The organism is Paenarthrobacter sp. NCHU4564 (genome assembly GCF_052156435.1).
Lineage (GTDB): Bacteria > Actinomycetota > Actinomycetes > Actinomycetales > Micrococcaceae > Arthrobacter.
Map to the genome: position 1 here is coordinate 57672 of NZ_JBQLIS010000010.1, position 57671 is coordinate 115342.

The 57671-nt window shown below is 59.9% G+C and carries 46 protein-coding genes (2 of these 46 cut by a window edge); 28 read left to right on the forward strand and 18 right to left on the reverse strand.

Annotated elements, in window-relative coordinates; genetic code table 11:
- Together ACSVIE_RS12005 and purN are read right to left on the reverse strand one after the other, a co-directional pair.
- Positions 1–534 carry the 5' portion of a hypothetical protein gene (locus ACSVIE_RS12005; RefSeq protein WP_442423967.1) on the reverse strand. It extends 102 nt beyond the left edge of the window, so the window shows 534 of its 636 coding nt (coding positions 1–534); it begins with the start codon at positions 532–534; its stop codon lies beyond the left edge, outside the window.
- Between the two features lie 420 nt (positions 535–954).
- A complete protein-coding gene (gene purN / locus ACSVIE_RS12010) occupies positions 955–1536 on the reverse strand; it encodes a phosphoribosylglycinamide formyltransferase (protein ID WP_442423968.1) in 582 nt (193 codons plus the stop codon).
- An 11-nt stretch (positions 1537–1547) separates the two neighbouring features.
- Here purN and ACSVIE_RS12015 point away from each other — a divergent pair, with 11 nt between their 5' ends.
- Positions 1548–1997: a hypothetical protein gene (locus ACSVIE_RS12015; RefSeq protein ID WP_426006390.1), complete on the forward strand. Its 450-nt coding sequence runs from the start codon at positions 1548–1550 to the stop codon at positions 1995–1997.
- Between the two features lie 18 nt (positions 1998–2015).
- Here ACSVIE_RS12015 and ACSVIE_RS12020 read toward each other — a convergent pair whose 3' ends face one another.
- The 4 genes from ACSVIE_RS12020 to ACSVIE_RS12035 form a co-directional block, all read right to left on the reverse strand.
- Positions 2016–3347: a cell division protein PerM gene (locus ACSVIE_RS12020; RefSeq protein WP_442423969.1), complete on the reverse strand. Its 1332-nt coding sequence runs from the start codon at positions 3345–3347 to the stop codon at positions 2016–2018.
- Between the two features lie 326 nt (positions 3348–3673).
- Positions 3674–4051, reverse strand: a complete 378-nt coding sequence (locus ACSVIE_RS12025; RefSeq protein ID WP_426006388.1) for a hypothetical protein — start codon at positions 4049–4051, stop codon at positions 3674–3676.
- On the reverse strand, positions 4048–4539 hold the full coding sequence (locus ACSVIE_RS12030) for a J domain-containing protein (RefSeq protein WP_442423970.1): 492 nt from the start codon (positions 4537–4539) through the stop codon (positions 4048–4050). The genes ACSVIE_RS12025 and ACSVIE_RS12030 overlap by 4 nt, the downstream gene beginning before the upstream one ends.
- 223 nt (positions 4540–4762) lie before the next feature.
- On the reverse strand, positions 4763–5185 hold the full coding sequence (locus tag ACSVIE_RS12035) for an Hsp20/alpha crystallin family protein (protein ID WP_426006385.1): 423 nt from the start codon (positions 5183–5185) through the stop codon (positions 4763–4765).
- A 142-nt stretch (positions 5186–5327) separates the two neighbouring features.
- Here ACSVIE_RS12035 and ACSVIE_RS12040 point away from each other — a divergent pair, with 142 nt between their 5' ends.
- Entirely contained in the window at positions 5328–5765 is a 438-nt protein-coding gene (locus tag ACSVIE_RS12040) for a MerR family transcriptional regulator (protein ID WP_442423971.1), read from the forward strand.
- Between the two features lie 119 nt (positions 5766–5884).
- Here ACSVIE_RS12040 and ACSVIE_RS12045 read toward each other — a convergent pair whose 3' ends face one another.
- A complete protein-coding gene (locus ACSVIE_RS12045) occupies positions 5885–7633 on the reverse strand; it encodes an FG-GAP-like repeat-containing protein (RefSeq protein ID WP_442423972.1) in 1749 nt (582 codons plus the stop codon).
- A gap of 312 nt (positions 7634–7945) precedes the next feature.
- Here ACSVIE_RS12045 and ACSVIE_RS12050 point away from each other — a divergent pair, with 312 nt between their 5' ends.
- The 5 genes from ACSVIE_RS12050 to ACSVIE_RS12070 all read left to right on the forward strand — a co-directional run bounded on the left by ACSVIE_RS12050 (position 7946) and on the right by ACSVIE_RS12070 (position 14414).
- Positions 7946–9109: a glycosyltransferase family 4 protein gene (locus ACSVIE_RS12050; protein WP_442423973.1), complete on the forward strand. Its 1164-nt coding sequence runs from the start codon at positions 7946–7948 to the stop codon at positions 9107–9109.
- Positions 9106–10530, forward strand: a complete 1425-nt coding sequence (locus tag ACSVIE_RS12055; protein ID WP_442423974.1) for a UDP-glucose dehydrogenase family protein — start codon at positions 9106–9108, stop codon at positions 10528–10530. The genes ACSVIE_RS12050 and ACSVIE_RS12055 overlap by 4 nt, the downstream gene beginning before the upstream one ends.
- A gap of 406 nt (positions 10531–10936) precedes the next feature.
- Positions 10937–11686, forward strand: a complete 750-nt coding sequence (locus tag ACSVIE_RS12060) for an FHA domain-containing protein (protein WP_426006377.1) — start codon at positions 10937–10939, stop codon at positions 11684–11686.
- A 17-nt stretch (positions 11687–11703) separates the two neighbouring features.
- Complete coding sequence (locus ACSVIE_RS12065) at positions 11704–12441, forward strand: hypothetical protein (protein ID WP_442423975.1); 738 nt, start codon at positions 11704–11706, stop codon at positions 12439–12441.
- Positions 12438–14414 (forward strand): protein kinase domain-containing protein, encoded by a 1977-nt coding sequence (locus ACSVIE_RS12070; RefSeq protein WP_442423976.1) that lies wholly within the window; start codon positions 12438–12440, stop codon positions 14412–14414. Before ACSVIE_RS12065 ends, ACSVIE_RS12070 begins: the two co-directional genes overlap by 4 nt.
- 44 nt (positions 14415–14458) lie before the next feature.
- On the opposite strand, the gene ACSVIE_RS12075 is transcribed toward ACSVIE_RS12070, so the two are convergent.
- Positions 14459–15709 carry a plasmid pRiA4b ORF-3 family protein gene (locus ACSVIE_RS12075; protein ID WP_442423977.1) on the reverse strand — a complete coding sequence of 417 codons (1251 nt, stop codon included), beginning with the start codon at positions 15707–15709 and terminating at the stop codon, positions 14459–14461.
- Positions 15710–15876: 167 nt separating this feature from the next.
- On the opposite strand from ACSVIE_RS12075, the gene ACSVIE_RS12080 reads away from it, so the two are divergent.
- Both ACSVIE_RS12080 and ACSVIE_RS12085 read left to right on the forward strand, forming a co-directional pair.
- Entirely contained in the window at positions 15877–16284 is a 408-nt protein-coding gene (locus ACSVIE_RS12080; RefSeq protein ID WP_442423978.1) for a hypothetical protein, read from the forward strand.
- A gap of 338 nt (positions 16285–16622) precedes the next feature.
- Entirely contained in the window at positions 16623–16775 is a 153-nt protein-coding gene (locus ACSVIE_RS12085) for a hypothetical protein (RefSeq protein ID WP_442423979.1), read from the forward strand.
- A gap of 2 nt (positions 16776–16777) precedes the next feature.
- On the opposite strand, the gene ACSVIE_RS12090 is transcribed toward ACSVIE_RS12085, so the two are convergent.
- Positions 16778–18031: an APC family permease gene (locus ACSVIE_RS12090; RefSeq protein ID WP_442423980.1), complete on the reverse strand. Its 1254-nt coding sequence runs from the start codon at positions 18029–18031 to the stop codon at positions 16778–16780.
- A gap of 75 nt (positions 18032–18106) precedes the next feature.
- Positions 18107–20653: a LuxR C-terminal-related transcriptional regulator gene (locus tag ACSVIE_RS12095; RefSeq protein ID WP_442423981.1), complete on the reverse strand. Its 2547-nt coding sequence runs from the start codon at positions 20651–20653 to the stop codon at positions 18107–18109.
- Positions 20654–21576: 923 nt separating this feature from the next.
- Between ACSVIE_RS12095 and ACSVIE_RS12100 the strand changes: the two genes are divergently transcribed.
- From ACSVIE_RS12100 to ACSVIE_RS12110, 3 genes are all read left to right on the forward strand, one after another.
- A complete protein-coding gene (locus ACSVIE_RS12100) occupies positions 21577–22092 on the forward strand; it encodes a hypothetical protein (RefSeq protein ID WP_442423982.1) in 516 nt (171 codons plus the stop codon).
- Positions 22093–22155: 63 nt separating this feature from the next.
- Complete coding sequence (locus ACSVIE_RS12105; RefSeq protein ID WP_442423983.1) at positions 22156–22794, forward strand: ABC transporter ATP-binding protein; 639 nt, start codon at positions 22156–22158, stop codon at positions 22792–22794.
- Positions 22787–23728, forward strand: coding sequence for a hypothetical protein (locus tag ACSVIE_RS12110; protein ID WP_442423984.1), 942 nt, complete (start codon positions 22787–22789; stop codon positions 23726–23728). Before ACSVIE_RS12105 ends, ACSVIE_RS12110 begins: the two co-directional genes overlap by 8 nt.
- A 73-nt stretch (positions 23729–23801) precedes the next feature.
- Here the strand turns inward: ACSVIE_RS12110 and cspE are convergent, their stop codons facing one another.
- Positions 23802–24005 carry a transcription antiterminator/RNA stability regulator CspE gene (gene cspE, locus ACSVIE_RS12115; protein WP_021472668.1) on the reverse strand — a complete coding sequence of 68 codons (204 nt, stop codon included), beginning with the start codon at positions 24003–24005 and terminating at the stop codon, positions 23802–23804.
- A gap of 292 nt (positions 24006–24297) precedes the next feature.
- Between cspE and ACSVIE_RS12120 the strand changes: the two genes are divergently transcribed.
- The 8 genes from ACSVIE_RS12120 to ACSVIE_RS12155 all read left to right on the forward strand — a co-directional run bounded on the left by ACSVIE_RS12120 (position 24298) and on the right by ACSVIE_RS12155 (position 34385).
- Positions 24298–25740: a DUF3375 domain-containing protein gene (locus tag ACSVIE_RS12120; protein ID WP_442423985.1), complete on the forward strand. Its 1443-nt coding sequence runs from the start codon at positions 24298–24300 to the stop codon at positions 25738–25740.
- A complete protein-coding gene (locus ACSVIE_RS12125) occupies positions 25737–26324 on the forward strand; it encodes a DUF4194 domain-containing protein (protein WP_426006364.1) in 588 nt (195 codons plus the stop codon). Before ACSVIE_RS12120 ends, ACSVIE_RS12125 begins: the two co-directional genes overlap by 4 nt.
- Positions 26325–26326: 2 nt before the next feature.
- Positions 26327–29731: an ATP-binding protein gene (locus ACSVIE_RS12130; protein ID WP_442423986.1), complete on the forward strand. Its 3405-nt coding sequence runs from the start codon at positions 26327–26329 to the stop codon at positions 29729–29731.
- Positions 29721–31055 carry a Wadjet anti-phage system protein JetD domain-containing protein gene (locus ACSVIE_RS12135; RefSeq protein ID WP_442423987.1) on the forward strand — a complete coding sequence of 445 codons (1335 nt, stop codon included), beginning with the start codon at positions 29721–29723 and terminating at the stop codon, positions 31053–31055. Before ACSVIE_RS12130 ends, ACSVIE_RS12135 begins: the two co-directional genes overlap by 11 nt.
- 114 nt (positions 31056–31169) lie before the next feature.
- Positions 31170–31541, forward strand: a complete 372-nt coding sequence (locus tag ACSVIE_RS12140) for a TfoX/Sxy family protein (RefSeq protein ID WP_442423988.1) — start codon at positions 31170–31172, stop codon at positions 31539–31541.
- A gap of 931 nt (positions 31542–32472) precedes the next feature.
- On the forward strand, positions 32473–32787 hold the full coding sequence (locus ACSVIE_RS12145) for a hypothetical protein (protein WP_442423989.1): 315 nt from the start codon (positions 32473–32475) through the stop codon (positions 32785–32787).
- Between the two features lie 40 nt (positions 32788–32827).
- Positions 32828–33079 (forward strand): hypothetical protein, encoded by a 252-nt coding sequence (locus ACSVIE_RS12150; protein ID WP_442423990.1) that lies wholly within the window; start codon positions 32828–32830, stop codon positions 33077–33079.
- A 58-nt stretch (positions 33080–33137) separates the two neighbouring features.
- A complete protein-coding gene (locus ACSVIE_RS12155) occupies positions 33138–34385 on the forward strand; it encodes a flavin-containing monooxygenase (protein WP_442423991.1) in 1248 nt (415 codons plus the stop codon).
- A 13-nt stretch (positions 34386–34398) separates the two neighbouring features.
- Here ACSVIE_RS12155 and ACSVIE_RS12160 read toward each other — a convergent pair whose 3' ends face one another.
- From ACSVIE_RS12160 to ACSVIE_RS12175, 4 genes are all read right to left on the reverse strand, one after another.
- Entirely contained in the window at positions 34399–34815 is a 417-nt protein-coding gene (locus ACSVIE_RS12160) for a hypothetical protein (RefSeq protein ID WP_442423992.1), read from the reverse strand.
- Positions 34816–35299: 484 nt separating this feature from the next.
- Positions 35300–35485 (reverse strand): hypothetical protein, encoded by a 186-nt coding sequence (locus ACSVIE_RS12165; RefSeq protein WP_442423993.1) that lies wholly within the window; start codon positions 35483–35485, stop codon positions 35300–35302.
- A gap of 924 nt (positions 35486–36409) precedes the next feature.
- Positions 36410–37657, reverse strand: coding sequence for an McrC family protein (locus ACSVIE_RS12170; RefSeq protein WP_442423994.1), 1248 nt, complete (start codon positions 37655–37657; stop codon positions 36410–36412).
- Positions 37657–40596 (reverse strand): McrB family protein, encoded by a 2940-nt coding sequence (locus tag ACSVIE_RS12175; protein ID WP_442423995.1) that lies wholly within the window; start codon positions 40594–40596, stop codon positions 37657–37659. The genes ACSVIE_RS12170 and ACSVIE_RS12175 overlap by 1 nt, the downstream gene beginning before the upstream one ends.
- A 327-nt stretch (positions 40597–40923) precedes the next feature.
- Here ACSVIE_RS12175 and ACSVIE_RS12180 point away from each other — a divergent pair, with 327 nt between their 5' ends.
- The 3 genes from ACSVIE_RS12180 to ACSVIE_RS12190 are packed head-to-tail and all read left to right on the forward strand — an operon-like array spanning position 40924 to position 48181.
- Positions 40924–42045: a DUF3320 domain-containing protein gene (locus tag ACSVIE_RS12180; protein WP_442423996.1), complete on the forward strand. Its 1122-nt coding sequence runs from the start codon at positions 40924–40926 to the stop codon at positions 42043–42045.
- A gap of 8 nt (positions 42046–42053) precedes the next feature.
- On the forward strand, positions 42054–45392 hold the full coding sequence (locus tag ACSVIE_RS12185) for a helicase-related protein (RefSeq protein ID WP_442423997.1): 3339 nt from the start codon (positions 42054–42056) through the stop codon (positions 45390–45392).
- Positions 45392–48181 (forward strand): class I SAM-dependent DNA methyltransferase, encoded by a 2790-nt coding sequence (locus tag ACSVIE_RS12190; protein ID WP_442423998.1) that lies wholly within the window; start codon positions 45392–45394, stop codon positions 48179–48181. Before ACSVIE_RS12185 ends, ACSVIE_RS12190 begins: the two co-directional genes overlap by 1 nt.
- 273 nt (positions 48182–48454) lie before the next feature.
- On the opposite strand, the gene ACSVIE_RS12195 is transcribed toward ACSVIE_RS12190, so the two are convergent.
- From ACSVIE_RS12195 to ACSVIE_RS12205, 3 genes are all read right to left on the reverse strand, one after another.
- The gene (locus ACSVIE_RS12195) at positions 48455–49582 is read right to left on the reverse strand and encodes an HNH endonuclease (protein WP_442423999.1); all 1128 of its coding nucleotides are present in this window, start codon (positions 49580–49582) and stop codon (positions 48455–48457) included.
- A gap of 42 nt (positions 49583–49624) precedes the next feature.
- Positions 49625–50836: a hypothetical protein gene (locus ACSVIE_RS12200; RefSeq protein ID WP_442424000.1), complete on the reverse strand. Its 1212-nt coding sequence runs from the start codon at positions 50834–50836 to the stop codon at positions 49625–49627.
- A gap of 65 nt (positions 50837–50901) precedes the next feature.
- Positions 50902–51606, reverse strand: a complete 705-nt coding sequence (locus ACSVIE_RS12205) for an NUDIX hydrolase (protein WP_442424001.1) — start codon at positions 51604–51606, stop codon at positions 50902–50904.
- Positions 51607–51660: 54 nt separating this feature from the next.
- Here ACSVIE_RS12205 and ACSVIE_RS12210 point away from each other — a divergent pair, with 54 nt between their 5' ends.
- The 5 genes from ACSVIE_RS12210 to ACSVIE_RS12230 form a co-directional block, all read left to right on the forward strand.
- Positions 51661–52605, forward strand: coding sequence for an ARPP-1 family domain-containing protein (locus tag ACSVIE_RS12210; protein ID WP_442424002.1), 945 nt, complete (start codon positions 51661–51663; stop codon positions 52603–52605).
- Between the two features lie 119 nt (positions 52606–52724).
- Positions 52725–53726, forward strand: a complete 1002-nt coding sequence (locus ACSVIE_RS12215) for a sigma factor-like helix-turn-helix DNA-binding protein (protein WP_442424003.1) — start codon at positions 52725–52727, stop codon at positions 53724–53726.
- Positions 53727–53735: 9 nt separating this feature from the next.
- Entirely contained in the window at positions 53736–55244 is a 1509-nt protein-coding gene (locus tag ACSVIE_RS12220; RefSeq protein ID WP_442424004.1) for a TY-Chap domain-containing protein, read from the forward strand.
- A gap of 157 nt (positions 55245–55401) precedes the next feature.
- Complete coding sequence (locus ACSVIE_RS12225) at positions 55402–56703, forward strand: TY-Chap domain-containing protein (RefSeq protein WP_442424005.1); 1302 nt, start codon at positions 55402–55404, stop codon at positions 56701–56703.
- 98 nt (positions 56704–56801) lie between these two features.
- On the forward strand, positions 56802–57671 hold the beginning of the coding sequence (locus tag ACSVIE_RS12230; RefSeq protein WP_442424006.1) for a PD-(D/E)XK nuclease family protein. The gene runs 1773 nt beyond the window's last position; 870 of the gene's 2643 nt are visible here — the first part of the coding sequence; the start codon lies at positions 56802–56804; its stop codon lies beyond the right edge, outside the window.

Consider the following 57671-nt stretch of genomic DNA (forward strand, 5'->3'; position numbering starts at 1 on the left):
CCACCCTGCTCTGGCGAAGTCTTCTTCCTTCTGGATGTCCTTAACGATCTGCCCGGGCTCGGAGTGACTCTCACCCTCGTAGTCGACTGCGACCCGCCACTCGCGGTAACTCAGGTCAGGTTGCCGTACGACGCCGGGACTCAGCTCCGTGCGCACGTTGACTTCCGGTGTGGGCAGCCCAGCCTCGGCAAGCGCCAGCCTCAGCCGCGTTTCCGGTGCGGAGTCGGCACCTACGCGCGCCTGTTCCAAAGCGAGGCGGGCTTTGCGGATGCCGGGTGTCCCCCAGTGACGATCCAGCATCTCCTCGAGCTCGCCGGGGGTGCAGTACGGCGCTGTGCGGTTCTCAAACTCCGGCCTTGGGATTCGAATGAGGTGATCCGCCACCACGGTGATCTCGTCAATGTCCATCTTCCGCGCGCAGTCCAACCACGTCCTGGCTCGAGTCGTGATGAACAGTCCGTTGAGGGTGGTGATTTCATCTTCGAAGAACTGCCCCCTATGCCCGATCACGCCCTTCCGCCGAGGGATAGCCATGGGCTCCGGCCTGGAAATGTGGATGGCTGGTTCGTGGCTTCCCGGCAGGAAACCTGGGAACTCCCATAGCAGGAAGGCCGTGGCATGCGAAGCTGCTGAGAACGGTGTGATGCGGGTTAGAGGCCGAACCACATCCACCAGCGAGTGGTCGGTTCCGGATCGGGGCACTCGGATCGCCCTGCTGGGTGAGTCCAAGCTGTGGTGACTGAGTCGCCGTCGTGATACTCCGGCCCTCACGGCTTCATGCCACGTGAACGGCAATGACGACAGTGGATCAGGCAGGGGTCTTGGTGTCTTCATGCCCCATGCTGACAAACATCAGTGGGCGGATGCGCGGTTATCCACAGGCATGGGCCCCCAGACGAAATGTAGGTAGCAGCACAGCGCGTTTTGAGCCCTCAAAACGCGCACAAATGCGACCTAGTTGGGGGTGGGGGAAGGTGTGGAGGCGAGGTCGGCCAGGGTTTGGACCAGGAGGCGGCGCTCCACGACCTTGATGCGCTCGTGGAGGGTATCCTCGGTGTCCCCCGGCTCAATCACGACGGCTTCCTGCGCAATGATCGGCCCGGTATCCACGCCCGCGTCGGCCCAGTGCACCGTGCAGCCTGTGACCTTCACGCCGTATGCCATGGCATCGCGGACCCCGTGGGCGCCGGGGAAGGAAGGCAGCAGGGCCGGGTGGGTGTTGACGTACTTGCCGTTGAAGGCATCGATGAAGTCCGCGCTGACGATCCTCATGAACCCCGAGGAAACCACGACGTCCGGAGCGTAGGACAAAACCTTGTCGCGCAGTGCCGCGTCCCACTCGTCGCGCGTTTCAAAGGAGTTGAAGTTGACCACGAAGGTCTCGATGCCGGCCTCGTCGGACCGCTCCACGCCATAAGTATCGGGCCGGTCTGCGCCCACCGCGGCGATCTCGACGTCCAGCTCACCCGACTTCACGGCGTCGATGACAGCCTGAAGGTTGGAACCAGTACCGGACACGAGGACAACAATGCGCATTGCACTAGCTTATGGGCGGCTCGCGTAGGCTGGAAAACATGAATCCCGACGTCGGCCCGCGGCCGAGCCAGCAGCCCCGCACCGAGGCGGAAAAGTCTGCGCTCAGCGTGACACAGATCCTTTTCCGTGCCTTCCTGTTGACGGCGTTGGGATCGTTTTTCGTCTTCTCCCTGAACGTGAACTACGTCTGGTTGAGCGCTGTTTTGACGCTGGCAGGCCTGGTGTTGGGAATCGTGGTTCTGGTCCGGACGGTGAAGTACAAGCACCCCCGCCTCATGATGTTCGGGACGATCTCCGGGCTGGTTGTTTCCGCGATCATGTGCCTGCTGATTCTTACCTCGGCGCTGTTCTTCAAACAGGTCAGCACGTACCAGGATTGTGCCCGATCGGCTTTGACGGAGTCGGCCAAGACGCAGTGCCTCGCGGAGCTTGAAAACTCGATGCCCGGGCCGCTGCGCTAGCAACCACTGGCGCAGGTCCTAGGCGTGCTCGTCGTCGTACGCGTTTTCGTCCAGGTTCGCCTCGCGCAGCTTCTGGCTGCGTTCCAGCCACGGCCCCACTGCGTAGCCGATCACGACGCCGATACCCACTTCCGCTGCCACCCAGACCGCCGTCCACAGCGGGTGGGGTCCGATTTCGGTGAGCCGGCCAATGCCAGCCGATCCCCGCGCGATCCATGCCAGCGCCCCGCTCAAGAGCCCTGCTACCGCACCGATGAACGCGCCCAGGAAGAGCGTCGATGCCGCGGCGGTGAACCAGCGGGCCTTGATCTTGATGGAGAGCCACTCGTCAAAGTGGTTTTCCCCTTGGCGCAGGAACCACCATCCGGCCAGGACCCCGGCCGTGACGGGGAGTGCGAGTGCCATGGGGCCGGCGTCGAGCTGTCCGCTCGGCAGCCCACCAAAGATCGGGACAGCCGGGAGGGGCCCCACGGCTGTTCCCAAAGGCCCGGCAGTAGAGCCGACGCCCAGTGAGAACCCCGCACCGGACATCCAGGCCAGCGTGAAGATCACCAGGTTGGGAAGGAATCCGAGCTGGGCGATGGTGAGCACGGCACCGCCGAACGCTCCGGCTTTGAGGCCCTCATAGACGGCGATGATGTCAGCCCAATGCCAGACGATGTCCACGGCCAGCAGCAGCGCCGCCAGGGAAACCGCTGCCATGGTGGCCACGAAGCCCGCTTGCAATGCTGACCCCACGTAGGATCCGGCCCATCGCGAATGCTGGCTGGTCTTGGCGAGCCAGGCGACCGCGTCGACGCCGATGAGCCGACTCCACGAGCCCGCCTCACGTCGTGCACCCACCACCATGCCCAGGCCGAAGGAAATCAGCGGGATGCTCATGGCGAGCCACAGGTTGATGACCACGTCCGACGTGCGGCACACAAATCCCGTGGCGGCGCCGAATGCCGCGTACACAATCCATGCGCCAAGGAAGGCCTGCCACAACTGGTCCGTGTAGGAGGCACGGGCCAGACGACGGCCGGCCCGCCAGGCGAGCAGGAACGGAATGAGTGTCAGGCCCAACGGAATGAGGGAAAGCAACCCGGAGCCCGGGTGTCCTGCCGTGCCGACATTCACGGCGGACAAGTTCAGGGGAACCCCGTGGATCAGCAGCCAGGCCTGACCCCCCAGCCTGGCAAGGGCGTCCACGTTCCGGTTCTGGAAGCCGTCCGTGGCCCAAACACCAGCCAACGGCAGGAGCACCACCACCGCGGAGATGAGGGCTGCCTGCACTGCTTCCAGACCGCCCTGCAGCCACAGGGGCATGGGGAGGCCACGGGTTCCAGTCTGATCAGCACGCAGTTTCATCGTGATCTATCGTGCCACGGCAGGCTTCGCGGCCGGGTAAGGCTGCCCCGGAAGCACCCGGATTCCCGGAGCTTTTTGTGGTGACCGGCCGTAAGATGGGAGGTATTCGCAAGGGGTGGTACTACGCGACGCCCGTGGAGTTCCAAGGACTCAAAAGACCCGGAAATTAATCGAAGCCGGGAACTAGGAGCGGCCAATGGATAGGTGTCACAACTAACAACAGAAAGTCGTACTAGCAGCTGGTGCTACCGATACGGATTTTCTCCATGGTTGCACCAGCCTTCTTATGAGCGGGGTTGTCTCAGCGCCCATGGCCAGTGAGTCGGCTAAAGCTGCGGCCCGTAGATGAACTCCTTGGCGTGGTTGACGGCCTTCTTGAAAGCATCGTTCCTCAAGGTGACCTGCTCCTGGCTGGCTCCCTTGCTCGGCTCGACGAATGTTGTGGGCCCCGGCCTGAGCATCCAGATATCCCCCGCCGGCGGCAGATAGAACACACCGAAGGACCGGTGCTCGGGATCGTCCGTCCAGATGGGCACCACTGCCACCGCGGCCCCCGTGTCCGGGTTGATCCATTGCGCCCGGGGCATGGGTTGCTCGTGGACTTCGGGATCCAGGAACGGGGCCGTTCCCCTCCCCCAACGCTTCTCGAACCGTTCGTAGAAGGCGGGGATGATGTGGCCGTCGTAGGGACGCCATGCACTCATCGGTAACTCCTTGGAGTTCTCTGCTGGGATCTGTTGGGCGGCGCCCACCGGGTGGGGCCGGCGATGAACGGGGGTTGCGCACGGCCCGGATCGCTGCCTGGCCCACCGCGGGCGGGTTCGGCATGGCCCGGCCCGCTGTGGCTGGTCTCGCCGCGAGGCGCCTCCGGGCGCGGCACGTCCGGCTGGGTTCCGGCGTCGCGCCGATGCACCCGGACCTTGACCGGTGTCCCCTTGCCCGGCACAGGCTGCCCCCGGCGTGCGCGATCGTAGGCTGCCCGTTTCTCCGGGTTCGAGAGCACCACATACGCCTGCATGATGGCATGGAGTTCCTGGCCGTCGGCACCTCCGGTGACGTATCCGGCGTCGTGATTCAGGCGGGTGTCCGGGTGGAGACGGCGAAGCAATGAGCGGTAGGCGCGCGAGATGTCCCGGGCCGAGGCGTCGGGGGCAACGTTGAGGAGGGCGTAGTAATCAGGCTGCTTGCTCACAGTAGTGTCCGGTAAACGTGCCGTGGATGGGGTGTGGCCCTCGGCGTGAGCCGAGGGCCACTATCCCGGGAGACAGTTTCGGGGGCCGCGCTTCCTCTGCGCAACAAGCGCCGTGGCGTGGTGCGAAAACCTGCGCCCTCATTTCCGATGCGGCCGGTCCACTGTTCCCGGTCCTTTGCTCCGTCCAGGCCACCCCCGGGGAGACCCGGACGGAGCCGATTGGCTAGGCGTTGATCTCCTGCCGTTGCTCGTTGGACGTGATCTCGATGCGCCGTGGCTTTGCCTTTTCGGCGACAGGAATGCGGAGCGTCAGCACGCCTGCGTCGTAGCTGGCCTGGACGCGTTCGGTGTCCAGCGTGTCGCCGAGGATCAGCTGGCGGCTGAAGACGCCCTGGGGACGCTCAGCGGCGAGCATCTCGGTGTTCTCCCCTGCGGGTGACTTGCGTTCTGCCTTGACGGTCAGGACGTTGCGCTCGATGTCCAAGTCCACCGAGTCGGGGCTGACACCCGGCAGGTCAAAGGCAACAACGAATTGTCCGTCCTCCTGCCATGCGTCCATCGGCATGCCGGCAGGGCGTGCTGTTGTGCCAAAAACCTGTTGGGCGAGTCGATCAAATTCGCGGAACGGGTCAGTGCGCATCAGCATTGTGGTCTCACTCCTTTTGGGTCAAGTGATGCGGTTTTGTTGTTGTGCCAGCCTTCCTGATCTATGGTGGCTGGTATAGATTTTTTATAGCACCAGCCAAAAAGTGGTGCAAGAGGTTTTTCGGAAGTTTTTGGAGGTGCCGGTGGCGGTTTCCGATAGCGGTGAAACGCACGACGGCGGACCGGCCGGCGCCCTGCCTTTCGGCGCCCCTGGTGGGGCGGCCCCGCGTGACGCGTTGGGTGTCTACGCGATCTCAGTGGCAGCCGAACTTGTGGGCATGGGCCAGCAGAACATCCGGCTCTACGAACGCAAGGGACTGCTCACTCCGGACAGGACCGACGGCGGCACGCGCCGTTACAGCGAAGCGGACCTCGCGACGCTGCGCAGGATCGGGATGCTCCTGGACGAAGGGCTGAACCTGGCCGGTGTGAAACTGGTGCTCGAGCTGGAAGCGGCCAATCGCGGGCTCGAAGCCGACAATCGTGGGCTCGTTGAGGACAATCGCGGGCTCCGCGCGGACAATCGCGGGCTACGGAAGGACTTGAAGCGGGCACGGGGTGGGGAGCCCTCCACGGAATGAGTTGCACGCAAGTCAGGTAGCCCGGAGTTGTGCGCTACTCACGTGTATATCCCTTCAGAGGACTCAAGGCCCTTCTGAGAGTCTCGTGGTCGCGGGCTTCTACAGGGCCGTGAGCCAACTCACAGAATTGCCGTCATTCCGTTCCACCCCGTACCTACCCGAGAAGCTGAAGGCCACGCCGAACCCCCGGCACCGGAGTACAACCACAGCTCGCCTGCTGAGTTGCGGGCAAGGATGTCGGCACGGCCGTCGCCGTCGAAATCGCCAGGGCCGACCAGTGAATTCATGGAATTCCAGCCCTGGCCGATAGCAGTCCTCCCCAACCAGCTGCCGTAGCCGTTTGGCTGGTAGAGCCACAGCGCGCCACCGCCGTCGCGGGCAACGACGTCATGTACGCCATCTCCGTTGAAGTCCGTCACGCCGGTGATTTCGGACATCCCGTTCCAGCCGGTACCTGCCCAGGTCCGGGATAGCCAACCGCCGGCACCGTCGCCGCGGTAGATCCAAAGAGTGCCGCTGCTGTCCCGTGCTGCGATGTCCAAAAACGTATCGCCGTGGAAGTCGCCAATATCCACGATTGCGCTCATTCCGTTCCAGCCTTGCCCCACCTGGACCCTGGGCAGCCAACCGCCCGAGCCGTCACCGGGGTAAAGCCAAAGCACACCGGAACCGTCACGGGCCATCACGTCGGAATTGCCGTCGCCGTTGAAATCACCTGGAGTAATCATGGCGGTCATGACGTTCCACCCCTGGCCTACAGCGCGGCGGGGCAGCCACCCACCGGAGCCATCGCCCGGGTACAGCCACAGTACGCCGGACGCATCCCTTGCTAGCACGTCCGCCGTCCCGTCACCGTTGAAATCGTTCTTCATGGGCGTTGGAACGGACCCATCAATAACAGCAACGGAGCTGAAGCCATTGTTCAGCACGTACGTCTTGTCAGCTGAGGTATCGACGGCAGCCGCGAACGGTTCCCAGCCGGAATAAACGGCATGGGCGGTATTGTCCTGACCGTCGATGATGGTCACGCCGCGGCCTGAGAGAAGGGCATAGGCCTTATTGCTGGCCTCATTCAGTACGATCTCGCGGATCTGCGTTGGGGTTTTGATCTGGGCGATCTGATTCTGCGAGACGCCGTCAATGACTTTGACCGCGCCTTCCGGCGAACCCATATCCGCTGCCACGAAAATCCTGTTTGTCTGGGAGTTTACGGCCACCGTGCCCACATTGTTGGACATGGGAATTGTGCTCGTGACTTTGTCCGTTGCCCCGTCAACCACCCTGATACTGGCACCGAAGCGAGCCAGAGTGGTGAAGTAGATCTTGTTGGTTGCCTCGTTGACGGCCACTGACAGGATGCCGCCCGTTCCAATGTTGATGGACGTCTTAAGCTTGCCGCTTGCGTCGATCACATACAGGACTCCACCAGCCAGAACGTACGCCTTGTTCGTAGCAGGGTTCACTTGGATGTCGCGGGTATCCCCACTGACAGGAACCTTGGTGACGGCATTGGTATCGCCATTGATGATGGACACACCGTCTTTGACCCCAACGTAAATTTTGTTGTTTGACTCATCGACGCCCAAGACTCCGGGATTGGCACCGACGGGGACGTTCACCGGTGCACCATAGGTGGCACCATCCACGACCGAAACAAAGCCGCTTATGGTGCTCACGTAGATCTTGTTGGTCACGCTGTTGACGGCCACATACGCCGGTAGGTCGTTAGCCGCCACGTGCCCCGCGCCGGGTCCAAAGCTGGAGACGCCCTGAGAGGTAGCCACGTGAACCGTGTGGGTCACAGGGTTCACGGCAATTGCGGATGGCCGGTCACCTACCGTGAACACGTCCGTAACATCATCAGCCATGGCTGGAGTCGCAGCCATGAAACCACCGGCAAACAACGCCAGCCCCACACCGGCTGCCACCGTCCGCACCGCCCCCAGGCGCCGCCGTCGTACGTTAACCCCGGCGCCCCGCGGCGAAGAAAGCGCGCGCGAATCAGCCCCAACAGCACCCATGAAAAGACCCCCAGCATCAAGAACGCCCCAGCCGCGTCGTAGAAGGCGAGTCTACCGCCGGGGTGCGACAAAACAGACAACCACCTGTTAACCAACTCTTCCTCCACAGGCCACCCGATCGAACCCGCAACGCCAACCGCCCCGACCACCGTTGAAGGCGTGAGGATCGCAATCGTTGCCGAATCATTCCTGCCGCTGATGAACGGGGTAACCCACTCCATACTTCGGGTGCTGGAGCATCTGCAGGAGCGCGGCGATGAGGTGATGGTGATTGCACCGTCGACGTCGGACACTGAGGTTTCGAGCGTCGTGAAGGGTGCGTACGTCCATCGGCTGCCGTCCGTGCCACTGGCCGGTTACACGAATGTGCGGGTTGCGTTGGGCGGCGTGAATCGGGTCAAGAGAATCCTTGCCGATTTCGCCCCCGACGTCGTTCACCTCGCCTCACCGTTCGTGCTCGGCTGGCGCGCCGTGCAGGCCGCGGACCAGCTCGGCATCCCCACGGTGGCGATCTACCAAACCGAGGTTCCCAGCTACGCCGCCCGTTATGGCGTGCCCTTCCTGGAGAACTGGGCCTGGAACCGCGTGGACAACATCCACCTCCTGGCCACCCGAACTCTGGTGCCGTCCACATTCGCGCTGAACCAGTTGCGCGGGCGCGGCATCATGCGCGTGGACATGTGGCGGCGCGGTGTGGATACCGCGCGCTTCAACCCCGCTAAACGTTCGACGGCGTGGCGCCGCTCGGTGGCGCCCAGCGGTCACCGGATTGTGGGCTACGTGGGGCGCCTGGCCATTGAGAAGCAGGTGGAAGACCTGGCCGTGCTGGCCGACCTGCCGAACACCAAGCTGGTGATCGTTGGTGACGGGCCTCAGCGGCCGGCCTTGGAGGCCGCGCTTCCGGATGCGCACTTTGCCGGTTTCCTCGGCGGGGAATCACTGGCCGAGGCGGTCGCTTCCTTTGACCTGTTCGTCCACCCCGGCGAGTTCGAAACCTTCTGCCAGACCATCCAGGAAGCCATGGCATCGGGAGTCCCCGTAGTGGCGACCGGCCGCGGCGGGCCCCTGGACCTGGTGGAGAACTCCCGCACCGGCTGGTTGTACGAACCCGGCAACCTAGATCAGTTACGCGGCTACGTTCAGGACCTGGTGGGCGACGACGCCAAGCGCCGGGCGTTCGCAACGGCAGCAACCGCGTCGGTCCAAGGCCGGACGTGGCCGGTGCTGTCAGCCGATCTGGTGCGCCACTACACCGAAGTCATTGCGGGTGTGCCATCCGGCCCCGACTCAGAACTCACCCAGAGCAAAGGACCTTTGTCATGAAGATTTCCGTGATCGGCTGCGGCTACCTCGGCGCAGTACACGCCGCCACCCTCGCTTCCATGGGCCACAGCGTGATGGGCATCGACGTCGATTCCCATAAGGTTGAGCAGCTCAACAAGGCCTTGGCTCCCTTCCATGAACCCGGCCTGGACGAGCTTCTCCGCGATGGCCGCACGAATGGCCGGCTGGAGTTCACCACCGATTTCGGTGCAGCGGCCGACGCGCAGGTGCACTTCCTTTGCGTGGGAACCCCGCAGTCCAAAACCTCCGACACTGCGGACCTCACCTACCTGATGGCCGCTACCCGGAGCCTGCTCCCCCACCTGGGTAAGGGTGCCGCCGTCGTGGGTAAATCAACGGTGCCGGTAGGCACGGTGGAGACCATCCGCGGGCTGCTGGCCCGACGCTCCGATGTGCTGCTTGGCTGGAACCCTGAATTCCTGCGGCAGGGTACTGCCGTGAAGGACTCACTCGTGCCGGACCGGCTCGTGTACGGCGTGCCGGGCGGCAAAGGTGCCGCGGCCGGTGAGCCGATCACTGCCGTCCTGGACGCCGTGTACCAGCCGCTGATCAGCGCCGGCATCCCGCGTTTGGTCTGCAACTTCGCGACGGCGGAGCTCATCAAATCCGCGGCCAATGCCTTCCTGGCCACGAAAGTCAGCTTCATCAACGCCATGGCCGAACTGTGCGACGCGTCCGGCGCTGATGTGAGTGAACTCAGCGAAGCCATGGGCCTTGATCCCCGTATCGGCAACCGTTACATGCACGCCGGGCTCGGCTTCGGCGGCGGCTGCCTCCCCAAGGACATCCGGTCGTTCCGGGCGCAAGCCCGCGACCTCGAGGTGCCCTCGGTGGACGAGTGGATGGCCCTGGTTGACTCCGTAAACGTCAACCAGCGCTCCCGCGCCGTGGCAGTAGCCCGCGAAATGTGCCGCGGATTCCTGTCCGGGCGCACGGTGACCGTCCTCGGCGCCGCCTTCAAACCCGACACCGACGACATCCGCGACTCCCCTGCCCTGGACGTCGCCGCTCAGCTCGCCGCAGCCGGCGCGCACGTCACCGTCACCGACCCCAAAGCCATCAACAACGCCTGGATCCGCTACCCGCAGATCCGTTTCGAATCTTCCACCAAGCGCGCCCTGGAAGGCGCAGAGTTGGTGCTGCTGCTGACTGAGTGGAACGAATACCTCGCCTTGCGGCCGGCTGAGGTGGGCGCACTCGTACGACGGCGAATGGTGCTGGATGCGCGGAACGTCCTGGACGCTGAGGCCTGGCGGAGCGCCGGGTGGACGGTCCGCGGGTTGGGCACCGGCGCGTCGGTTGCGTCTGAGGAACGTGGAGACGCTGCGGAGGCGCCGGCAGGGGCGGCGCCAGCGGTGCCGGCGGTGCCGGCGGCGCGGAAGAAGCACGCGCGGGCGTAGGACTCACCACCGCTATTCCTCAATCTGCAGCTCGGCGTACCGCCCTCGAATCGGACTGACATACTGCGCAAAAACGGTGGGCAAGGTTTTGCAAGATCGCAAAAGTTTGTGATTTCTGTTTGCTGCCCCAGTGCCAATCCTGCTGATCTGGAAGCTCCATACGAGAAGGGTGATTCACATGGAGCTTTTGATCGTCGCTGGCATACTTCTCTTCGTTGCTCTGGGTTCAGCAGGCATGCTCTACCAACGGCTGAGCGTTCGTTTATGCCTCCCGCGGCCGCGCGAGCTCCTGACTATATGGGCAAAACGTGGCCAAAGCATGGGGGCGAGCGATTATGAGGTGATTGTTCCCCGAATCCAGCAAGGGCTTCGGAAAGCGACAATCCCCAGCACTCAAGGCCGCCGCTTGGCTGTCGGGGCCCTGACATTGAATTTCAGTGATGCTGACCTCAGTGAAATCACAAACTATTGGAAACTGGACGCATTCGCCCACGACATCGGGGAGTCCTACAGGTACTCATGCACGGAAGCCCGCGTAGGCAACATTCCTTCCCAGCGAATGGAGATCTTTTTCGTAGCCGAGGCAGGCCGCCGTGACAACAGCCCGCTCGTGCGGCCAGGCCGCCCCAAGGAGGGCGGCCTTCGCATCGAAGTCGTTCTCGATCAGCCAGCCTTTTCTGCCGAGAAAGTCCTCACGCCCGAACCTGTTGGAGCCCAACAAAACACAGGTGACGCAGATCCGACAGCCACGTCGCTGTTGGACCCGGAGACTGCGCCCTTCACGGACGCCGAACTCCACGATCTGGTCCAGGACTGGGGTGGCTCGGGCAGGGGCGGAACGGGTGAGGACACCCAACCCGCCCCGGTACAAGGACGGCTCCGGTATGGCGCCACTTCGGTCTGTGTCATCACGGGTGCAGGCATCACGATCGGCCGGGCTCCAACCTGCGATCTTGTCCTCACACACAAGAGCGTGTCCCGCCAGCATGCCCGCATCTACAAAGCAGCCCAAGGTTGGTATCTTTCCCCCATAGACTCGCACCGCTGCATCATCAACGGCCAAACGATTTACGAGGAGGCACCGATACAGGAAGGTGATTCGTTGCGGTTTGGAGCCATCAGCGATTCGTACACCTTCGAAGAGGTCCAGCAGTGAGGTCCGGGCAGCGTCCCTTGAAGATCGGAGACCATGTGGAAGTGAAGGTTCGGCGTCAGGACACTCGCGGCGAGGTGTCTCTGCTTCCTCATCATTACCTCGTCATCGGCCACGGCCTCGGTGAGGACGTGCCGTTTGACCGCATCGACTTCGATATCGAAGGCCTATCCCGCAGAGCCGTTGAAATGTATAACTCCGGGCACAGCCTCTCCGTGGCGTCTTACCAAGAGCCGTGGGGAACCGTCAGCGTCACCCAGGAGGGTGTGGGACTTGCCAAGCTGCAGAAAAACAGGTCCCAGACCTTCATCCCGCCCTTTTCCATACAACTTCGCATCAACGTTGGTGATGACGTGGAGTTAGCTTTCCGCGTCTCGTGCGGCCCTGCACGCGAGGATGAACAAGACACGGCAATGCCACCGGAGCCGAAGCGCCGAAACTCGAGCGACTGGCTGTTGGCAGTAAACGCTTTGGCTTGCGCCCTTGAAGACGGGCTGCCGCTGACGAACGGGGCCGCTAAGTCGTACTTCAACGCCGCAATCGACGTTTCCTCCGGTGACACCTACAGATGGCCAAGGGCAAGGGCTGATTTAGCCGCCAGATATGGGATCAACCCAGCAGACCTGGAGGGACTTCTCTTGGCCGGCAGGAACCGTCGTGACGTGACCCCAGATGTCCAGGACATGCTGAGGGCCCACCGGAACAATCGGGTTAGCAATGCCTCACGCGAAGAGCACGCGAAGGAGGGAACAGGATGACTGTCGAACTCAAGGTCGAGGACTCGGGCCCACGACCTGACCTGGAAGGCCGGACGGTCACCATGGACGCTGTTCTTGCCGACGGTGAGCCTCGCAAGATCAGGTTCAAATTGGGTGAACGGGTGGGCAGTGGCGGGAGCGCCAACGTCTACCGGGTAGAACCGCCAACCTGGTCGAACAAAACGTGGAATGCTCTCAATCTACGGCGCGGAACACCACTGGTATGCAAGTGCGAATTCGAACAAAGCGACCTGCTTCGTCGACGGCAGCTGACCCTAAAGGCTCTGGAAGAGGCACGGGCCAAGTCGCCGGAGGATCTGCTCGGACTTGTCCCGTTGCTCGCAGCAGGCAGGAGAGAACAGCGCGATACCAGTTCCAGGATCTATCTGGAGTTGATGCCGCATGCGGGCGAGACGCTGAACCATGCAATAAATTCGGATGAATGGGCGAGCCTTACCCATGAACAAATCCTTCTTGCCTTTCAACCCATCGTTGTTGCCATGGCCAACGTGCATCGCATCCGACCGCTCAAGGATCCCCACGGCGAAATCACGGGGCACAGGGACATTAAGCCCAGCAACACCTTCGTGCTTTTTCCTGAGGATCCAGGCTTTGGGCAGGCCTTTGATTCGCGTGCGGAACAGCTTCCCCGTGCAGAGGGCCTGCCGCTGCTCAGAGTTGGAGATCTGGGAAACCTGTACACCAAAAGTCTCGATCGGGAGGCTACATGGACAGCCCGCCCCATGAGAAGCCGCTATTGGACCGCCCCGGAAGTACTGCGCTATCAAAACGCTGCCGCAGACGTAGTGGCCCGCGATGTGTGGAGCCTTGGAGCCACATTGTTTTTCGCGCTCACGGGCAAACACCCCTGGTCGAGTGTGGAAACGTGGATGGGCAACAAGCAAGACATCGCTGACTTCGAGGTAGCCCTTGCGCTGGAAGTCCTACCGGACTCCGATGGTTTCGCGGACTTGGAAGCTACTGAGAGAGGAACTGCCATAGCGGTTTTGATCAGATCGTGCCTGACTACGGCGCCCGAGTCCCGACCGAGCATGCGGGATGTCATGCATGAAATTGATGAGATCACAGGAACCGCTTCTTCCGCGACCGAAGACCGGAAGCCCCTGCGCACAGCTGGCAGCGTCCCAGACAGTACCACCGCCAATGAACCTGCGAAGGAAGTCAGCGCTTCGATCATCCGGCCCCTGGCCCTTATTGGAATTGTCATCCTGTGCCTCGGCCTGGCTGGGTTGGCACTGACTACTTGGATGAAGTCGGGAACAAACGGCGGAAGCACCCCCGCAGCTTCGGTAACCGTAACGCCCAGTCAACCCGCCGGTCCAGAAACGCCAGCACCATTGGCGTCGCCCGAGATTGGCCGCGGTGGGTGGGGGCCGGGCCGAACAACGTATACGTCAGAAGTTCCGGCCGACCACGCTGTATTGAATTCCATCACAAACAGATACCCGCAGGACGCCACAATCGATGAGCGCTTGTTTTTATGGGTGGCAGGTGAAGACGGAAAAGACAGTTCATACAGCGTAGACGTGGCACCGGGCGATGAGATATCACTGGTTGGCTTTGTGGCCAACGATGCCGCAGACAACATCCGAGCATCAAAATCCCTGATTTCGAACCTTACTGCCGAACTCGGTCAGAAAGGGCGCGGCAGCCAATTGGGTCTATATGTCAGCCTCGAAGCCACTACACCCGGCGAGCCAAATGACCATTCTGAGGTTTGGGCCGGAGTCTCGGTGAGCAGCGCCACCCCCATTCAATTACAGTACGTACAGAATTCCTTTAGGGTGCAGAGTTCTTCGGGTACTTGGTCTGAAAACGGCGATGTTTTTGGTCGTGGAGAAAAGGTGAAGCTAGGGCTCAAAGGGCCAGATGGATTGCTGCCAGTCGGTTCAGGAGACGATGTTCTCTATTTGTACTTCAAGATGAAGGTCATACCCGATTCCGGACAGTGACACCGCTCTCAGGTTGGTGTCCGCACCATCAAGTGGAACCGCCATCACCTGCCGGCACCCAGGCGGGTCTGGAGGTCCAGCAAAAACTTAATGCCGACGTCCGAGAGCCGTTCACTGACCCGGTCCCAGCTTGGGCGCTCCCACAGTTCAATTCTGTGCAGGCCCCGGCTGACCTCGTGGTACAGCTGGCCTGCCCAATACGGAGGGGCGTCGCCCGTGATTCTCAAGCCAGCACGGTGCAGCGCGGCTTCTATGACTTGGTCCATGAGTCCATAGGGTGGCTCGTTGCCCGTCAATTCCCAGTGAACGATCAGTGGGAGGAGAACTGCGGCGGCGTCGTTGTCGGGAGTGGCTAAACGTGCCACCAAGTAGTCCCATAGGCCAGCGGGGTCCCCCACAAGCTGACGGGCCGCAGGTGTCAGGAGAAGTTTGTCCTTGTACTTTCTGAGGAGCTTCCATTCTTGAAGCTGTTCACGCAGATTTCGGATCGGCGACGTACTGACCTCGACCCTGCCGGCTGAAACCCAGCCGTCATCCCAATTGAGCGCAGTCATGGCGTGCTTCACGAATGCAGGCTTGAGGTAGCCAGCGCTGGTCAAGGGCAGACCATCCGGCTCTGCTTCGCTTAAGAACCAGAGGATGGGCGCTAAAGCGGTTTCGCGGTCTGCCTCGGTGACCTCGGAAGGCCACAACCGTCGGGACAATCGCCGAAGATCCTCGTTCACCGCGTGCAGGTCGAACCTCGTAGGGTCAAACGCGGACGCCCGTTCCTGGGTCACAAGTTCAAGCCAATCAACTGCTTCCCTGTGCTCGGGATGCCGCTGATCCCCCACCACCCTGACCACGTTCGCGTACCCGAAGACGCCGCCGGAGTCCTCGATCGGACCACGCATAGCTCCATCAGTACACCTAACGGTCATTCCGTTGAGCTCAGCCGGTCCGACGACGTCGATCTCGTGCGTCCAGCTGTCGCCAAAGTCGTACTCGTACTCAAAAGGCGACCTGCCCGGAAGAGAAGGGTCGAACAGTTCAAGTAGCCCCACTTCAGCCGAAGACTCGGCACCGACCGGAGATTCGTCGTCGAGCACGGTGATGACCCGCCGCTTTCCATCAGGCCCCGTGCCATAGAAAACGTAAAGATGGGTGTTCTTCCACCCAAAGGCCACCTGGATCGCTTCATGCGCCTCTGCGAGCGTGGCCGTCTGAGGAAGGACGAGTTGCCGCCAGATTTCCGGATCCGCGTCTTGGATGGAGATGCGAAGCTCCAGGGCAGGGACTTCAACGGATGCAGCCATATGGCACATTGTGCCAGTGACCTCCCAGCCGGGACTATTCCTCACCACCTAGCCCCCGTCACACCACCACCTAGATCGGCCGCCACCACCACCTAGATTGACGCGCCATCGTCTGGGGAGGCCGTTGCCGCCACTTAGCCGGCGGTTGCACCGACGAAGATCCACCCATGGTGACCTTCTTCTATCCGCATGCCCTCCGGGTCCTCGGCTTAATCGTTATCGTGTGTTCGGCCGGGTCAGCGATCCTCCTTGCGGCAGCGACACCACCCCGTGAACCATCAACCCTGGATATCCCCACGCTGAGGAACGTAGGTGTGGTTTTGCTCGGAGTCTTCGGTGTCGTGGGGCCGGTCAGTCTGCTGTTCCCGCGGGCCCTTGCGTTTCCTCTGATGAAAGCGGGGGCCTTTGCTTGCGCCGCATTCGCCAACGCCATGACTCTGAGTCCTTTGCTGGCAGTTCCCTTCCAGGACACAGCCTCGCTGGTGGCGGTTGTTTCCGGGCTCGCGCTGACCGTGGGCAGCCTCGTGGTGTACATGGAAGCGGTGCACAAGAAGCTCGCGGAGCGCCGGCGCTAACCCCGCCACCACCTAGGCCAAGCTCCGTCACCACTCAATTTCACCCCCACAACCACTCACATGGACCCGATCTGCCACCTAATTTCCCAAAGCCACCACCTAGACGCCGGATCCGGCGCATATTCTCACCCTGTGCCTTCGGGACGGGAACCCGTTGTCCGGCGGGATCCCCACCCGTCCCAGGCGTAGGAGGCACAGGCGCGGCTTCAGCCGATAACCCCCGGATGGGGCCGCGCCGCCTGCGCCGTTGATACCGCTTTGGATAAGCGTGCGTGTCCGCCCCTGTGCACCAGCACACCGTGGGTTAGCGTCTCTTCGGAACAACAGATTGGAAGAGTATGCACATCAGCGAAGAGCACCAGCCGATCCCTGAACTCGAAGGCCAGACGTCCATCAATGACTTCCTGGCGCCCACGCCGGCCATCACACCGATCGAGCTGCGTGAACCCACCGACAGCGAGCTCGCCGCCTTCCTGTCAGCCACGGCATAACGTCAGGTGCGCGCCCGCAGCCGCACCCAGCGGTACGCGATCCCCACGGCGAACATCGCCACCCCCAGGCCCACCGACAACGGCGGCAGGGTGGCTACCAGCACTACACAGGCCACGGCACCGGCAAGCTGCAGCGCCTTCGGGTAACGGCGGTCCTCAGCGGGCTGGGTGAACGCAGCAATATTCGCCACCAGGTAGTACAGCAGCACTCCAAATGACGAGAATCCAATCGCGCCCCGCAGATCCGCCACAGCAATGATCAAACAGATCACCACACCGATGGTGACCTCAGCCCGGTGCGGAACCTTGTACTTCGGGTGAACGGCTGCGAGCGCATGCGGCAGGTCGTGCTCCCGGGCCATGGCCAGGCTGGTCCGGCCCAGGCCGGCCACTAGGGCAAGGAGCGCGCCCAGCGACGCAACCGCCGCGCCGATTCGGACCACGGGCGCTGCCCATCCCAGCGAGCCATTCCCGACGGCGGCAGCCAGCGGAGTCGGGTTGCCCGCCACACCGCCGGGGCCCAGGGCCGCGAGCAGCGTGACCGCAATGACGGCGTACAGAACCACGGTGATACCCAGCGCGATGGTGATGGCGCGAGGAATGGTCCTGCGAGGGTCCCGCACTTCTTCCCCCATGGTCGCGATCCGCGCATAGCCCGCAAACGCAAAGAACAGCAGCCCACCGGACTGAAGAACCCCGTACCAACCCCCGGCCACCAGACCTTCGCCCAGCACGTTGCCAAAGTCGGGACCGGAACCACCCCACACCGCGGCCAGCGAGACAGCAAGGGCGGCCAGCACGGCGATCACCAGGATCCGGGTCAGGCCCGCGGTCCGTGTCACCCCGTGATAATTCACCGCTGTCAGAAGTACGACGGCGGCAATCGCCACCGGGCGCTCCCAGCCTTGGGGAGCTGCGTACGCGGCGAAGGTCATGGCCATGGCAGCGGCGCTGGCTGTCTTTCCGATGACGAATCCCCATCCGGCGAGGAACCCGGGCCAGGGCCCGAGGCGTTCGCGTCCGTACACGTAGGTTCCACCGGAGGTGGGATAGGCGGCCGCGAGCTGCGCCGATGAGGTCGCGTTGCAGAAGGCGACGAAAGCCGCAATCACCAGGCCAACCAAGAGTCCTGACCCTGCAGCCTGGGCTGCCGGTGTGAAGGCGGCGAACACCCCGGCCCCGATCATCGATCCCAGGCCGATGAGGGACGCGTCAAAAGTTCCTAGTCTTCTGGCCAACGCGGGTGACTGGTTCACAAGTGCCTTTCAGCATCAGGGGCCACGGCACTGCCGGGGAGTGCCGTGGCGGGGATGCTTCCAGCGTATCCAGTGTCACGTGGGCGGCAGTGAATTCCTGACGAGGATGAAGAGACTATTGCGCGACGTCGCTCCTGTTTTTCGCAAGGCGTTGGAAATGTGGTTTTCCACGGTCCTGGCACTGATGCCCAATTGTTCGGCGATTTCCACGTTGGAGCGGTATCCCGCCATCACGGCGATCTCGGTCTCCCGCTCTGTCAAGGGCACGGATTTCACCGTGCTGAAAGACAGCGGTTCGAACGCAGCGGGGAAGCTGGCCGCGAACTGGGACGATGCCTCCGCCAAGGCTTCCGCTGCCGTGGCGTCGCCTTCCAGGACGTGCCTTTTGAGGCCGCCCTGCAGCAACATGCCCACTTGGTACAGGTTGATGTCCGGTTCATAGTGCTTCAGGAGAATGCCAAGCAGGTCATGGTCTCCTTCCACTACGGCGGTTGCGATGGCCAGGAATTGATCGTGGACCGTGATGTTGCTGTCCCTGAGGATCTTTTTCAGCAGGTCCAGCACCGGAAGTCCCGGGCTGAGGCAGGTGCAGAGCAGCGAGGTCATCATGGCTTCAAGCACGTAGCCGCTTTTCAGCTGCCGTTTGATCAGCAGTCCCGCGCGGCGGTCGAAGCCCGCAGCGCGGGTGTTGCTTCCGGCGACCAGTACGTAAGCCCCCTTGCCCACGCCCGGCAACGGTCCGACGTCGGGCACTTCCGTTCGCGCTTGGGTGGCGATGGACAGCTCCGGCGCCGACGACGACGTGGCGTGCCGCAGGCCCGCGAGGCGGAGCATGGCGTCGTAGAGGATGTCCACCACAAAGCCGGGGCGACCCATGGCGAAGACGCTGCTCATGAGGTACTCGGCTTCCTCGAAGTAGCCGCGGTAGAACAGTCCGTGGACCGCAATGTAGCTGCTGGTGACCACTCCGAACTGGTCCAGGTTCTTGCGGGCTTCGGCACGCCAATCGAGTGCGAACACCAGGGATTCGTCGATCCTGCCGGCGGCGAAGAGGGAGAATCCGTTGATGAAAGGGCGGAGGTGCGGGAAGGTCTCGTCGTCCTCGGCGTCCTTGATGGTGTCCAGGGCCGTCTCCGGGTTGAATCGGTAGAGGTGCATCAAGCCCTGGATCAAATGGCCGATTCCCGGGTTTTGGTCCACCCCGGTGTGGATGGGCGCCTCCGGCACGCGGCCGTGGGAGCCGCTGAGGAAGAGAATCGCAGCCTCTGCCCCCGCTTTCTGTCCGGGGTGCGCTTCACCGAAGTCCTTGAGGACCTCAACGGCGGCGTTCAGTCCCCGGCCGGCATTGATGGCGAGGAGGGCCTTCGTGATGGTGAGCAGCAGCAGGTCGGAGGGATCGGCGTCGTGCGTTGGCGTTTCTGTACAGACGCGCTGGGCGCGCTTTACATCGACGGGTGCGCCCCAATAGATGCGCAGCAGCGCCGCCGCGTTTGCAGCAGACTTGTTGGCCTCCCATCGTTCAAAGCGGGCACGCTCGCGGACCGCGCTGTGTTCGTGGAAGTGGCGGGCTGTGACGGCGTCGTCGCTGCTTCGTTCCCGGCGCAGCGCGGCAAGCACGCGGGAGAGGCTGTCCGATGTGGTGATGGTGTCCGCGGATTGGGGTGTGGAGTCCAGCACCCCGGCGATCCGGCTCCGCAGCAGGTGCCTGTCCCGCAAGGCTTTCTGGCCACGGAAGTAATCCGCCATGACCGGTGGGCTGATGGCAGCAGTGGGTCCGTTGTGGTGATCGTCCAGGACGGTGAGGAAGCCCCTGCGCTCGAGGGTGTCCAGAACGTCCGGGGTGATGATCTTCTGGAGGATGTCCAGGCGGGCGGTGCCCAGGATGGCCATGATGTTCAGGCCTGTGAACTCCTCCGGGGTGAGTTCGGCCAGCAGGGCCTCTATGGTCCCGCGCAGATGATCGCTCCACAACGTGTCACTGGTCATCCGCCACAGCCCGCCGCGCTGGACCACAAGGTCGCTCAGGGATGCGGTCTCGGCAATCTTCACGATGAGCCGGGGGTTTCCGGCGGACTTGGTGAGGATCCGTGCCGTGGTGTCGGCGTCGGCTGGTCCGCCGAGTACTTGCGAGACGAGGGTGTGGACTTGCTCGTAGTGCAGGGGGTCCAGCTGGAGGACAGCTTCACGCCCGTGGTTGAGGACAGCAAGTTGGCCCCTGGAGAAGCTGAGCGTCTCGGGTGCCGTGGCAACCAAGGGGCTGCTGGAGCGGCTGCGGACAGCTTCCAGTACGGCCAGGGATTCGTTATCGACAAAGTGGATGTCGTCCACCACCAGGACATGTTTGCCCATCATGGCGAGGTTGCTTGAAAGGACATCAGCCAAATCCAACACCCCGCTGCGGCCCGGCCGCAGGTCCAGTCCGAGGCTCTTGATGGCCGCGTAGGGGATGTTCCTGTGGGTGCGGAGACCGGCGATCGCGTGGACCACCGCCCCCGACTTCTCAAGGCTTGTGACGACGCTGCGCACTACCGTGCTCTTGCCGCTTCCGGGTACCCCAACAATGCGCACACCAATGCCCTGCGCAACGTAGTCCAGGACGCGCTGGACCTCTGAATCGAACACCCGATCCAACCTTCTGCTTCTGTGCATGACCGTCATTCGGCTCACCTCGCAGGCTAGAACTTGGAGAGCGGACTAGGTGCTGAAAAGGCCTTGCACAGGCCGGATTGCCCCAAACTAGGTGGTGATTTGGGCCAATCTAGGTGCTCCGAAAAATCGACTAGGTGGTGGCGGCGTGGTGTGGGCTGGTTGTGGTGAGTGTTCGGGCAGATCATCAGTACCCCTTGCGTCATGGTCTCTTGCCATCAACGCTATGGGCTGCGGGAAGCGAATTACATGGGTGTAATTAGCTATGTGGATATGTATTCTAGCTGCTAATGAAGCGGTAGTACTTATATTCAACTGGTACGACAAAAAGCAGGACCGGCCTCGCGGCCGGCCCTGCTCGACGTCCACGGAGACCTTCTGGTTCTCCTCGAAGGAGCGGTAGCCCGGGGACTGGGGACCTGGGGCTCGAACAAGGGGTCCACCACACGCCTGTCTGAACCCTCATCCAGCGGTTGCTCCGGCACCTAAATCTAAAGATCGGGAGTAGGTGGTGAATATGCCTTGCACAGATGCTTTCGGGGTTAACTAGGTGGCGATTTCGGTAAAAATAGGTACTGGCCAGCATCGTCTAGGTACTGCTGGCATTCGGAGATCGGTTAATAAGCGTTTCTGGTTTCACATTTCGGCTAAGCGAGCTGCCTTCCACACCTCAACTTGCCAAGTAGACTGATTTGACAAAGACAGTTATGGGGTTGAGAGTGTTCCTCAATCACGGAATCTGTGAACGGAAGATAATCCGGGCACAGTGAATGTGATCTATAGCGAGCAGCTAGTAGGTGCAATTCACCTTCAACCTGACGCCCTCTCGGACGTTGGGTATAAACCGGCCAAGAAGCCCGAGTCCTTCCTGCGATCATTTCCATTGGGGGAAAACGATCATGAAATATCGCTCCAGCATTGCAGTCGCTTTTCTTTCCGCGATCCTCGCCACAACGGCGATTCCCGCTCAGGCCGCCGATGCGCCTGACAGTACACAGACTCTCAAGGACATCACCACACCGAAAACTGCATCGAGCACAGGTGCCCCGATGCAGTTGAGCCTGAAAAAAGGTGAGCCAACGTACTCAACTACGGCCGTCGGCTCTCGCCGCGCCAGCTTGTATTCCGGGAACTGGATGCTTTTCACGGAAGAGAACGTTGATTTCTACTACGACTGGAGGCAGGTAACGAGTAGCTACGGCTATCAACGCGTTGGTGCTTTCGGGTTCAACACAGTGCAGGCACTAGGAATCAATCGAAGTTACGCCAGCACCTGGCAGCACTCCTATCGGGCATTGACTGACGCAGGAGTAGGTACTCCAACCCCTTGGGGCAATGTCAATATCTACCACTCAACGGTGATCCAAAGTGCGAACGTTTACGGCGATGGTGCCTGGTACGCGTGGCAGGGCTAGCCGCACATCCCTAAACCCTTAGGGGCCAGTTGTCCGCAGCTGGCCCCTCATTGAAGAGGACTCATGCTACGCATCATCAATCTTTCCAAACGGTATGGGCGAAAGAAGATATTTTCCGACGCATCCTTGAGCATCCCTTCCACGGGCGTACACATAATGCGCGGAGAAAATGGATACGGTAAGACCACACTCTTCAAGTGCCTTGCCGGATTAGAGCAATATCAAGGAAGTATCCTTTGGCATAATGAATCGCTAAAGAATAATGTAACCGCCGTCTTTGATGATTCAACACTGCACGGTAGGCTCACAGGCTTTCAGAATCTGCGTGCCTTACTGGATGCCCCATCAAGTGTGGTTGAGGATGCTCCCGCGGTCAAGGAATTTCTAAACCGCGATCTGCTTGAGACGCGTTCGGCAGGCTACTCTCTCGGCCAACGGAAGAAGATCAAGTTAGCAGCTGCTTTTGCATCCGGGAAACCTTGCATACTGCTGGATGAACCAGTATCCGGCCTGGATGTAGCCGGCCAAGACGGACTTCTGCGCCTGCTGGACCGCGCCTCGAATAAAGCATGCATCCTCATTTCTGCCCACGAAACCTCTTTCTACCGGGAAGTGACCGCGTCTGAGTTCACAATTCGGCACGGGAAGATCCGAATGGAACCAGACGAACCGCTTATCCAGGCGGATGATTTTGATGAATAGCCTGCTGCGTTCAATACGAACCGAACTGAGGTACCAGCACTGGGGCAGACTGATTTTGCTTCCCATCGGCGGTCTCGCGTTGTCTCTCGTGTTTGCCTTCATTGGGAGCGTCAGCAACGTGGATGCGAGCATGGTTCGCCTTCAGACAACGGAGGCGCAAGCATCAGCCAATGGAGTGTCACTGACCCAGGCCCTGGCGCAGCCCATCAACCAGTCTCTCCTGGATGGTCAGACGCTGGTGGACAATCCACTTCGATATGACTACGAAAGGGCGTACTTCGCATTTCAAGCTTTCGAAGGAGCGAACGCAGTCGGTACCGGACTGGAGATGATCACCTTCTTAGTCATTCCGCTGCTCTTCTTCATATACGGGTGCGGAGTGGCGACCGACGACACTCGCCGTCGGATTCTGAAGGACCGGGTGGTGATGCAGGGCCCCAGGTCTTATGTTGCGGCAAAAGTCGTTACCGTCGTAGCTGTTTCCTTGGCTGCAACCCTTATCGCTGCGACATTGAGCCTAACCGTGGCACCCATCCTTCGAGCTGCCTTCCTGGACTCAGTCCATCGCAACTTCCCCTACTCTGTAGCCGGCGCGGCCACTGGAAGCCCCGCGGCTCAAATCGCCTTCAGCACATCAGTTGCAATCCTGTTCGGGCTGCTTGGCCTGTTTGTCGGATTGGTGGTTAGAAGCATGCTGATACCGAGCTTGTCCGCCGGCGCACTTCTTATGGTGGCACCCTTCGCAGGGCCCTACGATCCGAGGAATGTACTTACTTCTGCCGGAGAGGGCATCTTCAACTACTGGGGTGGTTTCAGTCCCCGCCCGCCATATCCTGTCCACGTTGAGCTCGGTTTGGCCTTTATGGGTGGGGGCTTGGTCTTCGTTGCCCTGGTCTCCGTGCTCATCTGGTCACGAATGACAAAGTTTGTCTAATCGGGGTTGAGGTAGACAAAAGCAGGGCCGGTCAGCTCAGCTGACCGGCCCTGCTCTTGCGTCTATCCGAAGACTAGATAGCCTGGATGTTCACTGCCTGGGGACCCTTGGGGCCCTGCTCGACGTCGAAGGAAACCTTCTGGTTCTCTTCGAGGGAGCGGTAGCCCGAGGAGTTGATTGCGGAGTAGTGGGCGAAAACGTCCTGGCTGCCATCTTCCGGGGAGATGAAGCCGAAGCCCTTTTCAGCGTTAAACCACTTGACGGTACCTGTAGCCATAATTTCAGTCCTTACTGAAGGTGGAGATTGTTCCCGACTTTCGGGTCTCCGGTGTGGGGTGTTCTCCACCGTTACTTCAGAAGGTCGCGATCCGAAGTGGACCGCGGGGACTGCCTGAACTACCAAATGCCAAACACAACAACACCGTCAAGTCTACAGACATCTGCGGGGATAGCTAGTGCCGGGGCGGATTTAATCCAGCGGATGTGGCAAAAACTGTCGGGCCTCTGGCATAGCCTGTGAATCAGGCAACCACTTCCAAGCCGGTTGCAGCCCAGACGTCGAGGAACCCATGGACTACTACGCAATTGCTTCTCTGCGTGAGAACCACCCCGGGTGGTCGCTCCTCCGTGCTACGAACGCCCCGCTTGCCCTGCACTTTTTCATGACGGCGTTTACCGATGGCAACCAGCGCAATCTTCGAAGGCAGCAGCTTATCGATGCCCTGGATGACGTTCTCTTCGGGGTCCGGGACACCTACGGCGAGGACAAATTTCCGCGCAACGCGTCGGAGTACTTGGACGAGTGGGCTGACCCGGAGCGCGCCTGGCTCCGGAAGTACTACGTTCAGGGGGAAGACGAACCCCATTATGATCTGATGCCCGCCACGGAAGACGTCATCCGGTGGGTCGAGGCCCTCAAAGGCCGCGACTTTGTGGCCACTCAGTCCCGGCTCACCAGCATCTTTGCCGTCCTCAAGGCCCTGGTCCAGCAGTCCGAAACGGATCCAGAGGTTCGTTTGGTCGAATTGCAGAGGCAGAGAGACCTGATTGACCGCGAGATGCAGCAAATCCGCGACGGCAACGTCAAAGTCATGAGCGGGCCGGAAGCCCTGGACCATTTCCAGCAGCTGACGTCCCTGGCCAGGGATCTCCTGTCCGATTTTCGCGAGGTAGAGCAGAACTTCCGTAAGCTGGACCGCCAGGTCCGCGAGCAGATCGCCACCTGGGACGGTAGCCAGGGCGAGCTCCTGGATTCCATCTTCGCCAACCAGCAGGACATCGGGAGTTCTTTACAGGGCCGGACGTTCCAAGGCTTCTGGGACTACCTCATGTCCCCCCACATGCGGAACGAGCTGGACGACCTTCTGCAGCGGGCCACCCGGATTGAGGCCCTCGCGCAGATGGACAACCTTCAGGCCATCACAAACCTCCATCAGGACTGGTTGCCCGCCGTTGAGCAAACGCAGAGCACAGTAAGGCAGCTGTCCCAGCAGATGCGCCGGCTCTTGGACGACAAGGTCTTCCTGGAAAACAAGCGCATCATGCAACTGCTCCGAAGCATCGAGGCGAGCGCCCTCGACTCCCGCGAGCAGCCGCCGTCGAACATTTTTATGGAGATTGACGCACCCACCGTGGCGGTGGCCCTGCCGTTCGAGCGGCCACTGTACGCGCCAGGCAGCCGGATTAGGGTGTTGGATGAGGTAACAGTGGCCGATGACGCAGCCGTGGATGCGAGCGCGCTGTTCAATCAGTTCCATGTTGACAAGGAACGGCTCAAAGCCAATGTCGAGGACGTTTTGGAGAGGACCGGCCAGGCAACGCTGGCTGACATCGCCGACTCCTACCCGCTGACCCACGGACTTGCGGAGGTGGTGGCGTATTACCAGCTGGCCAGCGAGTCCGAATGGGCAACCATCAACCCTGATGTGACACAACGCCTGCAGTGGCAGACGGCAGACGGCGTCACTCGGGAAGCTACCGTAGACCAGCTCATTTTTGTGAGGCCAGCATGAACTTTGAGGCACCATCCACCCCCGAAGAACTGCCGTCGGTGGTCACCAAGCTGTTCAAAGGGGTGGTGTACGCGGAGTCGGACGAAAAGACGTGGCAGTCGCTTCTGGCGCTGACCTCGCACGTACGCGAGTACGTCGCAGTGCTCGGCTTGGACCTGATACTGGACGAGTCTGAGGGCTACGCGTTCCTGAGGTCACGGGAGGACCCTGAGAGCTCACTCCCCCGGCTCATTCAGCGGCGACAACTCACGTTCGACGTCAGTCTGCTCCTTGCGCTCTTCAGGAAGCGCCTCCTCGAATTCGATACGAACAGCAGCGAACTGCGCCTCATCATGACCGAGGAGGAGATTGCAGACATGGTTCTGTTGTTCCTGCCGGACTCCAGCAATGAGGTCCGGATCAAGGACCGGTTGGCTGCCAACATCAAGAAAGTGGTGGAGCTCGGTTTCCTCCGAAAGCTCAAGGGCGAAAGTACGGCGTACGAGGTCATGCGGATCCTGAAGGCCTATGTCGATGCGCAGTGGCTCGAAGAATTCGACGCTCGGCTCGCAGACTATCGTGACGAACTAACTGGAAGTAAATAGCCATGGACACAGAAGTTCAGGACAGTCTCTTCACGCTGGAGGAACCTCCCGTAGAAGCGAACGACGGCGGCCTGCCGCCCGGTTTTCGACTGCAGCGTTTGGAACTGCTCAACTGGGGCACCTTCCACGGCGGTGTACGGACCTTCCATCTGGAAGGCGCCAACAGCTTGCTCACGGGCGATATCGGTTCCGGGAAGTCCACAGTGGTGGACGCCATCACCACGTTGCTCCTCCCAGCCAACCGGATTGAGTACAACAAGGCAGCAGGCGCACAGAAGCGTGAGCGGAGCCTGATGTCCTACGTTCGGGGATACCACAAGAGCACCCGGAGCACCGGCGGTGAATACTCCAAGCCCGTGGCATTGCGGGATCCAGGAACCCTCACCGTGGTGCTGGGCGTCTTCCACAACGCTGTGATGGGGAAGACAGTCACTCTGGGCATCACTCTGTGGACCACACAGGAAGCCGGTCAGCCCACGCGGTTCTATTCCCTGGCGGAGCGGGAGCAAACCATCACCGAGGACTTTTCAAACTTCGGGCAAGAACCCGCCAAGTTGAAGAAGCGCCTCAAGGACGCCGGCGTTACAGTTCATGACTCTTTCGATCCCTACGCAGGAGCCTTCAAGCGCCACTTCGGAATCACCGGCAACCAAGCCATGGAGCTCTTTCACCGAACGGTCTCCATGAAACAGGTGGAGAACATTACGCACTTTGTCCGCACCAACATGTTGGAGGACGACGATGTGAACTCGCGGATCGCCAAGCTGATCAGCCACTTCGATGACCTCAAGAAGGCGCACGAAGCAGTGGTGAGGGCCAAGGACCAGATCGAATTGTTGAAGCCGATCTGTGCAGGTGCGGCCACCCACCGCAAGCTCAGCTCCGAGGAAGAGAGCGCCCGCGCCCAACGCGATCAGCTGCACGCCTGGTTCACCAGCCAGCAGCTCACCCTGAGCCTGGCCCACCAAGAAGAGCTGGAGCGGGCCGGCCAAAAACTCAGGGAAGACAGCACCCAGTTGGCTTCTGAGCTCACCCGGCTCCGTCACGAGCTGTCCGTTATCCAGGAAGACATCCGCACCAGTGGCGGAGGCAGGCTTGCTGCCATCGACGCCGAAGTGTCCCAGCTCGAAGAAGCAGCCCAGCTGCAACGCAAGCGCTTCGAGCAATACTCAGCTGCCGCCGTCGAACTTCGACTGAACGTTCCCGAGGACAGGGTGCTGTTCGACGCGAACCGGAGTCGACTCGCCGAGATCGAACAGAGCCTGGTGGCGCAGGCATCGGAGCTGCAGGATCGGCGCACGGATTTCCATTCAGAGCTCAACGAGTTGGGCGTTCGGCGGGACTACTTGGACACCGAACTGAAAAGCCTCGGCTCCCGCACCACGTTGCTCGAAACGCCCCAGATAGACATGCGGCGTTCCATTTGTGCGGGTACAGGCATCGCCGAGTCCGCACTTCCCTACGCCGCAGAGTTGCTGCGGGTCCGCGAAGGCGAGTCCGTTTGGGAAGGCGCGGCCGAGCGCACACTGCGGGGCTTCGCATTGTCCCTCCTGGTGTCAGCAGAGCATTATGCCGCGGTGAGTTCGTGGGTGGACGCCAACGACCTCAAGGGCAAGCTGGTGTACCGGAAGGTGGGTGACTCGTACTCATCCCGCCCGGCCTCGCCAGGGACGCTGGCCGCCAAAATTGCCATCAAACAGGGCACACCCTTCCGCGATTTCCTGCTGGATGAGCTCAGCACGCGTTTCGATTACACGTGCTGCGACACCATGGACGACTTCCGCAGGTACCCCAAAGCTGTCACCGTCAACGGGCAGTTGAAGGGACCGCGGGGGCGGCATGAAAAGGACGACCGCAAAGGCCTCATGGACAGGCGCAACTTTGTGTTGGGTTGGGACAATCACGAGAAGATCGGTCGTATCCGGACAGAGCGTGATGACGTGGATGGCAAACACCGGAGCGTCCTGGCGGAGTTGGCCAAGGTGGACGCTGCCCTTGGATCTGCCCAGCGGCGGGGACAGCATCTGAACACCATCGGGTTCTTTACCGAGTTCCAGGAGATTAACTGGCAACTGTCGACGCGCAAGATCCAGGAACTGAAGGCAGAGAAGCTTGAGCTGCAAACCGCCAGCAGCGTGTTGCAACAACTGACAGCCAAAGAGTCGGAAGTCGAGGGGCGCATCGGCAAACTGCAGGACCGGTCCGATAAGGTCCGCGAACGGATCGGCGCGAATGGCAACGCGGCCCGGGACATCGCAGAGGCCATCGAGGCCTGCCGCCTCACCCTTCGTGAGCACCCGTTGACGTTCGACGGCGACGTACTGGCTGCCGTCGCGAAGCTCACCGCCGAGGCTCTGGGCGAGCAAGCGTTGACGTACAAGAACACCGCGACGGCCGAGAGCAAGGTCCGATCTGGGCTGACCGCCACCATTGATGCCCTGACGAAGAGCATCGCGAGGGCCGAGACATCTACGGTCCGCCTCATGGCCGATTTCAGGCACGACTACCCGAACGAAACCACAGACATCGACGCCACGTTGGATGCCGCTGACGAGTTCAACAGGCTCCTTGAACAACTGGAACGCGATGACCTTCCGCGGTTTGAGGCGCGGTTCAAGGAGTCCTTGACGCAGAACACCATCCACGAGGTTGTGGCGTTCAACGCCTTCCTGGATGCGCGGCGGCAGAGCATCATAGGCAGGATCAGCGAGATCAATCGGTCTCTGGCGGAGATTGAGTACAACGCGGGCCGGCACATCCAGTTGGAGCACCAGAACTCCTCGGATCTGGACGTACGGCAGTTCGGCGTCGATCTGCGCGCCTGCTCCGAAGGAACCATCGGTGACGATGAGCAGTACTCCGAGCAAAAGTACCTGCAGGTGGAAAGGCTCATCGAACGATTCCGCGGCCGCGAAGGGTTCACGGCTTTGGATGAACGGTGGACTGCCAAGGTCACCGATGTGCGGAATTGGTTCACGTTCTCAGCGTCTGAGCGATGGACGGAAACCAGCGAGGAGTTCGAGCATTTCACTGACTCCGGAGGAAAGTCAGGCGGACAAAAGGAGAAGCTCGCCTACACGATCTTGGCCGCGGCGCTGGCATTCCAGTTCGGTTTAGCCGGCGTCAAGAGTACGCCGCGGGGCGTCGCGAAGGACCGGAGCTTCCGATTCGTGGTGATCGACGAGGCCTTCGGACGCGGGTCCGACGAGTCAGCCCGGTACGGCATGGAGCTGTTCCAACGCATGAAACTCCAACTTCTCATCGTGACACCCTTGCAGAAGATCAACGTCATCGAACCGTTTGTGGCACATGTGGGCTTCGTAGCCAATATCAACGGCAACGATTCGCAGCTCAGGAACATGACCATCACCGAGTACCGCGAGGAACGGGAACGGTATGCCGGCTAAGTCATCAGGTTGGACATCTCTTAGCGCCCTGCGGGCTTTGTCCGTTACTGCCTGGGACAGGGGCCAGCTGCTGCGGGAAACCCTTGAACCGTCTGGTGTCTACCCGCGGCGCCGGGTGTTGAAGCGACCTTCGGCTGCGGAGTTGCGGGACAACTACGCTGCTGCCAGGGATTGGGCGGCAGCATTGTTCTCCGCTGCAGGACCGTTCAGTTTGGAGACTGTAGACATCGGCCGCGCCACTATCGGTTCAAATCAGGTTCCCGCTGCAGCTGTGTTTGCTTCGGTTGAGGACGAGGTTGCTTTCGTAGGGAAGTCACGGGAGCTTCAGCGGTTCCTGTCCCTGGCCGATTCGTTGGCGGGATTGGATTCGTTGCTGCTTTCCTGGGCCGCGAAGCGACCAAAGCAGCTGCTGGATCTCGGTGACTCCGCGCTGGTTGCCGCCGGGGTGGCGCTGTGGCTCCAGAGCAATCCTTCGCCAGGGGTCTACGTCCGGCAGCTCAGCTTGCCGGGTGTGCACACCAAGTTCATCGAGGCGCACCGCAGGACCATCGACGAGATGTTGGAGGCGCTGGTGGGTTCGCAGGCGTCTGCAGAGGATCTGTCCCAACAGCCTTCCGACCTTGAGGTTTTGTTGGACGCGCGCCCGGCCCGAACCTCTGGCGCCCGTTTCGCTGAAAGGCATGGTTTCCTCCATCCGCCTGAGCAGGTTCGCTTCCGGGTTCTGGACCCATCGTTGGAAGTCCTGGGTGGCGCGCGGGACATCACGGTTACCGCTGAGGCGTTCGAGTCTCTCCGACTCCCAGTGACCAGGGCGATCATCACCGAGAACCTCGTCAACTTCCTTTCCCTCCCGGAACAGCCTGGAACGTTAGCGATCTTCGGCCGGGGGTACGGCTTCTCTTCATTGCGCGACGCCTCATGGCTTCGGGACTGCGAAGTCCATTACTGGGGCGATCTTGATACGCACGGGTTCCGCATCCTCGACCAGCTCCGCTCAGTCCATCCCCACGTCGTGAGTGTGCTGATGGACGAAGAGACGCTGTTGGGACATCGCGAGTCCTGGAGCGAGGAGCCGGCACCATCGCGCGCCCTGCTTGGGCGCCTCACGCCTGACGAAGCACGAGTGTACGAGGGCCTGCAATCGGACTCGTACGGCAACCGCGTGCGGCTGGAACAGGAGCTGATTGGATGGGAGTGGGTGCAGGCTCGGCTGGGGAACGCAACCGTTCTACCGACGGCGAGCGATGGAATGTATCAACTGTCCGTCCACTCCCCTGTGCGGTCCAGTTTGAAGTCGAAGATGCCTCCAGACGAGTGGCGCTAACGGCGGCGACATGACGGACCGGCGCGTATCGGCTTCTTTACCGCATTGCACCTACCTGACGTGCTGCTCGCCGCCGTATGCTGCACCCATCCCCTACTCCCGGAGGAACATCCCATGCAGATGCCCAAGCCATCAGAGGCCGACAAAGAGCGTTTCCGTTCCGTGGTTCCCGATCATCCTGACGTGGTGGTCAAGCCGATGTTCGGCAACCTTGGCGCGTTCGTGAACGGCAACATGTTCGCGGGGTTGTTCGGCCCCACCATCGGCGTGAAGCTTTCCGAAAGCGACAAAGCCGAACTCGAAGCCAACCACCAGACCCAACCCTTCGGTCCCGAGGAGCGCCCCATGGGTGGCTACGTTGGCCTCCCGGAATCCTGGCAGGACGACGCCGAACAAGCAGAGCCGTGGGTGGCGAAGGCTTTCGAGCACGTGTCGAAGTTGCCGCCGAAGGCTGCCAAAGCTCCGAAATCCGCCAAGAAGCCCTAGCCTGTGGCAGTGTGAATGCAATTTGGGGAGGTGCAGCGTCATTGCTCGGATGGGTCCTGTTGGAACACTTTGTCCAGGCTGACGTAGCGATCCGCACGACGGTCAGCGCCGGGGCTCCTCCGCTGACCGCTTTCGCGCTTCTGGCCCTCGTCCTGGCCGTGACGGTCCTCATGGCCCATATGTTCCGAGCATTGCTTTGCGCCGTCGTCGCTCTGGTGGCCCGTACCATCGTGCCGTCAATGCGTGATGAACCCCAACCAGGCTCGCTGTCATTAGTCAGGTCCGTCCCCAAGGGCGGGACGGGACCACGCTCTCCTGGCTGGCTTCACTGTCGCCCCAGGAGCCTCCGCGCAGCCCGCTGAAATCCTTCGCGTAACCGCAGGAACACATCATCACGCTGCCTGCGCTGCTCCTCTTTGGGCGATCTCGTGACAGTTCTCTCGGTGCCGCCACAAGGAGCTCTCCGCATGTCTCTCAATACCCTCTTGTCTTTGCTTCGCCCCAAACCCGGCCGATTCCGTTCGCGGCCGCTTCGTTTCCTGGTCCTGCACTGGAGACTCACCCGCCGTTTCATTCTCCGAATTGCCACCCGAGCCGCACTGTTCGGCGGCTGGATCTGGTTTGCGGCCGCCTCCCTCGTTGGTTTGGAAACATTCGAGATCATCGTCGGCACGTTCGCCCTGGCCCCTGAGTTGCTCCCGCTTGTAATCCTGGGCCTCGCACTGGCGTGGTACTTCCGTGAACGAGTCAGGCGAGCTTCTAGGCGGGCCGGCGCACTTTGCCGCCTAAGGCGAATGAAGCAGGGTGCCAAGTCCACCGATTGAGCGACGCGAACGACGGCGGCACGGCAGCTTTGTCCGTCACGAACCTTGGGTGCGGCTCACGTAACTAGTCGGAGTACACGCAACGGGCTTGATGGGGGCGAAGACATATGGCTGGTGGGAAGTGCCTGAGGAGCATCTGGGAGCCGGATATCCTCCGCGACTTCGAGCTCCGCGTGATCCTGCAGATGTCTGGCTCTGAGGATGTCACCACGCGGCTTCTTGCCGGTGAACGCATGTCCTTGGCTGACAGGTCTCCCCTGGACCTGGCCAATTACATTGCCAGGCAGAAGGGGTTTATGCCGCTCTTCGTCCTGTCGGGTTCCGAGGTAGGCATCGCTGATGGTGGCGAGGAAGTGCTTCGCAGGTTCTTCAGATCCGAGGTGTGGGCCGGGCGGAATCCGAAGCAGACGCGGCGAGCATGAGTATGCCGGTGGACACTGCCCTGCCGCTCACCCCGGCCTGGTGAAAAACACGGGGCTGCTGCAGGACGTTGGCGGTCCCTTCCGCTTACTGACGAACGCCCTGGGTAAGCCCGCTGAGGAAGCCGCCGACACTCCCCTGTGGCTGGCCACCGCCCCCGAGACGGCAGGCGTCACCGGCAAACTGTGGGCCAAACGCAAGCAGCTGCCCACTCCGGGCATGGGCTCAGATCCTGCCGCCCGGAAGCGGCTGTGGGAGGAATGTAGCCGGCTGGCAGCGCTCACTGCGGGCTGATTCTCGGCAACCTCAGAACCCATCCCCAAGTGAGGCCCCCGAGCGTACAATCCACGCCATGGGATCCGCCCCAGATACCGTGATCATCGGCGCCGGCCAAGCCGGTCTCGCCACCAGCTACTGGCTGACGCGGGCCGGCGTCGAACATCAACTCCTCGAGCGGCGCGACTCCCTCGGCGGCGCCTACCAGGATCGCTGGGACGGGTTCTACATGAACACCCCCAACTTCACGCTCGACCTCCCCGGCATGCCCTACACCGGCGACGACCCCGACGCCTTCCTCCCCCGCAACGCCATCGTGAACCTGCTCAGGCGCTACGCCGAGGTCATCAGCGCACCCGTCCACACCGGCGTCGACGTCACCCGCCTGTCCACAGCAACCGACGGCACCTTCAACCTGGAAACCTCACTCGGCAGCATGCAAGCCAAGAAGGTAGTGCTCGCCACCGGCGCCTATCAAGTCCCCAAGCTCCCAGCCATGGCAGATAAGCTCCCAAAGGAAATCACCCAACTCCACACCCACGACTACCGAAGCCCCCAACAACTCCCCGATGGAGCCGTCCTCATCGTCGGCACGGGCCAGTCGGGCGGACAGATCGCCGAGGAACTGCACGACGCCGGCCGCGAAGTCCACCTCGCCGTCTCCACCTGCCCCGAAGCGCCCCGCCGTTACCGCGGCCACGACATCCTGTACTGGCTCCTCGAAACCGGTAAACACGGCCCAGATGTCGGCATCAAAGCCCTCACCCGCGAGGCACTGCCCTCCCCCGCCGCCCGCTTCGCCTGCAACCCGCTTCTCTCCGGTACCGACGGCGGCCACGACATCCACCTCCGCGAACTCGGCCGAATCGGCATGCACCTGCACGGCCGCCTGGAAAACATCGACGACGGCGACATCACCTTCAGCGACGACCTCCCCGAACGCCTGACAACAGTCGAGTCCGGGTTCGATCAGCGGATGCGGAAGGCGATTGATGGGTACATTGCGGCGGCTGGGATCGATGCGCCGGATCAGGAGCCGGTTCCCGCGGACGACTGGCTGCCTTCCGAACCTGCTTCGTTGAACCTGGCCGATGCGGGCATCACTTCCGTTTTGTGGGCGACCGGGTACGGGTTGGACCTGTCGTTCATCGACATACCTGTGCTGGACGGCTTGGGGTATCCAAAGCACACTGCAGGCGTCACCGAGCAAGCCGGTTTGTATGCCGTAGGGCTTCCCTGGCTGACGCGCCACTACTCGTCGATCCTCGGTGGGGTGGGCCTCGACGCCGAATACGTGGCGGGACAGGTATCCCGCCACGTATAGCTGAAGCAGCAGACTATTGCTTCGTCCAGGCTCCGCATCGTGTCGTCTTGAAGTCCTGCCCCGCGGACAGAGTGACCGTCGGACGTCCACCGCTGACAATGTCGTTGTCGATGATGTCCGATCCGTTAGAGCCCGTGCGGTAGATACCCCAGTAGCAGCTCGAGGCAACTTCGGTATCAGTCCGGTAGGTACCCGGTTCGATGTCGACACCCACCGTCCACGTGCCCTCCCGGACCGTGTTTGCGGCCCTCTGCTTTTCAGCCACAGTGACTGCATCTTCGCGCTTCTTCACGGCGGCCTCGGCGGACTTGACCGCTTCTTCGCGTTTCTGAAGCTCTTGGCCGTAAGAAGCCACCCTGACCTCACGCGCCTTCATGCCGTCCTCGAGCGTCTTCAGATCGGTCTTGGTCTTGTTCAAATCACCAGTCACTCGTGCGTTGTCGGCCTGCAGACTCTGATATTCGTCGCTCGCCTTGGGATCAGGAAGTCTCGAACCCAGGAAGACAGCCCCGCCCAACAGAACAACCATCGAGGCTGCAACCCAAATCCACAGCCGCCTGCGCCCAGACTTGGGGTTCGGCTCAAGGTCATTCGAAGGGGCGTCCCCGTTGTCTGCGGCTGTGCCAGGTTCGGGGAGAGTTTGGCCCTCATCCTGAACTTACGCCGACTTTCTGAACCACCTTTTGACGGAGGGCTGCGGCTTCGACGGTTGTTGGTGGGTTGGGTCGCTGTCGCGCTGGCTCTCAGCAGCTGAAGGGAAAATTTCCGGGTCAGTCAGGAGCTTGGGCGGAAGAGCTGACTTGTTTTGCACATCTTCGTTGTTGGACATCGGATACCTGTTCGTTGAGGCGGGTGAGTGTGAACGCAGTGTGTTGGGGTAGCGGACAGAGAAGCTGCCCGATTATCTGGTTTCGCTACTCACCGGTTACGCGAAGAACCACGTTTGCGCCGGTGTTGGGGTGGTAACTCCATGTCGCTGCGAAGTTGTCCCACGATTCACGCTGGGTGCCGTCCAGTGCGCGGGTTGAGCCCATCTGGTCGCGAACGTAGTCAGGAACATTGACGGCGTTCAGGACACATTCGATGTCCGACCAAGCCAAGCCATTCGAGTCCTTTTCACCCTTTCCATCGAGCGACAGAGTGCGTCCGTCATCACCCAACTTGGCGTATGAGGATTTACTGGAAAGCTTGCAAGTGTTGACTGCCGCCGGGAGAGGCCGTGGCTTCTTGGCCTCCGCGTCTGCGGCCGCTGCTGCCTGAGCGGCTTGGGTGAGTCCGTTGACGGTAACAGTTCCAAGGATTCCCAGCAGGAGTCCGAGCACCAGTCCGACAGCCCCGAACAGAAATGCCTTCGAATTCTGAGGCGTCTGCTGGATTGGCGCCGGAGGCCACCCTTCGGGCGTCGGCCCGTTGAGCGGGCCGGTTGGCTGAACTGGAGGACCGCTAAATGGAAGAGGACCGCCAGGCTGGTGTTGGGGAACGTCGGGGATGGTCATTATTCTCCGTGGTGTGCGAGGATTCTTGGCTATGGCAAGGAGGAACTGCTTCCAAGACATGGGGGAATGGAAAATAGCGCGCTGATATCAGCGATGAATGAGCTACTTCTTTCGGCTCGGAAGAACTGCCGTCTTACGTTGCAGGGCTTTTTTGCCACCTGAGCCCGAAGGCACAAACTAACCGCTGGCTCATACATTTCCCCCAATGAAGTTAAATCGATAGCAGCCTCTCCAACTAGACAAGACCGCTTGTGCAACGTGAACGCACTTGAGTGTATATGCATGCAGATCAGATGCAACTTTCACAGCGCCCTGCATCAAGCTGCTTTAGGGAGAAGTCGCCGAATTAGATGGCGCAAGTACCGTTCTTGGTGCGACTTTGAGATCCCAGATGCAGAAATCGAGAGCAAGCCTTCAATGAACAGCTTGATCAAATCTTGAGATATTACATGTAGACCGGCGATTTTGCTGCGGCTTATCTACCACGTGTCGAACCATTGCTACCGTCTCACCATGGAAGGCGACATCTCATTCGGTCGAACGTTGGTCCGAATCTCCCGGACAAGCCAATTGAATATGGCTTCCGTACGCTTGTGCCGCCAGCTCGCCCACCCGCGCCAACAACGCCTCCGGATCCCGCGAGAGGTCCAGGGGAAACTCCACCACCGAGACGCCCGTGTTCCGGATCTGACGAACCCGCGGCTCTCCCGCGCCCGCGTAAACGAGCCAAGCACGAGGCACCCCGAGTGCCGTGCAATAGGCCAGCATTTGATAGTGGTCCGCATTCGGATACGAGCCGCCGGCCGAAGCAGCCTTGTACTTCGCATCAAAGACCATCACAGGCCTTCCGCTAACTGAATGGACCACGTCCACATACATGCGCACCCTGTCACCGCTGGGATACCCCGGTTCGGCTTCGTCCATGAACGCTTCGTATTGCCACTCCGTCAGCCCTGGGTATGGCTCCAGCGCCTCCCTAAGCGCAGTCGATACAAAGTCCTCGAACACGGTGGCCATGTTCACCACAAAGGATGCGACCGTACGGTGTCCCACACCAGCCTCAGCGGACATGGTTCGTAGGATGATCTCGGACAACCTCACTGCCGGTACGTAATGCCCATTGATCCTGGACTCGGTCCAGGCCGGCAACGGGGCTCCATGATTCAGAGCTGACACACCGTCGAGCTTTGAATCCAGGTGCGCGAGTCGTACAACAAGCGAGTCAGACAGCCTCGGAACATGGAGCATCATGCGAAGGGCTGCGCGGAGAATCTGGTTCTCAGCGACGTCGAGGGTGTAGTCGTCATAGGAGACTTCCAGTGGCAGAAGTAACCCGGGACGACGGGTCATCTGGTCGCCGACGCGGATGCGTCCCCTGACTGTGCGCAGCGACTCTTCCACGTGAACGTAACCGTTCAGCGGGCCGCGTTCGAGGGCTCGTTCCCCGTGCCTTGCGAGCGACTCCGCCAGGGCAGGAAATAGGCGCTCGTCCTCGACACCCACTACGTTCTCAGGGCGAAACCCAGGGTCGGCAGCATAGCCCAGCAGAAAGAGCAATTTGCTGAGACCAACCTTTTCCTTGGGTTTCACTCTGACCAAAAGGTCATCAATCTGGACGGCTCCTACCTTGCCGGAAGGCAGAATCGTCCACGCACCTCCATGAGCCGGGACAACGGACACCAGTCCGGTGTCCCGCAGCGTAGCAGCCACCTCACGGTCCAGGGCCACGGGCTCCGGGTACCCACGCAGTTCGTCGAGGATGATCTCAGTCGGCATTAGCCTGCGGCTTCGTCATCCGATTCTGAAACAACACCAACCGAAGCCAGACCCACGTCGCCCGCAGCCTTACGTCGAACAGCGGCGAGCCCGAACTTCTCGCGAATCTTTTCACGACTCATCTGGCCGAAATACTGCTCTTCGAGCAACGGCAACAGCTCGTACTTCCAGATTTCAGCCAAGCCCTGTTCGGTCTCAGCGTGGTCCTTCATGAAGTACGACGGTCCGATCATCAGATCACGCTTAGTGGCCCCAATTTCACTGTTCAGAGCGTTCAGGAGTTCAGCCCGCAGGGCTGGCTGCCCCGTGGTCTCCAGGAATCGCTCGAGCATTCCGGAAATCATGCCCTCCTGCGGATGCAGTTCCACGAAGGCGAAGCGGCGACGAATCGCGGCGTCAACCATGGCAATAGATCGGTCAGAGGTGTTCATCGTGCCGATGATGAAAAGGTTTGGCGGCAGCACAAATGTCTGCTGCGGGTTGTATTGAAGGTTGATGCCTTGGTCGCGGTACTCCAGAAGGAAGTACAACTCGCCGAAGATCTTTGCCAAATTTCCACGGTTCATCTCGTCGATGATCAGGAAATAGGGCTTGTCGCGGTTCCCGTCCAGCGATGCCTCAGCGGCGATCCGCCGCAAAGGGCCAGGTTCCAGACTGAAGCCGACATTGTCGCCGTTGAACTTTGCCGGACGGTACCCCTCGAAAAAGTCCTCGTACGCATACGACGGATGGAACTGCACCGTCTTGACATGGTCTCCGTGTTCCTCGCCCGCGAGGAAGCGTGCAATCTTGCCCGCCAGGTACGTCTTGCCAGTCCCCGGCGGACCGTAGAAAACAATCTGTTGCCGCGTCTGCAGGAGCCGAATGACCTCCTGAATGTCGTCACGCTGGACATGCAGCTTGGCTGCGAGATCGGCGGTCGCCTCGCGCAGTTGAGGTACGACGGCGGGTTGCGGCGGTGCGACCGTCCCCGGTTTGGTGCGGTCCGGCCCGGGCTCGGCCTCGAACCACGCGCTGATAATGGACAGCCCATCCGTAAGATCCACGACGGAACCTTGCTCTTCCAACAGCCTCGGCATCGGTGCCGGAAGGTCGTCATTGGGAATGGGTTCCTGACGCCAAGCAACCTGCCGCCGCAAGCGGGACGTCTCATCATCCGCGAATTCCGCTTCACCGGTAATGACGCCCAGATAGAGGTCGCTCTCGAATGCCGTGAGAACGAAGTCATCTAATTTCATCTGGGAAAGGAAGCGATAGAACTCCTGGGCCCGGACTTTTCGTTCTGCATAGTCGATGTGCTGGTATCCGGCATTGACCGCGGCCTGCACTTGGTCGAAATTGCTTCGGGGATCGGGAGAACCGAGGTGCTGGGCCCGGACTGAAACAAAGTCATTTCCGAACCAGGAATCGACCAAGGCAATGCCGCCCTGGTTTTGACGGACCAACCAGGCCCGTCGTCCGCCGCTATCGGATGGTTGCCACTCGCTCAGGTAGGGCTCGTCGTACCATTCGATGAATTCGTCCGAATCGCCCTGCTGGGCCTTTCGGATGTTTAGCAGGTCCTGGGCAATGTCGAGTTCGGAATCGCCCGAGGGCCCTCCGATAATTCCCGCGAATGCATTCCGGATTTTGATCCTGTGATCCCGGCTGACCACAGGTTGAAGATCATCCGGCCATGCCAGGTACTCGATGCTGTAACGGATGGTTGGCCAGTCCTTGGGCACCAACTGCGTAAGGCCAATGAACGCCCACGGGTCCTTGAGGGCCGCGTTGATGACGTGCTCGGGCTGCTCAGTCACGTACTCCACGAAACGGCTGAGCCAGCCCACGTGGTCCGCGACTTGAATGTTGAAGCCCACTCCCCCGTTGAAGGCACCTTTCGCTTCGAGCCCCTCGCGAAGTTGCTCTGACAGAACCACGCTGGCGCCCGGCGCCCACGACAGGACTTTCTCCACCCGGGCGATCTTCGTTGCCGGTGTCACGTTTTCCAAGGGAAAGACCTGGAGATACACCAGTTCGGCTGCCAGCATAACGGTCTCCTTGGCGGCGCCTTCTAGCTGACGTTCCAGCTTGGACATGAAGGATCCCCTGCCGACATCGGTGTTCGCGCTCCGAATGGCCAAGTCCTTGGCTGCTTTGGCCGTCCACGTAATGGTGCGGCCGTCTATGGGCGAAGCCTGCCCCCGAAGGCCCGCTGAAATGGTCAGTCCCGCTGGTGTTTGCGCATGCCTGATACTGCTGGGCACACTCTCACCGGACTCCACTTTGTCGCCCCTCCAGGCTCGGAACGCGGCGCTGTCAGCCGGGCTCCACTCGTCCGTCGGATCTACATTCATCACAGTCCACATCAGGCCTTGCGCGTCCAAACGGTCGCGTAATGCGATGCCATGCTCGGGAGCCAGCCGCACAATCTCGTCGAGTGCCTCCAGGAGGAGTTCATAGCGGAGCGAAGCGTCTCCATTTGCGCCTCTGTCATCCCAGCCAACCAGTTTCAGAAACTTTTTGGCTGCCTGAGCGCGGTAAGGCGGGAAACGGTGCGGGTCACGCCCCATGAGCAGGAGGGAAGCGAATCCGATGATGCCGCCCACGGAAAACTGTTCTTGGTTGTATGGACGGAGCGCAAGCGCGAACTCATCGATGCGACCGGTATTCAAATCACCATCCCACAGCAAGGCGATCACTTGCCACAGGTCACCGGGCTTTGTCCGGCCCAAGTCAATCAGTCGCATCATGAAGTATCGATTCATCAACCCGGATGACGCGATGTCCCGCCTAAGCGCTTCGAACCATTCCGGATCCCGTTCGAGGAAGGTTTCCCGGGTCCTCCGGAGTCGCTCGGCAACCGCAATCTTGTAGCTGTACTCGTCAGCGTCTAGATCGACAGTCTTAGTGAACAGTGCGCCGAACTCCATGAATTGCTTCCACAGGGAATCGCTCACGGGGCCACCCTCCCCAGCAGCGCCACAAATGCGCATTCGACACAACGGGACATCCAGGAACTCCGATTTCTGCTCAGTCAGCGCAACGACGTGCGCCTTGGCCGCGGAGCACCTATGTGGCTGATTGCAACTCGCCGTCCACGACCACTCACATATCTAGCACTCTAAAGCGCTAATCCGAGCGTGACACAGGCGGAAGCGGGTTGTATGACACCGATTCCCACGTCCAGTCCTCACTGCACGGCGTTCTCAGCATGGTCTCTAGTGCCTCAAATGTCGTCGCCTCCTATTACGCTTTCCAAGTACAACAATTTGATGGGGGCTATCTTGAGCTACAACTCGAACGTGCAGACCGCACTGAGCTTGGTTTCGCAGGGCTTAGATCCAGTTATCCAGAAAGTGCTGGACCCACACCTCGGCGGCCTCGAATGGCCGATGGTGCTGCAGGAGCTGGACCGGATCAAGGGACGGACAGCCCGCACCTATTCGCGGAACGACGTCCAGTGCCAGCTACGGGTCATCACAGAGCGGCTCGGTCCACTTGGGTTTCCGTTCGATGCCGCGGATCCCCACCGCAAGATGAGTATTTACGGCAGCGAACTGCGCTTGGTGCGCAATCGCTGGGCCCACAACGATGAATTCACCGCGCTTGAAGCCATGCGCGCCGTTGATACGGCGTACATTCTGCTGACCACCGTTGGAGACCAAGAACGGGCGAACCTCGCGGCCTTGGAACGTTCCCGTCTGCTCCAGACCTTGGTAGAAGACGACGTCACCCCCGAGATCGACATAGATGAACCTGACGGCAACACCGAGGAGAGCCTGAGCTCAGAACACCCCACCATTCCGCAGAGTTTCAAGGAAACCCAGGAAAGGTTCGGAGCACGGCAGACCGTTTACGAGCCCTGGAGCGTCGTCGTGACTGGTGACGTAGAAACTCTGGAAAACCTGCCGCAAAAGTCCGCAAAAGAATCGGTCCGGGCAACAGTGGAAGAAATTGTTGACTCCGAAGGACCGATTCACGTAGACCGCCTTACTAAACTAGTCGGTTACACCTATGGTTTGGGCAAGGTACACGAAGCCCGGGCAAAGAAGATCCTGGCTCAGATAAAGGCGTCTACCTGTATAACGGACAAAGATGGCTTTGTGTGGCCAGATGGAGTCGACCAATCAAGGTGGCTGATTTATCGGACATCCCCGGCTGGGACGTCGCGTAACTTCCTCGAGATCAGCCCAAGGGAACTCGCCAACGCCGCGTCGGAAATCTTGCGAAGCGGCCCCCTCAGTGAGGTGGAGCTGCGACGTGCCACCCTCGAAACTTTTGGACGGAAAAAGGCAAGCAAAGCCTTTACCTCCCACATCGGGAAGGGAGTGAACATCGCAATCCTTGAGGGAATGTTCACCGTGGATCCAGTCACCAAACTTTTTGTTCTTCGCACTCACGCTTAGGAAGCTAGATGCCAACCATCTTCGACAATACTGCGCACCATCTGGGAGCTGGCCTCCGTGCTACCTTCGGAGCGCACTCCAAAATTGATATCGCTACAGGCTATATGGATCTCCGCGGCTGGAATTCCCTGGCCGATATCGTTGATGCCAAGTTTGAAGCATCACGCACTCCGCAGGGCGAAATGATTAGCGGGATGGGAGACACTGGCAAAGAACCGATCGCACGGATCCTTGTTGGCATGGTCGCGCCGGCCGACTCGCAGCAAATCCTGGACTCGCTCCAAAAAGAACTTGAAGCTCCGAACGAATACGCTGACCTTGCCGATTTTGAAACCGCCCGGGCGCGAAAAGCCCGTTTGGTCAGCCACCTACGCGAGCAATTGATGCGCGGGCTGTCCAGCGTTGAAGGCCAGCGGACCCTTCAGGCGCTCAAACGTCAGCTCCGAGAAGGCTCCGTGCAGATCAAAGTCTTCACCGCGCGGCCCCTGCACGGAAAGACGTACATCCTTCATAACGAAGTCGGGCACTACGCTCCAACCATGGCCTACGTGGGTTCCTCGAACCTGACCAAGGCTGGTTTGTACAGCAACCTTGAGCTCAACATCGACGTCATGGATCAGGACGCTTCGGCCAAATTGGCTCAATGGTTCGAAACCCACTGGAACGATCCGTTTTCCCTTCCGGTTACCGAAGAAATCGTCGCGCTGATCGAGGAGTCCTGGGCTGACGAACAGCAGGCAACCCCGTATGAAGTTTTCCTCAAGATCTGTTTTTTGATGTCCCAAGATGTTCGAGACGGTTTTGGTTATATCCTTCCCACCTCACTTAAGAATCTTCTGCTCGACTATCAGGACAGCGCTGTGCGCATCTTGGCGCGAAGGATCGTGCGGCGCGGTGGCACAATGCTGGGCGATGTGGTTGGTCTGGGCAAGACGCTGACGGCCATCGCCACCGCCTCGATGCTTCAAAACGCCGAGGACTACACCACCCTGGTCCTGTGCCCCAAGAACCTGGAGCAAATGTGGGCCGAACATCTTGAGGCCTACGATATTCAAGGCCGCGTCATTGCATATTCGATGGCGGCGAAGCTCCTCCCTGACCTGAAGCGCCATCATCTGGTGATCTGCGATGAATCCCATAATCTCCGTACCGGCAATACGCGCCAAGACTACCAAGCGATCAAGGAATACGTTCGGTCAAACGATTCCAAGGTCCTTCTCCTGACTGCCACGCCTTACAACCTCGCGTTCGAGGATGTCGCCAACCAAATCGGCCTCTACATCGACGATGATGACGATCTCGGCATCCAGCCCAACGCGGCGCTGACGCTGGACCCCGGAATTGCCGACAAAGTGAACGGCAAAACGAGCACCCTCGGGGCCTTCCGTCTCTCCGAAGAGGCCGAAGACTGGAAGCGTCTCATGAGCGACCATCTCGTGCGGCGTACACGGTCATTCATCAAACGCACAGCAAAAACCACCGAACGCACTCTGAGGGATGGTCGCGTCGTGCAAAGCGAATACTTGGAATTTGCCGATGGCACGCCCTTCTTCTTTCCCCAGCGGATTGCGCGGCCACTAAGCCACGCTTTCGATCAGGACGACGCCGCAAGGCTCATGGAAGATGACGAGACACTAGATGCAATCAAGTCACTGCGACTCCCTCGATATGTCCTAGCCAACTACGACGCCCCTACACATCGACACACCCAAGAAGATCTCGACATCCTCGATGACATCAGATCCGGCCGAGGCAACGTCGCGGGCTTCGTGCGCACCGGCCTCTTCAAGCGGCTATCCTCATCGGGGCACTCGTTTATTCAGTCTCTGCAGCGTCAACGCGCGCGCAACGATCTGTTCCTGTACGCCATTAAGAATCGCCTGCCCATTCCCCTGGGGACCATCGCCGAACATAACCTTGGAACTCTGAATGATGACGACGTCGAAGCACCGTCTGAGTATGGCTCTGCGTCAGCACGCTATGATCACCTGCGGCAGCATCTCCCCAAGTCAACAAAATGGATCAATTCCACAATCTTCAGCGGTGCCTTGGCCAAAGATCTCGACGAAGACAACCGGACTTTGAAATGGCTGCTCGACCGCTTCGGAGCCTGGGATCCGACCAAAGACTCAAAGATTAATGCCTTGGTGGACCTGCTTCAGGAACAGCATCCCGGCGAAAAAGTCCTGGTGTTTACTGAGTACAAAGACACGGCAGAATATGTCGCCGAAACTCTCCGCGATGCCGGTGTCGGCAACGTCGGTGTTGCAACGGGAGACTCGGGCGATCCGGGATCCATCGCCCGCCGCTTTTCGCCCGGCTCCAATAAGCTGCCCGGACACTCAGCAGCTGTTGGCGATGTGGCAGATCCGATTGATGTTCTGATCGCCACAGACGTCCTTTCCGAAGGCCAGAACCTTCAGGATGCCCACATCGTTGTCAACTACGATCTCCCATGGGCCATCATCAAACTCATCCAGCGAGCGGGCCGTGTTGACCGGGTAGGCCAAGAATCGGAGTCTGTTTTCGTCTACTTGATTTCGCACGAGAAAGTCGAAGAGCAAATCAGCCTCCGGCAACGGATCAAACACCGTCTCGAATCATCAGCACAGGCGTTCGGATCCGATGAACAATTCTTCGGCACCGACAAAGAGGTGAGCATGTTGGACAACTTCTACCAAGGATCACTGTCCGATGAAGAGACGGAAGAAGAGGCTGCCGACGCCGTCAGTGAGGCATGGCTCGTTTGGTCTGCTGCGGAAGAAAAACACCCGGAGATCTCGCAGCGGGTGATGAACATGCCTGATCTGATTCACTCGACGCGTTCTCAGTACACAAAGGAAGTAACTGGCGGTGTGGCCTGCTACGTATCGACTGACTCCGGTATCGATGCGTTTGCGCTTTCGTCCGGTGGACAGGATGGTCTTCGGGTACGGGAACGGCTGCTAACTCCCGCCGAGGCTTTCCAAGTCTTCCGCGCCGAGCTGGAGACGCCCACGGCCGAGCTACGCCCCGATCACTTCGAACGGGTGAAGGACCTGGTTCGAGGCCCGCTCACGAGCGAAACAGTCGCTGCGGGAAACCTTAAAGGTGTTAGAAAACGAGTGTGGGAGCGTTATGCGAACTCACTGGACTTCGCTAGGGCTCAGGAGGCACTTGCGGCCTTGCATGCCAGGCCTCTGCAGCAATCCGCTGAGCAACGCCTTCGTTCCGCTCTTCGCAACCGGATGTCCGACGACGACGTTCTTGCGCTGCTTAACCAACTTCACGGGGATGAACGCCTCGTGGTTCCTTCGTCCGATACCGACCCTGTGCGGATCATTTGTTCTTTGGGAGTGCTCGACTAATGTCCGAATTGCTAAACCTCGCCGAATCAAACGATTATCAGACGCTCTTCCTGCGGCACTTGCGCTGGTCGAAGCCCGATCTCCAAACCATCTCCACCAACAACGGTAACGGGCAATCGCTGACCGCCAAGAATGTGTCCAGCTACAAGGGACTCCGCGTATGGGTGTGCTCCGAGCTACCGGACTCAGATGGTCAGGCAGCACTGGACCGCGCCATCGCCGCGAAGTCCACGGATCGCCTGGTTATTTTCCACAATGAGCACCAACAGGTGTGGCGCTGGCCTGTCCGCACTGTGCAGGGTACCTCGGTCGTCTACCGATTGTCGTCGCATCGCCACGTCAACGGTCAGTCCAATCCAAAACTCCTTAAGCGGCTTGAGACAATCACGCTGCCTATAGCACGCGAGCTTGGGGTTACGGATGTGCTGGAAAGGTTGCGTCAGGCATTTGATGTCGAGACGGAGAGGGAGACCAAACGGGCATCCAAGCTTATGGCTGCGATGTTCGATGCCTTGACCAAAGCCAACGTGAACGAGCACGAAACCTCAGTGACTTTGGCGAGGTCTCTTTTCCTCATGTTCGGTGACGACACGGATATGTGGGACAAGAACCTCTTCCAGGAATTCATCATCAATCACACCCGTTCAGACGGTTCCGACATTGCCGGGAAACTGAACGACCTTTTTGTGCATCTCGACACCCCTGACGTTAACCGATCAGGATTGGATCCGGCGCTCGCCAATTTCCCCTACGTGAATGGTGGCGTTTTCGCTGAACCGATCGACCTGCCGGACACAGTTGGCAAGGCATTCCGCGACGCAATTCTGGAAGCCTCAAAACCCGACTGGTCTGATATTTCCCCGGCGATCTTCGGCTCGATGTTCCAGTCCGTGCGGGATGCTAAGACTCGGAGGGAGTACGGTGAGCACTACACGTCCGAGCGTGACATCCTCCGCACCTTGGAACCCCTCTTCCTCGACGAATTCCGGGAGCGTTTCACAGGGACAATCGGTCATCGGGAGGAGAGCGCGAAGCTCGAAAAACTCCGTGAAGACCTCGCGAAAGTAAAGTTCCTGGACCCCGCATGCGGCTGCGGTAATTTCATCGTCATCGCCTATCGAGAGCTCCGGATGCTCGAGATCGATATCCTTGAACGGCTCAAGGCGCTGGAGCACCGCCGTGGAAACGAGGCCGGTTCCCAGTTGGAAGTCCACCTCGGCATCGATACCGACGCCTTGGGGCGGCGAAGCTTTCTTTCGCCCAAAGTGTCCCTGGAAAACTTCTTCGGCATCGAGATCGACGAGTGGCCTGCTCGAATTGCAGAAACCGCGATGTTCCTCATTGAGCGGCAGTGCGACATGCGGATGCTCGATCGCCTTGGCTGGGCACCGACTCGCCTCCCAATCGCACGTGCGGCAACCATCGCGACGTCGACGCCAGACGACCCCAGTGGCGGGAACGCGCTCCGAATTGATTGGACAATCCTGTTTACGGCCGACGATCACACGGTCATTGCGGGAAATCCGCCGTACCTCGGTCATGCGTCGCGTACACCAGAGCAGGGTCGAGACCTCAGCAGCGCGTGGAAGTCGGCTAATGTCGCTCATCTTGACTTCGTCACGGGCTGGCACGCCGTAGCGGCACACTTTCTTCGGCAGACAAGCAAGGCACGATTCGCCTTTGTCACAACAAACTCAATAGTCCAGGGCGAGCAGCCTGGCCTTCTATTCCCTCATCTCTTTGATCAAGGGTGGAGAATTCGCTTCGCGCACAACACCTTCCCGTGGGAATCGGAAGCATCCGGAAAAGCAGCCGTTCACTGTGTAATTGTGGGATTTGATCGTGAGCACGGCCCAGCCAGGCTTTGGGACCATGCTACTAATTCAAACCCCGCTGAGAAGCAGTTCAGTTCACTAAACGCTTATCTCGTCCCAGCGCGCAATGTTATTATTACAAAGCGCTCGAGCCCACTGTCGCCCCGGCTCCCAAAGGTGGCATTCGGATCAATGCCGAATGATGGCGGGGCCCTCGTAATTACGCCAGAAGTAAACCAATCAATCGAAAGCGACGACGCTGCCCTCGGTTTCGTCCGGCCATTTCGCGGCGCAGAAGAACTCGTCAATGGTAAGGAGAGATACTGCCTCTGGCTAGTCAATGTAGGACCCACTGTAATTAGCAGCTCAGCACTGCTGACAGAGCGTGTAAGTCAAGTACGCATCACAAGATCAGCGAGCACTCGGCTTAGTACGCAACGACTCGCAGAAACGCCTCACCTATTTGGCGAGATTCGGCAGCCTTCCGTCCCATATCTCTGCATCCCACGTGTCGTTAGCGAAAACCGCCAATACTTCACAACTGCACGATTCGGCCCGGAGGTAATTGCGAGCGATGCGGTTTTCACAGCCCCCGACGAAGACGGCTTCCTCTTCGGTCTTATCTCATCATCGATGTTCATCACGTGGCAGAAGACTATTGGAGGTCGCCTCAAATCTGACTACCGATTCTCGAGCACGATCGTTTGGAACAACTTCCCGCTCAAGTTGGTAACGCCAGAACAGCGGCAAGCCGTCATTGATGCAGGTACCATTGTCCTCGCCGCACGCGGAAACCATCCGGGTTTATCTCTTGCAAAGCTCTATGACCCTAATAAGACGCCGGCGGACCTCCAAGAGGCACATGACTGCTTGGATGAAGTGGTGGATCCACTCTTCGGATTGGACGGCGAGCCCTCCGAGGAACGGCGACAGCAGTGTCTGTTCGACCGATACGCCGAGCTGACCGGCCAGTAGCCTCCTCAGCTTAGCGGCAACTAGGATAGCCCGTTGCAAGGATTAATTCTGCCAGCTAACCGTGAGTCAGATCTCGAACCTACAGGAATTCGTGGGAAGCCGTAGCTGGTCTACCGCGTTATGAGGGGGTTGCTGGGCAAACCCCTCATAACATTCGTTAAGAAGCCTCTTCCGTTTTTCAAGCACTGCGTTTGCGCTTCTTTGTCTAGCTGCATTCGAGGCAGTCCTATCCAGCATTGTGGCGAATGTGGCCACCTTGGGAATTGCGGCTGCCTATGCACCTTTGAAGCGAGAATATGCAAGCTCTAAGGCCTGGGAGCTCGGCCGATCAGCTTTTCGCCGAGGTAAGCTCAATAGCGGTTGCTGATGGCGTTCCTGCAGCCCATGCTTCAGCATTGGTCCATCAACTTCCTCGAGAACATCGTTCCGTATTTCGATGATGAGATCGGGTCTAATACCCATGATTCCCGTATCGAAAGCGGCATGGTGGATTTTGCACATCGCCATCCCATTAGCCACAACTGGGGCACCGTCCACGTGAGCATCTGGAATGATATGCGCTGCATCCAGCAGCTGTATGTGCCGCAAATTGCACACGGTGCATCGTGTGTCGTATGCGTTGATGACAGTCGACCGAAAAAGACGCTGATGAAGTCTGGTGCGAGCGATCCGAGTTCCGTAACGCTTAACGATCTCTAGGTTCCGGGAATCCTCAACACCATCCGTGCCTCCAAAGGCTGCACTCGAAGGATCAATATCAACAATGAATTGCTGTTCTCCGCGCTCCTCAGCCAGTAAGTAAACCGGAAAGACTGGCTGGTACAAGCCTGGGGCTACGCCAAAGAACCAAATAAGCGGAAGCCCGTTCTCCATGGCACTGCGCAGTGCCCGGTTATCAGCTGCGTCCGCTTCGTCACCCTGCCATTTGTAGCGCAGCAAACCGTCGGAACCCACTTCGTCTTCGTATGGCCGCTCCTGCCCAGCCCGTCTAAATGTCGTGGTGATGGACAAAGCAGCATCGAGAAACTTCGGCTTCCAGATGCCACGCTGCCGGCTTTTCAACGGCAGCCGAGTATCGCCTACTCGAAAATCCTCGAGGTCGAGATAATGAATTGCATCTGCACCGTCATTGGTCCGGACAGCAAGCCATGCCTGTGCCTCCCGTCGAACCCGGGAGTCCCAGGAGCCCGACCTCGTGGCCACAACGTCGTCCACATCGATTTCAGGAATCTTGAAAGCACCATGGGCGCCCAGCCCCAACTCGAGGTAGACGCGGGCAAACTTGCCTCTTTGCACCCAGTCGATAATTGTCGACTGATTGACGCCGATCTTTTCCGCTGCTTCACGCGTGCTCATGTGTCGGCCGGGAGCCACCGGCGTTTCGGGAAAGGCGCGCTTCATGCTGCCAGGATATAGGAAGGAGGCGTGGCCCTTGCCCCTGCCCTAATTGCCCAACATGTGCGAAGAGTGCTTGCCTGAAAACCAGCGCCCCGTCTTGCGTGACCGGCGAAATTCGCCCAAATGACCTAAGTCTCCAGCAGTGACGCGAACGCGCCACGAGCGACCGTCATGGCGCACTGGCAACTGGGCCTCCAAGCGACTCAATGCCTCATACCACCCATAGCTGTGTTCTACGTGGAGATGCGCCCGAACTCCGGATACGGATTCGCGCGAAAGTGCCTTACCCGCAACTCCTGTTTCGGAGTGTTTCAGCATTGCGATTAGATGCGGCTTGAGATGGAGAGCATCCAGTCCTCCCAGCAGCAAAACAGACCAGCGCTCATTTTGCCTTATTGCTAGGTCGCATACTGGATCGCCAAGACACTGTTGTCGCAACTGGGATGCGAGAAGACGGTCATCGCCCGAGACTCCTAGAGCCTTCGGGGTCAGTAAGTCGGCCACAGCGGCAACGTTGTCGTTAAGTATCAACGCCGCAACTTCAGCACCGAATAATCGCTTGACACTCGTCAGGACCGCTCCATCGTCTGGCATTCCACGATTGATCCATGTCGTTATCCCGCGGATTGGGTTCGCCCATCCAAGGTGAGCTAGGACGACTACTGACAGAGCAAACCAATACGTCAAGTGCGGGCGCGGTTCGCCGGAGCCAACAGTATCCAGAGGAGGAAGCCACTGTCCTCCCGGCTCATTGATAGCCCGGAGCACCGAAGGTAATTCGTACTCTGCATTAGCCGAGCCCGTCGCCCATCCTGCGTTAAAATCCGCCCATTGCCAGCCACGCTCGCTCGCAGGATGCGGCAGGTGTACGGAATCGATAATCTGCCCCAGCTTCCCCAGCAATCGCACTATAAGTTCTGGGGCGTCCGGCGACTCGAACGAACTGGTGCTCGTGAACTTTTCCGCCGTAGTCAGAAGCCCTCGAAGCACCAGAGGTACTTCAGGGTGTTCGTTTTCGAGCAACGCAAGCCACTCGGCCGATGAAAGTCCCGCGAAGGTACCGGGCACCAGCGTTTGCCTAATGAAGCGAGCAAGCTCATCAAATTCAGCGTCCGGCATCGCAGGGTTGCGTTCAATGGTGACGTCCCGCATCACGGCCGAACATCGACCAATGAGGTCAAGAAGGGCGGTGACTTCTCCGCGCTCCATCAACGCGAGCCGTAAGGCGACGTTTGCCTCAAACGCATGATCACTCATCTGTCTTCACTCTCATGTAATCGTTTCGGATGGGAGCTACTGCCAAGGAACTGGTGAACCAGCGTTCAGCGAGACTGGCGCACCCACAACCGCGAAGGACGTCCCCTCGTTCCATCTGACATCTTTCCCGTTCCTTCAAGCTGCGGCTCCATGAACCGCCGGAACGTGTCCCGCATCAACGTCTCCCCCGCCACCACTTCGTGGAGAGACCGAAGTTCCCTTAACGTGAAAGGCTCATCGAGCAACGCCCCAGGATCCGGTGACTCCGCGTAAACAGCCCGAATCCATTCAACGGACTTCCTCACGATGTCCGCATGCCCGTACGGCAACCGAGCCAGGACGTCAGGCTCCGTTGAAACAGAAACCAGCCTGACGCCGTCGTGTGCTAAGGCTTCCCGAAGCGCCGCGAGAGGCACCATATCAACGTGGGCCACAGACAAAACCCAACCACGGTCGTCCCTGCCAGGGTCATCGAAAACGTGCAGCTGCCTGGGCACACGCCCTGAGATCCCAGCTTTGTCACGGAGGCACCGAAGCACAGCGTCGGCCAACAGCTCCCTTTCGCGAAGGAACGTGCCGGGAAGAGCCCACTCCCCCGCCCGGACACCCTTCCCTCGTCGGATAAGGAGGACGCAAAGGTTGCCGTCAGCGACTGTGAGAACGGCCGTATCCACTGCTACCGATGGCCGGGGATAGTCGAGCAGGGAGCTGGAGGGAGCAGTCACACATCTATTTATCGCAGACTTGCGCAAAAGAGGCAAGGAACTCATACTGGACTTAATTAGCGCAAAATCGCGCTAAAGACTCAAGAAGGCAGGAAGTCTATGAAAGTTCCACAACTCCACGTCGGTGCCGGCACAGCCCTCGGACCCCTCAGTATCTTCCCTATATGGTCCGCGGCTCGCGGCGAACTGGGCATCAGCACCGGCACGCACGCGAACGTTGCGGTAAACGAGCTTCCTTCCGGCGCGCAGGTGGGCAAGCTTGTGGTCACCAACAATGGTCCGCGGCCTGCTCTGCTACTGGAAGGTGAGCTCCTGGAAGGTGGGCAGCAGCACCGCACCTGCGCCCAGGACGTCGTGCTTGGGTCTGGTGAGACCCGAACCATTGAGACTTACTGCGTGGAGGCCGGGCGTTGGCAAGCCGGTAAGAAAAGTCACCACCGCTTGGCTCGGCGTGCACCGCTGAATGTCCGGGCGGAACTCACGTCTCGAGTTGGGATTGCCGATGCCAGTGATCGCCAAAGCCGCATCTGGAATCGTGTCAGTCGGTTCGACGCCGCGCGAGGCGCCTCCGCCACCAGCTCCTTGGTTGAGCACTTGGAGCGTCCCGTCTCGCCACGATTCGAAGCAACGGCAGCTGCACCCATGGAAGGCCAGCGCGGCGTTCTCATTGGTTTGGGAACCCAACCGCTGCTCCTGGAGATGTTTGGGACCCACACCATGTTCCTGAGGCACTATCGGCAGCTCGTCGACTCGGCACTGTTGGATCTTGAGCTTTTGCCCGCTCAAGTCTTGAACAGCGGCTCGTTGAGCGGACAGCGGGCACGCGACTTCGCCGCACTCGCTCAGGAACCGACGATGGGTACGTTCGACGGCGGCCCGCTGGCCAGCACCCGAAACCACGGCTCGCTGCGTAGCCGCCCTCTGAAGGTTCTGCGAGGCGCCTTGGAAGGCGCCGGAACCGCCGTCGAGATTCCCGGACGTCAACCGGAGGTCGCGCACCTGACGCTCTGGAATACTCAACACCCGTTTATGAAGATGGCGTGATCTTCGCTGTTCGTCGACGATAAGTTCTCGCGACAAAAAGAACGCCCCAAGCCGTCACAATTCCTCGGCTTGCAACGGCCTTCCTCATAATGTCCGAACCGCCTGATAGGTATATGACCATGACCACAACTCCTGAACTCAGTCGGGAAGAACGCGACGCTGCAATGGTGGAGCGTTACGCTGACGGCGAGACTCTCGATGCTATCGGCCAGAGCTTCGGCATAACCCGCGAACGCGTCCGCCAAATCATTGCAAAAGTAGGCGGCACAAGTGCCGAAGAGTCGCGTAAGAATCGACTCGCAGTCCGCGAGGCGGCGGCCACAAATGCTCGAAATGCATTTATGGCGGAATACGGCGAACTGGCGCGCCAGATCGCCAATCGAGGCGTCACTAGGCCGGATGCAATCGAAAGGTTGAAAGCTCTCTTTCCCGCTATGGACGCCGAGCTTGCGGAGGATGCTCTGCGAACGTCGACGATCGTTTTCGACAAGTCGCTGATGGAAGACATCTTCTCCAAGGAAGCTCTTGCGGCTGGCGTCTGGTATTTGCTCGGGTCCGATTTGGGGCTGTCTCCTGATCGACAATGGGCGGCCGTGAATCTCGAGCTGTCCCTAATTACCGAACTCCGTGCCGTTTTGGAATCTGCAGAAGCGACGACGGACGATGTCTCCACAATCCTGGGCGTCATAGGTGCTGCCCAGAAACATCTCACCGAGAACCCTGGTGCAAGCATTACAACCAACCGGTACCACCAGCTTCGCGGGGAGCTCATCAATGCTCTTGGACTGGTCTCACGGCAAGGTGCTTTCCTCTGGCCGCCCACAGGCCAAACCCTCATGAAGCGCTTTGGCGGATGGAACGAGTGCCTCGTCGCTATGGGCATTGGCACGGCAACCAAGGGCAGGCCCAAAGGACTGGTCAAATTCACCCGTGAGGACTACGACCAAGCTGTCGCCGACTACTGCTTGTTCGAAGAGGAGTTAGGAGCCAAGGCGACACTCCTGGGCTATGACGCTTGGGTCAAGAAGGAGATCGCAGAAAGTCGGAAACGACCTTCAGGTGCGTCCTTGCGAAACGTCTACGGCTCATGGTCTGAAGCCCTTCGCGCGGTGCAAGGGTAGGCGGTAGGTATGGGTGCAAAAGCAGAAGCATCTGATTCAGCAATTCTGGAAGCCTACCGTCGCGGAGATCCGCTGGCAGTCATCGCTTCCGCACACGGCCTGGATGCGTCGGGCATCTTTGACCATATCGCCGAGCTCGAAGACGATCTTGCTCGGTCGCGGGCAGTTTGGCAGCGTGCCGCGCTGACTATGCGTAGCATCCGGGCCAACATCGACATGATTACCCGCTTGGACGACTCCGGCATCGCCCTCTCGGATACTCCCAAAGTGGTTGGTGCCCTTGGGAACGAGATCGATGTGGACGTTGCTGTGGCCATGATGCATTTCTTGGGAATTCCTGAAGAGGATCGTGAGTTGCCCGGCCTTAGGCTGACCGACAAACTAAGCCTGCTCTACGTGCTGGGAAAGCACCATGGCATAGAACCCGATTACCAACTTGCACTGGCAACGATGCCTTTGGACGCGATTGCCGCCTTCCGGCAGTTCGTAAAGCCCGACACAAGCTATACGCGGCTGTCCGAAATCCTCGCTGTCTCTGAGACCACTGCGTTGGCCATCCGCGCCAAAACAATCAAGAACCTCTCATACTCCGAATACGACGAAGTCGCAGGGCAAATTTCCCGCCGCTTTGGCCGGGTATCCCTTGATGAGAGCGACCCTTGGCCGGTCCCCACGGCGACCCTCGTCAATCGTTACGGAAGGGGCAGCTGGCGGGAAGCTATGGACATGGTGGGACTGAAAGTTTGTAGCTCAGAGGATCTCTTTAGCGTAACCGAACACCAAGACTCCCTCGATGCATTCATTGATGAGTGCGAGATGTGTGGTTACTCCATGAGCGTGGAAACCTACGATCTCTGGGTGTATGCGCAGGCAGGAATGAGGATTGAGCGACCGGCCGCGGTCGAGATCGTTCGTCATTTTGGTGTGTCCTGGGACGAACTTATCGAACTGTGCGTCGGCAGCGACGTGACCGAAGTGCAGATTCAGCCCGCTCAGTCGCGCCTGCTGGAGCAGGCTCGACGTGAGGAATGCGAACTGGACATCGACGGCGATCGGCAAGACGGAGATGATGACTGGCATCGAACGGGGAACCTTGTGAGCGAACTCCTGGCGCGGATGCCTTGGAACAGCTTCCTGCGCGTGGAGTACGACCTCGGCGACAACACCCCAAACAGCCCTTACGCCCAGGCAACCCCCAGCGCGGACGGTGTTTGGTGCGAGGTCGTTTCCGAGGAATACCTGCCTGCTGCGGACTGGCCAATAACTCGGCAGTTCCTGTCGGACGATGGCTGGTCCGAGCCAGATACCGACTTCCCCAACTGGTGGAAGTCCCAGGTCTCGCCTGACGCTGCCGGACATCAGATCATCGCCGCCCTGCGCCATGGACGGCAGTGCCCTGACGTCACCAAATTCCGGTGGTCAACCGGAGAATTCCCGCTTGGCAACGGACCTGACGGTGGCGTAACCCTAGACGATGCGCTGAACGGTGCGGTCCAGACTCTTAGGAATGCGAGTTGAGAGCTGGAATGAGTGACAAATCAGCTATTCCGAGCGTGCCATGAGACTACCTCTAAGGCCCACAGGCCCCACTCCCGAAGCCAAGGCTGCCAAAGCATATCGGGCCGGCAGACCACTGTCGGAGATAGCAAAAGAAGCAAATACAAGCGGTTACGAAATGCTGGCAAGCCTGGGCAGCAGAATCGCCGAACGCGGGGAACTGGCTCGCTCACGATCCCTCTTGGCGCGCAGCCGCGAGACCGCCAACCTTTTGGCGGATCAACAGGAAACCATCCAACAGCTCCTTACTGCTGGAGTACACCACTCCGAAATTCCCAAAGTCCTTGAGGCCTTGGGCAGTTCCGTAGATAAGGAAATCTCCGTGGAGCTGCTCTGCAATCACCGCTGGTTGGCAAACAGTTCGGAGTGGGTATCGCCCCCGAAGCCCATTGCCCTGCTGGACAGATTGAGCCTCCTCTACATGGCTGGTGTCCATCTGCGCATTGAGCCTGACTACATGGCCGCCTTGGCCAACATGCCTTCAGATGACGTTCGGGTAGCCAGGGACAACCTTGGCTCGTTTCTCAGCAACACCCGGGTTGCTGAAATACTGGCCGTCGTTCAAGCTACCAGCCACAAAGCCCAAGCCGACGAGCTCTATGGCCCGTCCATGACGGCTTATGGGGAAACGCTGGAAGGTCTGGAATCACCTACTGGAGGCAGCACGACGTGGCCTTATCAGGCCCAGGATCTTCGGCGCCGTGTGGGTAATGGCTCGTGGGAAGAAACCCTCAACGCGGTAGGCCTCAGCATGAACGGGGCGGCAGCAAGGTTTGAGGACTTGGACTTCGACGCGGCCGCGCGAGACTTCAATGATGCCTGCTCGGATCCTGAATCCCCGTTCTTCCATAAGGACGTATCCACTTACGACACCTGGGTCATCAACGAGGCAGCGGCGGGACGCGAGCGTCCCTCTCCCATCGAGATCAGAAGACATTTCAATACTTGGGAGGAAGTAATCTCAGCGGCGTACTTTACCGATGATGACGAGATAAGCGCGTTGTCAGAAGACTATCGCGCCCGGAATCGATTGGAACGGAAATGGGCGGCCGCCGGAGAAGATCTCAATGAGGCTTTGGCTGGCTTGTCCGATGATTGGACGCTGGTGATCGAGCACAGGAAAGAGACCTTGGCAGGTCCGCCTCTCCAGGCTCGTGCGCGGATTATCGATGGCGACCTAATGTGCGAGATCAGGCCGGCGTATTCTCTCGCAGGCGAGATAAGTTTCGACAAAGAAGATATGGTTCGGCGCGGTTGGCGATCCGCGGACTGCACGACGTCCGACCTGTTAAACAACCTCGGTAATCCAAGCGAAGCTGGCCATGAAATCCTCGAAGCCCTGCAGCATGCGTTCGGGCTCCGGACTCCCGCTGAACTCCATTGGCAGCCGGCCCGGCCCGACAACGAAAGACCCTACTAGGCGTCCGTCCTTACGGAAGCGAGTTCATCAGGTGGAAACGTAGGTCGGGACAACTAAAAGCGTGATACAACAACCAAACAAGCAAATTGGGGGCAACATTGATCGTCGAGTTCGGCTGGTTCTTGGACCGTGCGCCTTGGGCATTCAGCAATCCGGGCCTGAACCGCGTTCGAGTTGGGCGCAAGGGATTTACCAACCTTCTATTGACCAAGCTCGGACTCACACGGCCGGATACCCTGCACGCTCATCGTGTGGGGCAATACTTGCAACGTCTGCTGTCTATCGATAGCGAAGACAAATGGTTCCACAGCTCGCTTGCGGTTGACCCGTGGTCAACAGCCGCAGAACTTCTGGAGGCCCGCGACGACGCCGTTAGCAATGGGTGGTCCGGTGATCTCCCTGCTGCCCCTCTGGCCGCTGCCGAAGTTTCACCACTTCTGCGAACGCTGGCGGAAGTGGAGGCCGCAAATGGCAATCTCCCTCCAGCCTTGGCCGACGACATCCGGGACTTGCCGACGGCGCTGCTTTCGCCACTTCCTCTTGGAATCGACCAGGTGATCCTTCAACATGCCGAGACCACTTTTCCGCAAATCTGGCAGGACATCTTTTCGCTTCTCAAAGGCCGAGGAATTCTTGTCAGCGAGAAGGCTGTGGATGGCTCGCAACCACAGCTTCACGTTCTGACGACAGAAACGGAGTGGGACGCCGCGGAAAACGTCGCTCGCTGGTTGGCTGCTGGGAACAATGCGAACACTGCAATGGTGTGCTCAGACGACACATCCGTTCTCGACCACTATCTGGCTGACAGGGGGCTTCCGCGTTTGGGGGTGGGAGAATACTCCAGTTGGCGTGCAAATGATCAAATCATCCCTCTGTTTTTCGAGGTCGTTTGGGGACCCATCAACGTCCGCTTGCTCGCGGAATTCCTCGCCCTGCCTGGGACTCCCATCAAACGGCGGGCCGCAAGG

Bases quoted from the DNA above. Each gene is read 5' to 3' on its own strand.
- purN (WP_442423968.1), bottom strand. From the start codon at position 1,536: ATGCGCATTGTTGTCCTCGTGTCCGGTACTGGTTCCAACCTTCAGGCT.
- ACSVIE_RS12015 (WP_426006390.1), top strand. From the start codon at position 1,548: ATGGGCGGCTCGCGTAGGCTGGAAAACATGAATCCCGACGTCGGCCCG.
- ACSVIE_RS12020 (WP_442423969.1), bottom strand. From the start codon at position 3,347: ATGAAACTGCGTGCTGATCAGACTGGAACCCGTGGCCTCCCCATGCCC.
- ACSVIE_RS12025 (WP_426006388.1), bottom strand. From the start codon at position 4,051: ATGAGTGCATGGCGTCCCTACGACGGCCACATCATCCCCGCCTTCTAC.
- ACSVIE_RS12035 (WP_426006385.1), bottom strand. From the start codon at position 5,185: ATGCTGATGCGCACTGACCCGTTCCGCGAATTTGATCGACTCGCCCAA.
- ACSVIE_RS12045 (WP_442423972.1), bottom strand. From the start codon at position 7,633: ATGGCTGATGATGTTACGGACGTGTTCACGGTAGGTGACCGGCCATCC.
- ACSVIE_RS12055 (WP_442423974.1), top strand. From the start codon at position 9,106: ATGAAGATTTCCGTGATCGGCTGCGGCTACCTCGGCGCAGTACACGCC.
- ACSVIE_RS12070 (WP_442423976.1), top strand. From the start codon at position 12,438: ATGACTGTCGAACTCAAGGTCGAGGACTCGGGCCCACGACCTGACCTG.
- ACSVIE_RS12075 (WP_442423977.1), bottom strand. From the start codon at position 15,709: ATGGCTGCATCCGTTGAAGTCCCTGCCCTGGAGCTTCGCATCTCCATC.
- ACSVIE_RS12080 (WP_442423978.1), top strand. From the start codon at position 15,877: ATGGTGACCTTCTTCTATCCGCATGCCCTCCGGGTCCTCGGCTTAATC.
- ACSVIE_RS12085 (WP_442423979.1), top strand. From the start codon at position 16,623: ATGCACATCAGCGAAGAGCACCAGCCGATCCCTGAACTCGAAGGCCAG.
- ACSVIE_RS12100 (WP_442423982.1), top strand. From the start codon at position 21,577: ATGAAATATCGCTCCAGCATTGCAGTCGCTTTTCTTTCCGCGATCCTC.
- ACSVIE_RS12105 (WP_442423983.1), top strand. From the start codon at position 22,156: ATGCTACGCATCATCAATCTTTCCAAACGGTATGGGCGAAAGAAGATA.
- ACSVIE_RS12110 (WP_442423984.1), top strand. From the start codon at position 22,787: ATGAATAGCCTGCTGCGTTCAATACGAACCGAACTGAGGTACCAGCAC.
- cspE (WP_021472668.1), bottom strand. From the start codon at position 24,005: ATGGCTACAGGTACCGTCAAGTGGTTTAACGCTGAAAAGGGCTTCGGC.
- ACSVIE_RS12120 (WP_442423985.1), top strand. From the start codon at position 24,298: ATGGACTACTACGCAATTGCTTCTCTGCGTGAGAACCACCCCGGGTGG.
- ACSVIE_RS12125 (WP_426006364.1), top strand. From the start codon at position 25,737: ATGAACTTTGAGGCACCATCCACCCCCGAAGAACTGCCGTCGGTGGTC.
- ACSVIE_RS12130 (WP_442423986.1), top strand. From the start codon at position 26,327: ATGGACACAGAAGTTCAGGACAGTCTCTTCACGCTGGAGGAACCTCCC.
- ACSVIE_RS12135 (WP_442423987.1), top strand. From the start codon at position 29,721: ATGCCGGCTAAGTCATCAGGTTGGACATCTCTTAGCGCCCTGCGGGCT.
- ACSVIE_RS12140 (WP_442423988.1), top strand. From the start codon at position 31,170: ATGCAGATGCCCAAGCCATCAGAGGCCGACAAAGAGCGTTTCCGTTCC.
- ACSVIE_RS12145 (WP_442423989.1), top strand. From the start codon at position 32,473: ATGGCTGGTGGGAAGTGCCTGAGGAGCATCTGGGAGCCGGATATCCTC.
- ACSVIE_RS12155 (WP_442423991.1), top strand. From the start codon at position 33,138: ATGGGATCCGCCCCAGATACCGTGATCATCGGCGCCGGCCAAGCCGGT.
- ACSVIE_RS12170 (WP_442423994.1), bottom strand. From the start codon at position 37,657: ATGCCGACTGAGATCATCCTCGACGAACTGCGTGGGTACCCGGAGCCC.
- ACSVIE_RS12185 (WP_442423997.1), top strand. From the start codon at position 42,054: ATGCCAACCATCTTCGACAATACTGCGCACCATCTGGGAGCTGGCCTC.
- ACSVIE_RS12190 (WP_442423998.1), top strand. From the start codon at position 45,392: ATGTCCGAATTGCTAAACCTCGCCGAATCAAACGATTATCAGACGCTC.
- ACSVIE_RS12195 (WP_442423999.1), bottom strand. From the start codon at position 49,582: ATGAAGCGCGCCTTTCCCGAAACGCCGGTGGCTCCCGGCCGACACATG.
- ACSVIE_RS12200 (WP_442424000.1), bottom strand. From the start codon at position 50,836: ATGAGTGATCATGCGTTTGAGGCAAACGTCGCCTTACGGCTCGCGTTG.
- ACSVIE_RS12205 (WP_442424001.1), bottom strand. From the start codon at position 51,606: ATGAGTTCCTTGCCTCTTTTGCGCAAGTCTGCGATAAATAGATGTGTG.
- ACSVIE_RS12210 (WP_442424002.1), top strand. From the start codon at position 51,661: ATGAAAGTTCCACAACTCCACGTCGGTGCCGGCACAGCCCTCGGACCC.
- ACSVIE_RS12215 (WP_442424003.1), top strand. From the start codon at position 52,725: ATGACCACAACTCCTGAACTCAGTCGGGAAGAACGCGACGCTGCAATG.
- ACSVIE_RS12220 (WP_442424004.1), top strand. From the start codon at position 53,736: ATGGGTGCAAAAGCAGAAGCATCTGATTCAGCAATTCTGGAAGCCTAC.
- ACSVIE_RS12225 (WP_442424005.1), top strand. From the start codon at position 55,402: ATGCTGGCAAGCCTGGGCAGCAGAATCGCCGAACGCGGGGAACTGGCT.